The following is a 57,671-nucleotide window of genomic DNA, read 5'->3' as shown; positions in this document are numbered from 1 at the left end:
CGGGGGAGGCCCGGCGGACGAAGGCGCGGGGACCGGGGCCGGCGAGGGCGACGGATGAGTCGGCGGCGCGGCGGGGGGCGGCTCGTCGGGCGGCTCGGGGGGCCTGGTCGAGGTCAGCAGGTCCGTGAGGCGCTGGCTGAGGTGACTCGAGCCGGGGATCGGCGAGCCTCCGGCCTCCCCTTCGACCATGGCCGCGAGGTGGTCGCGCGATTCCAGCAGCGTGGTGATGATGTCGGAGTCGACGGCCAGGCTGCCGGTCCGGATGCGTTCGAGGACGGCCTCGATGCCGTGGGTGAACTCCGCGATCGCCCCCAGGCCGACCATCGCCGCGGCGCCCTTGACGCTGTGCGCGGCGCGGAAGGTCTTGTCGAGGTGCGCGCGGTCGCCCTGGCGGCGTTCCAGCTCCATCAGCCCTTCTTCGAGGCTGATCAGAAGCTCACGCGCCTCCTCGTAGAACATCTCGCGAAATCGATCGTCCGCACTTCCCAAGGCCGGATGACTTCCTGACTACGAAGGAGGACGGCGCGTCGACGCGGACCGCCCGGAACTCATGTCTTGCACCTCGATCGGGGGGGATCGATCAGGCCGTGGGCTTCTCGCCGGCGGCCCGCCATGTTCGCCCATCCCACCCGCTTTCCAACTTCGGTCCTATTGTATGCGCGCAACACGTGCGCCGCCTCCCGGATGTGGGGCCATTTCGATCCGGGAGGGGGGCCATCGCCTTGAACTTTACACGACGACGAGGCGGGGGGACTGGAGACGGCCGGGAAAGCCGCTCCGCCCAACCGGCCGACCCCGCGCAGGCGGCTACTCCGGAAGGACGCGGCGGACCCAACGTCGGAGATGCTCGCCGTCGACCGGCTTGACCAACCAGCCGGTGACCCCCTGTCGGCGCCGGGGGTCGAACTCGCCGGGCTGCTTGCTGGAGAGGACGAGGACGGGGAGGAACCGATGGGCGGGGAGTTCCCGCACGGCCGCGAGCAGCGCCAGGCCGTCGAGATTGGGCATCTCCAGGTCGGTCAGCAGCAGGTCGCAGGTCGAATCCTGAAGGTATTGGAGGGCGGCGTCGCCGTCGGCGACGGAGACGACCTTCAGGCCCATCCCGCCGAGCTGTTCGGCGACCCATCGACGGACCGATCCGCTATCGTCGGCATGGAGGACGGTCTTGGTCTTGGTCATGGTCTTGGCGCCGGCGTGCGACAGATCATGCGGATCATTCAGACGGGAGCGTCTGGCCGCGGGCGCGGGGAGCGTCTGGGGGGAGGCCCAGTTCATAATCGCCGCCTCCAGGCTGGTCCGCCCTGATCCTCGGCGGTGGCCGCCGGGGATCAGGACGCGACGTCGTCTTCGAGTCCCGCCGGCTGGAGGCTGCACGGCCTCCCGCCGGGGTCAGTCCTTTTGCGATGCCGATTCGAGCCAATCGGAGAGCCCCGCGCGCTCGGCCACCTCGACGCACGACCGGGGGATCTTGGCGAGGACCAGGCTGCGGCCGTCGGCCTTCGCCGTCTGGACGCACGAGATCAACAACTGGAGCCCCGCCAGGTCCCATTTCGTCGACTCGTCGAGTTCGACCTGGAGATCCACGCCCTCGGCCAGGGCCTCTCGGAACGCCTCGCGCAGGCCGGCGACCTCGTAGATCGTCACCGGGCCGTCGAGCGCCACCGTTTTCGGTCCGCCTGGGTTCACGACCAGATCGCGACCCTGACGGCCGCGCCCACGACTTCTTCTGAAATTATAAGATGATCCAGACCGCGCGTCGAGACGGTGGGCTCCGCACGATGCGCACGAATCACCGTTCTGGGTATTCTAGCACGTTTCCGGCGACGCGGTCCATCGGCCCGGCCAAGGGTGAGACGGCGCGGGCCCGCGTTTGCGGATCGACCTCACGTCCTCACTTTGGGGCGGGGTGCTGGATGACGATGATGTTGATGTCGTCGGCCGGTCGGCCGGGGGCGGTGTAGGCCTGGACGGCGTCGTCGACTTGGTCGATGATCTCGGTCGGGTCGCTGCCGTAGTGGCCCTGGAGCAGGGTCTTGAGCCGCTCCTCGCCGAAGATCACGTCGGACGGGTCCATGGCGTCGGGGAGGCCGTCGGTGTAGAGGATCAGGGTTTCGCCCGGCTCCAGGCGGTCGGCGCCGCCGGCGGTGCCGTCGACCATGCCGATGCCGAGCATCCCCGGATTCGATTCCAGCATGCGCGGACCGTTGGGGCCGATGACGATTCCCGACGGGTGGCCGACGCCGGCGTAGCGGATCAGCCCGGTCTCCTCGTCGGCGATCAGGTAGAAGCCGGTGCAGAAGTAGCCTTCGGGGAAATACTGCTCGCCCGAGACGTCCAGGCCGGCGAGCAGCTCGCCCGGCTCCAGCACGGCGATCGACAGCCCGGCCGCCAGGGTCTTGACCATGCCCGAGAGCATCGCCGCGTTGACCCCGTGGCCCGAGACGTCGGCGACGAGCACGCCCAGCCGGTTGTTATCCAGCCGGTAGAAATCGTAGACGTCGCCGCCGAGCTGGTTGGCCGGGGTGTAGCGCACGGCCACTTGCAGCACGCCCCGGGGCTTGGGGGGCCGGGGCATCATCGCGAACTGGACCTTGCGCGCCAGCTCCAGCTCGAAAGTCAGCTTCTTGTGCGCGCTTTCCAGCAGCCGGTTGCGATCGGCCAGCTCGGAGCGGAGGTCGGCGATCCGCAGGTGGGCGCGGATCCTCGCGAACATCTCCTGGATATCGTCCGGGCTCTTGGGCTTCTGGATGTAGTCGTCGGCCCCGGATTCCAGGCCGGCGATCTTGTTGTGGGTCTCGCCCAGGGTGGTGAGCATCAGGACCGGGATCGACCGGATGTCGACGTCGGCCTTGGCGGCCTTGCAGAAGCCGGGGCCGTCCAGCTCGGGCATCTCATAATCGGTGAGGATCAGGTCCGGTCGGGGATCCTCCTTGGCCTGGATCAGTCCCTCGGCCCCGTCGTTGGCCGTACGGACCTCAAAGCCCTCCTCCTTGAGCAGCGTGCCGAGCATGCGGCGCATCGTGGAACTGTCTTCAACCAGCAAAATCCGACGCGACGACATCAACGTTCTCTCCCCGGCCCGGCTCGCTCCCCGCACGTCGAATCCGTCGGCGCGGGGTGTCGGAAAACGGATCACCCATCCGCCTGCGACCGGACGAGTCGGGTCGAAGGCGGGAAGCCTCATGATAGGGGACCGGACGCGGCGATGGCTAGTCCAGCCCGAACCTCGTCCCTCAGGCCCCGGCCTTCGCGTAGGCCGCCGCCGGCCGCGCGGGGGGGAGGCAGCAGTCGACCGGGCAGACGTCGTGCGAGGGGCCGAACCGGCCGACCGCCCGCCGCTCCTCGGCCTCCGCATGCTGGAGCCGCTCGCAGATCAGCTCGCGAATCATGCGGACGAAGCCCCGGTGGGTCCCCACGGTCCGCGAACGCGCCAGGGTCAGGCCGATCCGCTCGCAAAGCAGCCGCGCCTCCTCGTCGAGGTCGTAGAGGACTTCCATGTGGTCGGAGAGGAAGCCGATCGGGTGGACGACGACCTCCTCCGCGCCGCCGTCGCGCAGGGCCTGGAGGTGTTCCAGGATGTCGGGCCCGAGCCAGGGGTCGCTGGGACGGCCGCTTCGGCTCTGGTAGACGAGCGACCAGCGATCGTCCTCGATCTTCAACTCCTCGGCGACCAGTCGGCAGGTCTCCTCGAGTTGTCGCACATAGGCGGACGACGCGGCCATCGACGTCGGGAGGCTGTGTGCGGTGAAGGCGATGGGGACCCGTCCCCTCGCCTCGGCGGGGAGGCCGGCGAGCGCCTCGCGGACCCGGTCCGCATTGGCGGCGATGAATTCGGGGTGGTTGTAGAAGACCCGCACCTTGTCGACCGTCGGGGCCGTCGGGCCGACCTCCTCACGGGCGCGGCCGATATCCTCACGATACTGTCGACAGCTCGAATAGGAGCTGTACGCCGCCAGGACGACCGCCAGGACCCGCTCCACGCCGGCCCCGGCCATCTCCCGCATCGTGTCCGCCAGCATCGGCGTCCAGTTGCGGTTGCCCCAGTAGATCGGGATCGTCACCCCATGCCGACGCATCTCGGGGCCGAGGTCGTCGATCAACGCTCGGGTCTGGGCGTTGATCGGGCTCACCCCGCCGAAGTGGTGGTAATGCTCGGCGACCTCCTCGAGCCGCTCCCGGGGGATGTTGCGGCCTCGGGTCACGTTCTCGAGGAAGGGCATGACGTCCTCGGGCTTCTCCGGGCCGCCGAAGCCGACGATCAGGATCGCGTCGTACTCGGGCGTCAGCCCGTTCCCCTCGGCGAGATTGCTTTCGGCCATGCTTGATGTACCACCAGGTGCAAGAAGGTCATGCGGATCGAAGCATCTTTAGCGGTCTTCGGCCGGAATCTCAAGGCCACTCATCGCGGCGGGCCGGACCAAGGGGCGACCTGCAACCGCGAAGGATCGCCCCCACGCAGGTCATAACGGAGGAATTGATCTTTGGGGACGCAACGATTCGAAAAGGGCGGACCGAATTCTGTCGGCGAAAGGAGATCGCCTGAATTATAGGTCGCCGTATGGCTCGGCAAGGTGAAGGAATGCTCAGGCCGCGCCGCCTCCACGCCGCGCGTCATTGCCGGGTTCGGGTCCGTCGAAGTATAAAAGCCGGTAGGTCTCGTCCCCTCGCGCCGGGAGAACGACATGGAGAACGCCGATCGACCGGATGAGGGAGACGGCGAACCGCCGCCCGACGCGCGCGACGAGTTCGGTTACACCCCGCTGATCACGGCGGCCTGCGCCGGTGATCGGGAGCGGGTCGAGTCGCTGCTGGCGCGCGGGGCCGACCCGAGCGCCCTGTCGGGGGACGGCTACTCCGCGCTGCTCTGGGCCGTCGAGTCCGAATCCCCCGTCGCGCCCGCTATCCTGGCGAAGCTGATCGCGGCGGGGGCCGATCTGCACGGCGTCGGCATGAACGGCTGGACGCCCTTGCACCTGGCGGCGGCTCGGGGGCTCGTCGACAAGGCCCGGATGCTCCTCGACGCCGGCGCGGAGGTCGACCGCCGCGCGACGATCGACGGCGAGGAGACCCCGTTGATGGAAGCGGCCCGCGCGGGCCGGCCCGAGACCGCCCGCCTCCTGCTCGAACGCGGCGCCGACGCCTCGCTCCGCGACGTCATGCTGAACCGCAACGCCCGCGAGATCGCCGAGGACGCCGGCCGAGGCTGCGACCCCGGCGTCTTCGAGATGCTCAAGCGGCAGCCGATCCAGCTCGATCCCGACGCGATCCTCGATCGCGCGGGCCTCGAGGGCGAGGCCCGAGAGTCGCTCAGGGCGAGGCTCGAAAGCTACGACGCGGCCGAGAGCTACCGCGAGAGCGCCGACCGCCTCGCCCGCGAAGGCCGCCACGCCGAGGTCGTCCGGCTCCTCGATGCGCACGCCGGGAACATCGGCCGGCTCCGACGTTGGGGCGACATCTTCCGCAGAATCTGGAAGGGCAAAATCCACCTCGACCAGTTCCATTTCCGCTGGCGGGGACGCTGAAGTCCTCGGAATCTTGACACACCATGCTCCCACGGATATAAGGATCCGACGTCCGGCCATCGCCGGTTGCTTGCACTCACCTCGCCTCCCCCGCGCGGGGAGCGAGGCCCCGTCGTCTTCCATCGGGACGCTCCATGAAGGTCAAGTTCGCCTGCCCGAACTGCGGCAAGCCTCACAGCGTCGATGGCTCGCTGGCCGGTAAGAAGGGGCGATGCCAGCAATGCGGGACGGTGATGCGAATCCCGGGAGCGCCCCGCGCCGTCGCCGCGTCGGGTTCGCCCGCCTCGCGACCGGCCCCCGTCGCCGACCCCGTCGACCCTTTCGGCTTCGACGACGAGCCGAGCCCCGCTGCGGCCGGTCCCCTCCCCCCTCGGGGCGGCCTTTCCGCCTCGACGGAGGACGAAGGGGGCGTCCTCCCCGGCAGGATCAAGACGAAGTCGGGCAAGTCGAAGTCGAAGCGGAAACGGGCGGGGGACGGGCCCTGGAACCTGCCCTTGCGGGGACTGGCGGTCAACCTGATCGTGCTCTCCCTGCTCGGCAGCTTCATTCGGACCGGCCTGGCGAGCGCGATGGGGGCGTCGTCTTTCGTCTCGACCATCACCTGGATCAACGTCGGGCTTGCGGTCCTGGCGATGGCGCTGACCGTGGCGTCGGTCGTCGGCGCCGCGATCAGCTTCTTCGGCGGGAACCGGCGAGCCTTCTCCGGCGAAAGCCTCGGGGGTCAGCTCGCGTGGGGCTGGGCGATCTTCCAGTCGGCGCTGGTGCTCGCCGCCTTCGGCGTCACGTACCAGTACGGCGGGGCTTTCGGCCTGGCGACGATGGGGAAAAGGCTCTCCACCACGCCTCGTGAGAACCTGGAGACCTACGATCGCCTGTTCGAATCGTCGATCGGCACGCTGGACGAGATGAGTCGGCTCATCATGACCGCGCCCGAGCCGGGGACGCCGGAATACGACGCCCACTTCCAGGCGTTCGTCGGGCTCATGGCCCAGGCCCAGAACAACGCCGCCCAGTACATCTCCACCCCCCTCCCCACTCGCGATCAGGCGGAATTCCTCCGAACGCGCTACCACCTCCCGCTGGTCCAGGCGCTTCGGAGCGCGGCCGATTCGATGCGGGTGATGGCGAACAAAATCGGCCCCCTCGCGACGACCCCCGAACAGCGGACTTCCGTCGACGCATCGCTGAAATGGGCGGACTCCACCAAAACGATGGTCGACACGCTCGACAAGTTCTTCGTGGGGGACGTGACGAAGTGGTATCTCTACGCGACGACGCCCAGGGCCGGCGAGGGGGCTGGAGCCGCACCGGTGCCGGGCCAACCCCCCGAGCACGTTCTTCGGCAGATCCGCGAGGCCGAGGAACGGAGCCGGGCCCCCATGAACGGCGGCCCCGGCGGTCCCTCCTTTGGGCCGGGTGGTCCTTCCTTCGAGCCTGGCGGACCCGGCGCCCCTCCGTTCGGACCGGGCGGTCCTCCGTTCGGACCGGGCGGTCCCGGCGGCCCGCCTTTCGGGCCGGGCTGACCCGGGTCCTGGGATTCAGGGTCGGCGATACGGCTCAGGGCTCGATCAGGAGGGTGAGTTCGCGGATTCGGATCCGACAGGGGCGGTTGTCGGGCTGGATTCGGATTCGGGCGACGGGCTCGTCGATCCAGACGGTCGTCGTCCGGTCCTCTCCGGTCGGGAGGAACCAGTCGCCGTACTGGGTCTCGGGGGCGTCGTACCGGCTGGAGGGACACCAGGCGAGGCGGAACCGGGCGGGTGCGCCGTCGTCGTTGCGATGGTCGTAGCGGATCCGCACCCCGGCGACGCGGACGGTCTCGGGGAGATCGAACCGGACCCAGGGGTCGGGGCCCTCGGCGATGAACTCGCCCGACTTCCACCTTCCCATGCGGACGTCGGACGGGCGCGGGTCGAGCGAGTCTTCGCGGAACGTCGGATCGGGCCGCAGGCGTCCGAATCGGCCCATCCTCGCTTCTCGAAGCATCTCCAGATAGTCGTGGAGCGTCTGCTGCGAGGGATGCAGGAACGGGACGTATCGGCGCACGAGCCGGAAGATCGGGACGCCCGCCTCGCGCTCGCGGGCGAACCTCGCGGCTTGCGTTCCGGCCGCGTGGCCGGCTTCGAGGGCGTCCCGCGTGTTGGGCCAGAGCAGCATGCAGGAGGCCGCGAACAGGGCCGTCGGCGCGATCGAGCGGAGCACCCGGCCTCCGTGGAAGGCGAAGGCCAGGTACGCGACGACCAACGTCGGGGCGGCGAGCGTGGCGTACCGAAGCTGCAACCCGGCCTCGACGCCCTCGCCGGATCGCCCCCAACCCGTCCCCAGGGCGAGCCCCCCGACCGACGCGAGCATCGCCAGCAAGCCCCCGATCCGCGGCCGTTTCTCCGGTCGCCGGAACCAGGCGACCAGCAACGTCGCCGCCGCCCCGATCGCGACGACGGCCGCGGCGACGCCCGAACAGGGCCAGAGGGCGACCCCCGCCGGCCCGAAGCCCGTCGCCAGGAACTGCAACGTCGACCGCCAGACCGCCCCGAGGCCGCCCGGCGGTGCGTGATGGCTGGGGGCCGCATAGCCGCGAAGATAGACGATCGCCAGGACCGCCGACGGTGCCGCGCACAGGGCGAGCCAGGCCCCGCGCCGGCGACTCCCCGGCCGCCCCGACCTCGCCTCGGCCCAGCCTGTCGCGACGAGCCACAGGATCGGCGCGGGGAGCAGCAGCAGCCCCCCCGCATTGCACAGCGGCATCAGGGCCAGGCACGCGCCGAAGGCCGCCGCACGGGGGAGGTCCGGCCGATCCGAGCGGGCCGCGACCAGACCCGTCGCCGCGCAGAAGAGGACGACCGGCAGGACGTAGGCGACCTGGATCGCCCAGAGCAGGTTGTGATGATGACCGAGATTCAGCAGCGCCAGCGGCAGGAAGGCGTCGGCGTACCTTCGACCTCGCGGGTCGCGGGCGACGGCGATCAAGAGGGCGGCGGCGCCCGCCGCGAGCAGCAGCACGATCAGCCCCATCACCGGCCGGGGGTCCGCCCCGTCGAGGCCGAACACGCCGAGCAGCACCAGCCGTGGCAACGGGATCCGATGCTCGCTGTGCTGCGACCAGAGCCAGCCGATGGTGATCGGCTCCTCCCCGCAGAGCTGCGGAACCACCGCGTAGTCGTCATAACGCGGGGCGTCCGCTCCGAACCGGCCGACATACCCGAGCGCGACCAGCAGCGAGACGACCCAGGTCGACCAGACGAAAACCGCCGCACCGACCTGGGAGGAGATGCGCGGCGGCGAAGGCCGTCGGGAGCTCGCTCCGGCCGTCGAGGACTTGCCATCAATCGTGGCGAGCGATCTCATGAAACCACTCGTGCTTCACATTCGGTCATCCAATAGATGACCATGTTACACGAGAGGCGGCCCCGACGCGCTGATCTTGCGTCCGCAAGGTTTCGAGGACGGATCGCGGCGTTTCGCAGGCCTCACCAGGCCCGGTCGAGCAGTTCCTCCAGCAACGGCTGGTTGCAGGGTCGGGGGCAGGAGGCGAGGGCCGGATCGAGCAGGGCGAGGCGGGCGTACTCGGGAATGCGGTCGTGGGCCGCGCCCTCGACGTCGCGGAGTCGGCGAGGAAGCGGCGCGTTGGCGCGGAGGAGTCCGACGAGCGTGATGAGGTGGCCGGGGCCGTCGCCGGCGCGGCCCAGGCCGAGGCGGGTGGCGAGTTCGGCCATCCGAGGCTCGACGGCCTCGCGGACGAACCGCAAAGCGTGGGGCAGGAGGATCGCCACGAGGGGGGCGTGTCGGCCCGGCGCGTCGATCTCGACGGCGAAGGCCAGGGCGTGCGCCACCCCCAGACCCTTGTGGGACGACGTCCCGCCCAGCAGCGAGCCGATCATCATGGCGGACCTCGCCTCCAGGTTGGAGCCGTCCTGCACCGCCGCCTCCAGGCCCCGGAAGATGTACCGCAGGCCCTCGACCGCCGCGGCGTCGCAGAGCGGCTGGAAGCTGGTCGCCAGATAGCTCTCCAGGCAATGCGCCAGCGCGTCCAGGCCGGTGGCGGCGGTGACGGCCGGCGGCGTGGTCAGCGTCAGGCCGGGGTCGCAGATCGCCAGCGAGGGGAATCGAGGGTCCGGCCCCGCTTCCCGCTTGCAGCCCGTCTCGGCCGATCGGATGCGGCAGGACGCGAGGACCTCGGCGCCCGATCCGGCCGTGGTGGGGACCGCCGCCAGAGGGGGCAGGCCCAGCCGCAGTCTCATCGCCTTGGCCGCCTCGATCGCGGCTCCGCCCCCCAGGCCCACCAGGCCGTCGCACTTCGACTCCCGGTAACGATCCGCGCCACGGTCGATCTCCTCGTCGATCGGGTCGGGCGAGAGATCCGCGAAGACGACGGACGCGCCGAGCGCGCCCGCGACCTGATCGACGACCCCGCCGACCACCCGCCCGGGCGAGGCGACGAGCAGGGGACGGGCGACCCCCAGGGACGAGAGCGCCGCCGGCAAATCGCGGACGGCGCCCACCCCGAAGTGGATCGGGATGGGGAAGTCGAACAGGGACGTTCCAGCCGGGATCGGAGAGCCCGAGCCGGAGGAGAGCATGGGGCCGATCACGGCAGGCCCCCCCCCGCCCGATCGCCCTCGCAGCGGTCGGCGTCAGTCGAGCGAATCAAGGAGCCCCTCCATCTCGGCCGCGGCGTGGTCGTCCCCCCGGGCGCGAGCCTTCGCCACCCCCGTCCGGAGGATCTGGGCGGCGGCCTCGAATTCCTCGGACTCGGCGTACGACTGCCCGAGCTGCTGGTACGCCGCCACCTCATCCTCGGGATGGTCGGCGATCAGGGCCTTCAGCCGATCGCGGCCCTCCTCCACGTCCCCGTCGCGCAGGCACTGCAGCGCCAGCCCATAACGCAGGAACGTATCCGAAGGGTCGTCGCGGAGGCTTTCCTCCAGCTTGAGGCGTCGTTGCGATTTCGCGGCCATTCATCCCGACTCCGGTGGTCGTCTTGATCCCTCATCTAGTTTTACTCTCTCGACGCTCTTTTCGTAGGGCCCTTTCTCCTTAATTGGCCGACCGCCTCCCTGGAGCGACCTCTCAGGACTTCAGCGGGGTGCGTTGGGGTGCAGGAAAACCGTGCAAACAGGCCGGCGACCCGAACGTTTGTGCCTGGCTTGCGGCCGAGAAGACAGGCAATTTAGACCTATTATATGGATACTTGCGGAACCCAGGGAAGCTAGGAGGTATCAGGGCGACTTAGCTCAAGCTGGTAAGCAGGGTAACCGATCCAAAAGCAGGTCGGAGGGACCCGGAGCGCGGCGGAATGGACGTCGCCGGAGCCGGGGGACACGGATGGAAGCCGACGATCCGGATCGGCCTACGCATTGGGGACGACATCGTGCCAAGACCCTGGAGTCGCCGTACAGAGGGGGAACGCCGTCCCAGTCCGCCGGGCCGATGGCTGGGCGTCGGGCTGGTCCTGGGCGTCTTGTCGATCGGGGCGCCGGTCGCGCCGGCGTGGGGCTCGGACCCGACGGCGGTGGGAGTGCGCCGGACGGCGGTGGTGGAGGCGGTGGGCAAGGCCCAGGCCTGCGTGGTGAACATCTCCAGCGAGAAGAAGGCGGCGTCGAGCAGTCGCTGGCCGTTCTCGCCCGAGGAGAATCAGCGCCCGCGAGTCAACGGCATGGGGAGCGGCGTCATCGTCGACGGCCGGGGCTACATCCTGACCAACCACCACGTCGTGGACCGGGTGCAGGGCGTGCAGGTCCAGTTGCTGGACGGGACGAGCTACCCCGCGCGGGTGCTCCACTTCGACCCGGTCATGGACCTGGCGTTGATCAAGGTGGAGCCGACCTCCCCCCTGCCGGCGATCAGGATCGGGACCTCGGCCGACCTGATGGTGGGCGAGCCCGTCATCACCATCGGCAACGCCTTCGGCTACGAGAACACGGTCTCCGTCGGCATCATCAGCGCCCTGCACCGGGACGTGACGCTCTCTGACGAGCAGGTCTACCGGAACCTGATCCAGACCGACGCGGCGATCAACCCGGGGAACTCGGGCGGGCCGCTGATCAACATTGAAGGGGAGCTGATCGGGATCAACGTGGCGGTGCGGGCCGGCGCCCAGGGGATCGGCTTCGCCCTGCCGATGGACGAGGTGAAGCGGGTCGCCGCCGAGATGCTCAGCACCCGCCGACTGGCCGCCACCTGGCACGGCGTGGTCGCGGCCGAGACGACGCAGGGCTCCCGACGGGTCCTGGTGGCGGCCGACGTCCAGCGCGGCAGCCCGGGCGAGGCCGCCGGCGTCCAGCCGGGCGACGAGCTGGTCCAGATCGGCTCGATGCCGGTCGCCAACGCCCTGGACGTGGAACGGGCGTTCCTCGACTCCCGGCCGGGGACGCCGACGACGGTCCTGGTCCGCCGCGACGGGGCCGAGACGACCCTCGCCGTCGACGTCCGACCGTTGGCCGAGGGGACGACCCTCGCCGCCTACGAGCCGACCGACCCAATCTGGGAGACGCTGGGCCTGAAGACCTCGCCGGCCTCCGGCCAGGACGTCTCCTCGGTCAACCCCAAGCTCCGGGGCGGCCTGTTCATCCAGGCCGTCTCGCCCGGCAGCCCCGCCGCCGCCGCCGCCCTCCAGCGCGGCGACATCCTGGTGGGGATGAACGTCGGCGACCGGAACTGGGAGACCATCCGGCCCGACAACATCATGTACGTCCTCCGCCAGCCCGAGGCCGTCCAGACCGACAGCGCCCTGCTCTACGTCATCCGCCGCAACGGACTCCAATCGCGCCGGATCAGCCTGGCCGACCCCCGCGTCAAGAACATCATCGCCCAGTAGTCCTGTGGCTCGAAAACCCCGTCCCCGGCCCCGCGCCTCCGTCCCCGACGCGAGGCCGGGGCCGTCGCGTTTCGAAAAGACGTCGTTCGTGCGTGAATCGTCGCCGCCGATGCAATAGTCGCACGCAGCCCTGCAATCGAAGGCGACCGAGGATCGACACCGAAGGCCGGGTCCGTTATGGTAGAAAACAGCCTGGAAACAGCCCTCCCGACCGGCGTCGGTCGAGCCCCGATTCCATCCCTCGGAAATTTCGGATGCAGGATCGCCACGACTTGGACGCCCCGGAGGAATCTCCGCATCCGGAGATCGATGCGCCCGGTCATGACGCGATCGTGACCTTCGCGGTCTTTTTCGAAGGGGGCCTCGCCCCGTTCTCGCTGCTCCTGGGCTGGTGGTTCGCCCACCCCCCCCTGCGCCACTTCGACTGGAACTTCCAGGCCGTGATGCTGGGCGCGGCGGCGGCGGCGGCCCCGGCGGCCTGCTTCCTGGCGATGCTTCGCTGGCCGATCGGCCCCCTGGTGCGGATCAAGCGATTCTGCGAAGACGAATTCGTCCCCCTCCTGGGGAACAGCTCCTGGGCCGACCTGGTCCTGATCGCCATCTCGGCCGGGGTCGGCGAGGAGATGCTCTTCCGGGGCGTCTTCCAGACCTCGATCGCCAGCGCCACGAACGAGACCTGGGGCGTGATCCTCTCCAGCCTGCTGTTCGGCGCCCTGCACCCGATCTCGATCCCCTACTCGATCGTCAGCTTCTCGATGGGAGTCTACCTGGCGCTGATCTTCCTCTCGACGGGCAACCTGCTGGCGGCGATCGTCTGCCACGGGGTGTACGACTTCGTCCTGATGGCCTACCTCCTGCGTCCCGGCGACCCGAATCGACCGATTCGAAACCCGATCGACGCGATCGACGCCGATCGGCATATCGACGAGCATGACGCCCCCTGATGCTTTCGTCGGCCTCGCCGAGTATTATGCTGGAGACGCCCGCCGCCCCCGACCGAGTCGCCTGGGGGGCCGGGCGCGATCGTCCGACAGCCGGAAAGGTCTGGACCCCATGAAGCACCCGGCCTTGAGAGCGACCGGCCCGCGGCGAGACCGCAGCGCGGGCGTCGCGCTGTTGCTGCTCCTGCCGCCGCTGCTGGCGGTCGGGACGGGCGAGGGGGGCCTGGCCGCGACCGTGGGCGACCCCGTCGCGCTCCGCTGGGGGCTGGAGCCCGGTCGCGTGCTCCACTACGTCATGGTCCAGGAGTCGTCCCACGTCTGGACGCCCGACGGCGGCCGGGCCGCTCGGGTCGAACGCCGCCAGCACGTCGATTTCCGCTGGATCGTCGACAAGGTCGACGGTTCCATCGCCGACATGACCCTGATCGTCGACCGGATCCGCATCAGGATCGGGGGCGAGGGCTCGCCGACGGAGTTCGAGTTCGACACCGCGTCCGACCCGGCTCGCAAGGAAGGGCCGTTCGCCGCACGTCTCGCCGCCCTCCTGCGCGGGCTTGTCGGCGCGAAGATCGACTTCCGCATGGACGCGCGCGGGGAGATCCTCGACGTCAAGATCCCCGAGCCGGCGCGCTCCCTGATCCACCAGGCCGGGCAGACCGCCGCCGCCGCCGCAATCTCCGAGGAAGGCGTCCGCAACCTGATCGTCCAGGCCCACCCGCTCCTCCCCGAAGGCCCGGTCGAGCCGGGGGCGACCTGGACCCGCCAGGCGACCGCGGCCATGCCGATGTTCGGCGCCCTGGTCCTCGACAAAACCTACACCTACCGCGGCCCCCAGGCCGATCGCCCCGCCCGGCACGAGGTCGTCGTCGACACCCGCATCACCCTCCGGCCGGCTCCCGAGGCCCCCATGGAGGCGAAGATCCTGAAGCAATCGGCCTCGGGCCGGTTCAGCTTCGACGCCGACCTCGGCGTCGTCGCCTCTTACCACCTGGAAGACGATCTGACCATGGCCTTCTCGGCCCAGGGTCAGCGGATCGAACAAGCCATCGCCAGCCGGATCGACGTGACGCTCGTCCCCCCGGCCGACGCTTCCCACCCACCTTCCTCACCTCGATGAGACGTGGATCGCCCGTCCCCGTCCCCCGCGCGTCGCGGGACGACGCGGGCCCGGCCCGCCCTCCGCTCCCTCCCCTTTTGGAGTTCCGACCCATGCCGCATCCGATCCCGGAAACCCCGACTCCCCGCCCTCGCCGCCTCGCCGTCGCCGCCCTTTCCCTCGCGCTGGCGGTCGGCCTGGGCGTCGGCGCGTCGGCCCGGGCCGACGCCCCCCTGCGCTGGAAGTTCCAGAAGGGCGAGACCATCCGCTACGCCCTGGTCCAGAAGACCGAGAGCAAGATGAAGGCCGGCGAGATCGAGCGCGGCTCCACCGTCCAGCAGACCAGCGACCTCCGCTGGATCGTCGACGAGGTCACGCCCGAAGGCGTCGCCACGATGACCCAGATCATCGACCGCGTCCGCGTGAAGCTGGAATCCGCCGGCCAGCCCCCCTTCGAGTTCGACTCCGAGGACAAGGACAAGCCCCAGGAAGGCCCCATCGCCGCCCAGATCGTCCCCATGTTCAAGGCCCTCGCCGGCTTCGAATGCTCGCTGACGATGGACCCCCGGGGCCGGATCGAATCCGTCAAGATCCCCCAGAAGACCCTCGACGCCCTCCGCGAAAGCCTCTCCGGGGCGATGGGCAACCTCTTCTCCGAAGAGTCGATGAAGAACATGATCACCCAGTCCGGGCTGATCCTCCCGGAAGCGGCCGTCGAGAAGGGCAAGGGCTGGACCGACGAGTCCACCCTCCCCGTCCAGCAGCTCGGCACGATCAAGACCGACAAGACCTACACCGTCGAGGGCCCGGCCGCCGAGGACCCGAGCAAGGTCGTCATCACCCTGGACGCCAAGATGACGGTCGACGCCGCCGACAATCCCCAGATCTCGTTCGAGATCAAGGAGCAGAAGAACGTCGGCCGCTTCCTGTTCGACGCCGAGAAGGGGCGGATCGCCAGCTCCCACGTCGAGGTCAAGATGGTCCAGCTCATCACCGCCGGGGCCAACAAGCTCGAGCAGACCATGAACAACACCATGGAGATGACCCTGAGCCCCGAGCCGGCCGCCAAGTGACCGCGAACGCGAACGCTCGGGCGGCTCCCGCCCGGCCCGGCCTGATCAGGCCAAACCGTGCTTCTTCAGCTTGCTGAAAAAGGTGCTCCGCGGCATGCCCAGGATGCGGGCGGCGACGCTCTTGTTGCCGTCCGCCTCCTCCAGCGCCTCGACCAGTCGCTGCCGCTCGAACGAGGCGAACTCGGCGCCCCACTCCTCGCCGTCCAGTAGCTCCGCACCCGTCGCCGCCGGCGGCGTCGCGACGGGACTGGCCCCACGCGGCGTCGACGCCCGGGGCGCGACGACCGCCGCGGCCGCCCTCGTCCGGTATCGGCGTCGGATCGGCTGGCGGACCTCCGGCGGCAAATCGTCCGCCGTCAAGGTCGGGCCGTCGGCCAGGACCACCGCCCGCTCGATCGTGTTCTCCAGCTCGCGGATGTTCCCCGGCCAGTCGTGCGCCATGAGCGCCTCGACCGCCTCGGGCTCGATGTACGTGAGCAACTTCCCCATCCTCGCCGCGTGGACGTCCAGGAAGTGCATCGCCAGCTCCAGCACGTCCTCGCGACGCTCCCGAAGCGCTGGGGTCGACAGGCAGATCACGTTCAGGCGGTAGTACAGGTCCTCCCGGAACCGACCGGACTGGATCAGGGCCTCCAGGTTCTGGTGCGTGGCCGCCACGACCCGCACGTCGACCTGGATCGACTGCGAGCTTCCCACCCGCTCGAACGACATCTCCTGGAGCACCCGCAGGAGCTTCGTCTGGACCTCCAGGTTGATGTCGCCGATCTCGTCCAGGAACAACGTCCCGCCGTCGGCCTGCTCGAACCGGCCGACGCGGTCGCGATCGGCACCCGTGAACGCCCCCTTCACATGGCCGAACAGTTCGCTCTCCAGCAGGTTCTGCGACAGGGCCGCGCAGTGCACCTTGACGAAGGGCCGCTGCGCGCGCGGGCTCGCCGCGTGGACGGCCGCCGCCAGAAGCTCCTTGCCCGTGCCGCTCTCGCCCCGGATCAGGACCGCCGACGTGCTGGCCGCCACCTTCCGCGCCATGTCCATCATCCGCCGCGCCGAGGGGCTCGAACCCTTGATCCGCTCGAACGCTTCCACGAGGCCCGAGGGCTCCTTCCGCCCCCCGGCGTCTGCCCCCGATCCCGGCGGCGCGACGCTCTCTCGCTCGGCGCGGTCGCGGAGTTGGTCCTGGAGGATCAGGATCCGCCGCTGCTGTTCGGAGATCTTCTCCACCTTGTCCCGCAGCTCATGGTTGAGCGTCTCCAGCGTCTCCTGGATGTCGGCCGAGTGCAGGGCCATCGCCGAGACCGAGCTGAGCGCCCCCAGGAACGCCATCTCCTCGTCCTCATACGGCATGCCGCTACGCTTCGGCCCCAGCACCAGCACACCGGCCAGTTCGCCGTCGCCGCCGACGCCGCACGCGGCCTCCCCCCCCAGCGCGATCATCGCGTCGGTCGCCGGGTCGAACGCCGCCGCCGAGCCCATCACGTGCGATTGCCGGATCGAAGACGCCTGGCGGAGCCGCGACACCAGTGGGTCGTCCGGCTCCAGCACCGCCTCGTCGGGAGCCGGCCCGTGGCTCGCGGCCAGCTCGAACCGCCCACTGGCGCCGTCGGCCAGATAAAGCGCCCCCCACTCCAGCCGCAGCACCTCGGCCGTCCCCTCCAGCAGTCGCTTGCCCAGCGTCTCGCGATCCACCAGGCTCCCCACCGCCAGCCGCATCTTCTGCATCGCCTGGTCGAATTTGTACTTCTCCCGGAAGAAGCGACGGTCGAGGATCCGCTGAAATCGCCCCCTCGCCACCTCCGAGATGAACAAGACCACGATCACCGAGACCGTCGCCACCACCGCCCCCCACGAGGGCCCCAACGCCGAAAGGCGGTCGCCGATCAGCTTGCCGCTCACCAGCAACAACAGCGAGTAGATCAGGCCCGCCGTCACGCTGAACGCGAAGTAGGCCACGCTCCGATTGACGATCTCCTCGACCTGCAACAACTTGTATCGCGTGATGCTGAACGCGTGGGCGATCGTGTAAAGGAGCGAGACCGTGAACATCGGCCACGCCGCACTGTCGCGGCCGAGGTTCGAGGGGTCGATCAGCGTCTGGATCATCAGGTAGCCGATCAGGACCGACGACGCGACGGTCGCCAGCAGGATCCACTTCACCTGATTGCGCTCGCCGCGATGTCGCGATCGGCGATAGCTGAAAACCAGGCAGAGGAAGCAGAGCCCGAAGAAGAAGACCGCCACCCAGACGTAGCTGAGCGCCAGCAGCCGGATCAGCTCCAGGGCCGTCGTACTCTGGGTCACGTCCCGCAGCCGAAGGAGCCGCGAGGCGTACATGCTCCCCCACAAGGCCCCTAAAAAAGCCCCGGGCACGCCGTACAGAACCCCGAGGACCCATCGGCGATGTAACAGCATCAGCGGATTCGGCCGTGGGAAGACCAGATAGAAGTGCAGGTTCACCGTCGGCACCAGGAGGGCGAACAGCACGAACGGGTAGATGAGCGCGGGCCTCCCCACGATCTCCGTCCAGTGATACCCCCCCATGAACGCCCCGACCGTCACGATGCAGAGCATGTAGAAAAGCCGCGCCGAATCGTCGTTCGGCCGCCGCCAGAAGACCCTCGCCCCCACCCCGAAGATCAGCATCTCCTGGATGAACCAGACCAGCGACCAGACCCACGAACGAGTCGGCGCGTACCGGACCTGGGCTTGCGCCTCGTGGATCCGTCCCGAGTCCGGATTCCTCCATCGCACCTCGACCGACTCGCCCACATGTCCGCTCAACTCGCGGATCGCCATGATGTAGGCGGAGTAGCCCCCCTGGGCCAGATGGACGTCCCCGATCGAGATCAGTTCATCCCCTCGCAACGGACGATCATCCTTCCCCGCCGCGTCGACCCACCGGAAACTCGGCGAGACGTTCTCCTCGATCTCCGTCCCGAACATGCAACGCACGCCGATGGTCCCCATCCAGGCCACCTGGCCGAGGACCATCGCCGAATACGCCAGCACCGCGATCGTACAGGCCATGTAGAACAGGCGCAGACCGACCCAGCGCTCGCCGAGCCACGAGGTCGCCGCACTGGCTCGCCCGTCGCGACGGCCCCCCCTCCCGGCCCTCGACGAGGCCCGCCTAACCAAGATGGGATCCAGTTCGGCATCGCTCGCCCCCCGGCGTCCCCCCGATCCAGGAGAAGCCTCAGCCCATCCAATCGCCACGACCCGCCCCTGCAAGAGCGACCCGCAAGCCTGACCATCGCCCCGCCAGTCTACCCTATTTCGGCGCTGGAACCCCAGGTTTTCGCTAACGAAGATCCGCGAGTTTTCGTCGTCGCCGAAATTTCGCCACCAACGACCCCTTTTTCGACAGCGCGAGCATCTCGTCTTTCCACGCGATCGAGCCCGACACTGAGACGACCAGAACCGCCGACTCAACCACCTCTCTGAGCTAAAATGAGACGACTGGGAAGACTAGCGAGCCTTGCCAACGCGATCCTCCATCCGACACGGCGATCAAAGCGCCGAAATCTCGACACTCGGCAGCCGAACTGTCGATATGACGAAATTTGGAACACCAAGAAAATCGACACGTTTCACCCTGGGCACGCGAAGTGCGATAGAGTCCTACCGAATTCGCGGCTCATGCGGCGGGCTGGAACACCAGGCTCGTCAGGTGGCGAGGAATTCCGACTGACACTTCAGCGATGATCCGGCAGCAACGGACGGGTCGTATCGACCCGAGGTGGGGCGAGGGGGACGGCATGCGGCTATCAACGAAATGGCGAGACTCCTGGTCGACGATCGTGCCCGAAGCGGGCTCGCGCCGCAGCCATCGCGTGACGGTCAATGGTGCGGACTTCGACGTCGTCCGGATGGGCTGGGGCGACCCGCTCGTAGTCGTGCCCGGGATGGCCGGCGGGTGGCGGTTGACCGCCCCCCTGCTCCGGAAGCTCGCGAAGCAGCATCAGGTCATTACGTATAGCCTTCGCGGCGACCTCACCCACGGTGCGGGCCCGCTGGGACATACGCGGACGCCCTATGTCGAGATCGGCCAGCACGCCGCCGACCTGGCCGCCCTGCTCGAGCATCTCGGGCTGGAGCGGCCTTCGGTCCTCGGCGTCTCGTTCGGCGGGGCCGTCGCCCTGGAACTGGCCGTCGAGCAGCCCCGACTGCTGGATTCGCTGATCGTCCAGGGGATCGAGTCGCGGTTCCACGCGACGGCGGCCTCGGCCATCGTCCGCCGCGTCCTGGAGCGGTATCCCCTGCTCCCCAACAGCCCGTTCCTCAACCAGTTCCTCAACCTGCTGTACGCCAAGAAGCCCGAGCCCGGCCCGCAGACCGATTTCGTGATCGAGCGGATCTGGGAGACCCCCCAGTCCGTCATGGCCCATCGCCTGGCGCAGCTCGAGCACTTCGACGTGACGGATCGCCTGTGGCGGATCGACGCGCCCACGCTGGTCCTCGCCGGCTCGAAGGACGCGATCATCCCGGTCTCGCGACAGAAGCGGCTGGCCCAGGACGTCTCAGGTGCCCGCTTCGAAGCCATCGAAGGTGCCGGCCATATCGGGTTCGTCACCCACGCCGACTCGATGGCCCGCCAGGTCCAGGCCCACTTCCAGCGCGTCAAGGCGTCCGTCTAATCGAGGCCGACCGCCTCGCGACGGGCCGGTCGGCCCGGCCCGTCGCTTAACCCGATCATCCTCAGGAAGTCTCCCCCTCGCCGGATTCGGCCCCGGCGGGGTGGGAGCTTCTTGCTTCTAGAGGGTCGGCGGCGGCGGCTTCCGCCTCATCCCCCTTCGGCTTCGAACCGCGCGTCTCGAGGATCGTCTGGATCCTGGCTCGGGTGCGCTGGCCCCGGCAGCGTCGCAGGTAGTCGTGGCCGTTGCGGCGGGTCTTGTCCGGCGTCCGGAAATCGCCGCCGTGCTCGGCCAGGACCTTCAAGACCTGCCACTCGGAGGCGCGGGCGGCCGTGGTGACCGGCGTGAACCCTTTCTCGTCGACGTGATTGACGTCGGCGCCCCGCTCCAGGAGTAGCTTGACGACCTCCAGATGCCCCTCCTTCGCGGCGACCTGGAGCGGCGTCATGTTGGACGGTCCGTCGGTGACGACGTCCACGGGCGCCCCCTCGTCCAGCATGCGCCGGACGCCCGCCTCATCCCCTTCGGCGGCGAGCTTGGTGAGGCCGCTGAACATCATCGATTCCCCTAGAAGTTGCGTCGGCCCGTCGCGGACGAGACGCCACGAACCCCGGCCGACCTCCCCATCCTACCCGATCCCGGCCTGCGCGACATCGCCCCTCCCAGAGACGTAAGCTCGACCGGCCCAGGTTCACTCGAGCGCAAACCGGCCTCATGATGAGGGTAGGAGCGGTGCGCCCCGCGCCTCCGTCCCCCGTTCCGACGGAGAGAATCGCGACATGGTCGAAACTCGCCGAACAAAGCCAATTCGGGAACCGGCTTTATGGATCGAAACCCCAGGCTAGCAGAGACTTGCGACAGATTGGCTCCGTTCGTCGGCGTCCCGATCGAAGCCAATCGCCAGGCATCGCATCCGAGGCCGAAAATGGCCGAACAAAGCCAATCTCGGAATCCGGGCAGAGATTGCAACTTATTTCAGAATTTCGAGATGCGGCGAATTGGGTTCATTCGCGGGGAGGCCGAACGAAGCCAATTTCCGCGACCCTCGATGCGCCGGCTTCTGTCAGGGTCGGATGGCGCGGTAGAAGCGTCCCATCGCCTGCACTTTGTCCCAGTCGGGGCCGATGCCCGACCAGTGGAAGACGGTCGCGCCGGTCGATGGGGGCCTCGTGCCGTGGTCCAGGATCGCGGCGACGTCTTCCGGACGGACGGTCTCGCCCCAGTCGGCGACCTGGACGATGGGCCAGATCTTGTGGCGTTCGCCGGGCTCGCCCCGGACGCCCAGGAACTCGCCGAGCCAGGCCGTCTGGCGCGAGATCCAGGCGGGGTCGTCGGCGTGGCCGAACCGGGCGTGGTAGGGCATGATGCTGAAGACGTCCAGGTAGGGAGCCTGGGCCTTGAGGTCGATCGCCAGCTTGTCGCGCAGGGCGCCGCCGCGTTCCTTGTCGGTCCAGGGGCAGTGGAATGTCCCCAGCAGGGCACTGGGCCGGACCTCGTCCACGATCGACCGGAACTCGCGGACCCAGTCGGTGAAGACGCCGCAGCGCCAGGCCACCCACTTCTCGCGGTCCTCTCCCAGCAGCCGGCGGGCGATCTCGGGCGTGGGCCGGTCGCCGATCGTCGCGCCGGCGTCGCGGGCGAAGGTCTCCAGGCACCGCTTGCAGAAGCAGGTGTCGGGCAGGTTGGGCTCGGCCTGCTCCCAGCTCGCGTGGGCGTGGTGGTAGTCGAGCCAGATCCCGTCGACCGGGGCCTCGGCGAGCGTCTTCCGGAAGGCGGCCATCCGCTCGCGACGGTATTCGGGATGGGTCGGGCAGACCCCCTGCCAGCCGTCGGGCGCGGGGGAGCGCAGGCCGTCCGGGCCGACGGGCGCGGCGTCGGGGTGGTCGGCCAGGTAGCCGGCGTGGTGCATGGTGTTGAACTCGGCGAAGACCCGGACGCCGGGGGCCTTCGCCTTCAGGTCGGCGACCACCCCTGCCGTCGCCCCTTCCGACCCGATCCAGACGGCGTTGATTCCGTAGTCGTCGAGCGTCTCGCCCCGCTCGAAAATCTGCGACGGGACGCCGCCGTAGACGCCCCGCACCACGACCCTGGGCCGGGGTTCCGCGGGGGGCTCGGCCTCCGCTCGGGGCTCCGCGACGGCCGCTCCGAAGCCGAACAGGCAGGCTCCGAGGAAAGTCGCGATCCGGGAATGCGTCCGATGGCTCGTCATGGCGTGGTCTCATCCGGCGGGCTTGAAAGCGGGACTCGGATCAACCGCCATCTTGCCCTCACGGGCCCGGCGGGGCAAGCTGCGAGGGCGTGCGGTCGATCGTCGCGGACGTGCAGGAGCCTGGAATCGATGTCGGATGCGCCCCCCTTGTACTCGGATCGCCTGGAGTCCGCCTCGCGGTTCGCGGCCGTCGCCCATCAGGGCCAGGTGAGGCGGTCGAGCGAGACGCCCTACTTCCAGCACGTCGCCGCGGTGGCCGGGATCCTGGAACGCGCCGGCTTCGCGGAAGACGTCGTGATCGCCGGGCTGCTCCACGACGTCGTCGAGGACACGCCGACGACCCTCGACGAGGTGTCGCGGTCGTTCGGCCCGGAGGTCGCCCGGCTCGTCGGCTTCTGTTCCGAGGTCAAGCTCGACGCGTCGGGCCGCAAACGTCCCTGGATCGACCGCAAGACCGACCACCTCGCCGCCCTGGCCGACGCCCCGGTCGAGGCCCGCGCCGTGATCCTGGCCGACAAGCTCCACAACCTGGCCGCCATCGCCCACGACCTCGCCCGGGGCGTCGACGTCTGGGCCGCCTTCCACGCCGACCGGGAGCAGGTCCTCTGGTATTACGAAGCCTCCCTCCGCGTCTGCGGCGAAGGCGATCCGCGGCTGGAGCGATTGGCCCTGGCCTGCCGGGCGGTCCTGGAAAGTCTGGATTGATTTTCGACGCCAACGGTTGATCCCGCCCCCCCTCGGGGATACAGTGATTGTGTCGATTCGGGCGACACGCGTCTGAACGGCACTCGGATCGCGCTACCGTGGCGTGACGGACTAGAGCCCGCACTCGCGATGAGGCTGGACTCACGCGGGCCCGGGGAGGCTAGAACGTAAAGGAGGTGATCGCGTGTGTAGTGACAACCAGGGGCGGCTCGCCTAACGGCAGCCGACGGGTTGCCCGTCGGGCAAGCCGCATATTCCGAACCTACCGAGGTTTGGTTCGATCGGGCTCGGGGATTCGCCCCGAGCCCGGTCGGATTCGCCTTTCTTGATCGATACGACAGCGACGATTGGGGTTCCCTCGCGTGGCTCACGGCTTGTTTGCGACCTATAACGGCTCCTATCAGGGCTGGTGGTTCTGGTTTACCAGGGTCACGTCAGGTCGCCGGGCAGTGTGCGGAGGTGTCGTTTAGAACCCCACCCCCATACAAAGTCAAAACCCAAAGGCCCCGGGACCTGGCATCAGGACCGGGGCCTTTTCGTTTTCCGCTTTGCCCATTCCGAGTTTCCCAGCAAGAGGGCGTCGGCGACGTCACCTCGACCTCCCGGCCGCGTGCGCCGGGGCAGGATCGGGCGGGCCCCGAGGCTCAACAATCAGAGGGAGGGCGTCAACCGTGATCGTGGTGATGAAGCCGGACGCGACCGGGACGCAGATCGAGACCATGGCGCAGCAGATTTCGTCGCTGGGGCTGACCCCGCAGGTCATCAAGGGAGAGCACCAATCGATCGTCGCCGCGCTCGGCCAGGAGCGGCCGGGGCTCGCCGAGGCGCTTGAGACCGGCGAGGGGGTCGAGAAGGTCCTGCCGATCATGGCCCCCTACAAGCGAGCCTCGTCCGAGATCAAGAAGGACCGGACGGTGGTCAAGGCCCTGGGCCTGGAGATCGGCGGAACGAAGATCGCGGCCATCGCCGGCCCCTGCTCCGTCGAGAGCGAGGAGCAGATCGTCGCCATCGCCCGCAAGCTCCGCGACCTGGGCGCGACGGGCCTCCGGGGGGGCGCGTTCAAGCCCCGGACGAGCCCCTACAGCTTCCAGGGCCACAAAGAGAAGGGTCTGCAAATGCTCGCCGCCGCGCGGGCGGAGAGCGGCCTGGCGATCGTCACCGAGGTCATGGCGCCCGAGCATGTGGCGATGGTCGCCGAGTACGCCGACGTCCTCCAGATCGGCGCCCGCAACATGCAGAACTACCAGCTCCTCCAGGCCGTGGGAGACTCCGGCAAGCCGACCCTGCTCAAGCGGGGCATGAGCGCGACCATCGAGGAATTCCTGCTGGCAGCCGAGTACATCCTCGATCGCGGCAACCCCAACGTCGTCCTCTGCGAGCGCGGGATCAGGACGTTCGAGGACCACACCCGATTCACCCTGCCGCTGGCTACCGTCGCCTACCTCAACGAGAAGTCCCACCTCCCCGTCGTCGTCGACCCGTCGCACGGCACCGGCAAGGCGAGCCTGGTCGCGTCGATGTCCAGGGCGTCCATCGCGGCGGGCGCCGACGGCCTCATCATCGAGGTGCACGAGGACCCCAAGCGGGCCGCCAGCGACGGCTCCCAGACCATCACCCCCGCGGCCTTCGGCCAGCTCATGGACCAGTGCCGACGCGTCGCCGAGGCCGTCGACCGGACCATGTGAGCCCACGCCCCATCCCCCGGCGGGAGAAAACCGTCGAAAGCCGGACCAGGGGGACGACCGCCGTCGCATCCCCGGTCCGGCGTGGGCCTCGAAGTCCGCAGCCCCCTCACGACGGTCTTCCCCCCTCGCGGGGAGGACGAGCATGAGCGCCGACGGAATTTGCAGGCCGATCGCTTGAAACTCCATCGGCCTTCGTGCTCGATCACGGTCTTCCCCCCTCGCGGGGGAAGGACGTGATGATCCCTATCGAAACCGGCCATCGGGACAGGCCGAGGGGCGGAGGATTGACTCCGTCACGCGGGCGTCGGGTATGCGAGGTTCGACCGCCACCACGCCCGGAACAGGACTGACGCCACGATCACTGCGGCCAATCCGCCGAACTGCAATCCCCAGATCGAGCCCCCGACCCAGGCGAAGCGGATCAGCGCGCCGGGCTCCTCGGGGGCGGCGCGGAAGGCCTCACGGTAGAACTCCGGGCTGAGCGTCGCGAGCCCCGTCGCCAGCAGCCCGCCGATCACCCAGCACGCCAACGCCGCCCCGCCGATCGCCAGCAGGTACTTCCCCGAGACCCGTAGCGGGCACCGCGCGTGGCTCACCATGCCGACCGTCGACGTGAAGATCATCGAGAGGCCGAGCCCGAACAGGAGCCCCTCGAAGATCCCCTGCGCGACGCTCGCCCGCGCCACGTCGAGCACCCGCTCCCAGTGCATGACGGCGCGAAAGTACTCGGGACTCACCCGGCCGTTGATCGCGTTCGTAAGGCCGCCGAGCGCGGCCCCCATCGCCACGCCCCAGGCCGCCAGCGCGATGATCGCGCCGGGGCGGCTCTCATCCAGCTCCCGAGATGCTCGGACCCTCGAATCGACGTTCATCACGGCGTCTCCAATTGACTCGCGCGGCCGCGACGGCTCGCACTCCCGTCCTCATCATGGCCGGACGGGTCTGGTCCGTGCCAGGGCGGCGCGGCAATCTCGCCGCACCCGTCACGGCTTGCCCTCGTTCGGCGGCGACGGGTCGCAAGCACGTTTCCAAACGGGTTCGAATCAACAAAACACGATCTCACGGACTTCGTTCGTGGGTTAGAATTCCCGGAGGGACTTCCGCGATCGCGCGTCGAAGTCGCCTCGCACGGTCGGCATCCCGATCACCCTCGATTCGACCCCGCGGGGCGCGGCCCGGCGGGCGTCGCGGCGCAGCGAGGATCAGGTCGCTCCAGCCCCAGCCCCCCACGAGAGGTCGACATGAGCCCGACGAAGAAGACGAAATCGAAGACGGTCGCGGAGAGCGTGAAGGAGACGGTCGTCGAGGCCGCCGTCGCCACGAAGAAGGCGGCCAAGAAGCTTCCGGGCCAGGTCGCCGCCGCGGCCAAGGCCGCCGGTGAATCGATCGCCTCGGGCGCCGAGGCCGTCCGCGACAAGGGGGCGGAGGTCGTCGAGGCCGTCGCGGCCTCGCTCCCCGGTACCGACGCGGTGCCCAAGAAAGCCAAGGCCAAGCCCAAGGCGAAGGCCGCCGCCCCCAAGGCCAAGACGCAGACCAAGGTCAAGACCACCGTCAAGGCGGACGCCCCCAAGGCCGAGGCCAAGACCAAGCCCGCGCCGAAGAAGGCCGCCGCCGCGAAATCGGCCGCCCCCGAAGCCAAGACCGCCTCCAAGGCGAAGGCCAAGCCCGCCGCCAAGGCGAAGCCCGCCGCCAAGGCCAGGTCGTCCGCCAAGAAGACGTCCCCCCCGGCGTGACGAGCCTCCCGGAATTCCCACGCAGGCGAGCGGGTCGACGCCCCGGCTCGCCTCTTTTATGCGCCGCGGCTCGGGCTCACTTCCCGAACATGCGATCGAGCCTCGCGGTGAGGGCGGACTTGCCGCGATGGCCCCGGCGAGTCTCGTCGATCCGGGTCCGGAACTCCGCCGTCCGGACCGATCGCGCGGCCAGGTCGCGACGGGCCAGGTCGTCCAGGCGTCGGTCCCGCTCCTCGGCCTCCCCTTGGTTCCGCCGTCCCGCCAGGACGGCGCGGGCGGCGTAAGCGTCCGGAGTCCTTCTCCCTGGGGTGTCTCTCGCCAGTCGTCCCGGCCGGCGACGGGGCCGTCGATCGCTCCCCTGTCGCTTCGGCCCTGAGCAGGGTAATCTGATCGAGACGGTTCGACGGGCCGGCGCGGGTCGCGGGGCTCGGCGGCAGACGCCTCGAACCCCCAGGCGGGACGTTCTCATGCTCGACGCCCTGGTCGTGTCTCCCCATCCCGACGACGCGGAACTCGGGGTCGGCGGGACGATCCTCCGACTCCGGAAGCAAGGCTGGAAGGTCGGCGTCCTCGACCTCACCAGCGGCGAGCCCACCCCGCTCGGCAGCCTGGAAATCCGGAAGGCCGAGACGGCCGCCGCGAACGCGAAGCTGGGAAACCCCTGGCGTGAGAACCTGGGCCTCCCGAACCGGAGCCTCCAGCCCGACCTGGCCAGCCGCCGGGCGCTCGCGGCGGTCTTCCGACGAGTCCGCCCCCGCCTGATCTTCGCCCCCTACTGGGAAGACGCCCACCCGGACCACACCGCGGCCACCAAGCTCGTCGAGGACGCCCGATTCTGGAGCAAGCTTTCCAAGTCCGACATCCCCGGAGAGCCGTTCCACCCCGCGCGCATCCTCTACTACTTCAGCGTCCACCTGCGAATCACCGAGCGGCCCAGCCTGGTGCTCGACATCTCCGAGGAACTCGACGCCAAGGTCGCCGCGCTGAACTGCTATCGCTCGCAGCTCGTCGACAACCAGCCGGCGGGGCGACCGGGCGTGATCGAATCGGTCTGCGACCGCACCCGATACTGGGGCCACATGGTCGGCGTCGGGCACGCCGAGCCGTTCGCCAGCCGCGAGCCCGTCGGCCTGGCGCGGCTCGACTCCCTGCTGCTCTGACCTCGCGACGCACCTCGACATCCAGGACCATCGCCATGAAGCGGACGACCCTGCTCCTCTCACTTTTGGTCGGGCTGACGGCCCCGTCGACGGCGTCGGCCGACCGGATCGAGCCCCTCGCCTACAAGACGCCCGACAGGCTGCCGGACGCGGCCCGCCTGCTCTCTCCGTCCCGCATCAAGCTGGGGGGCTGGCTGGGGAATCGGGTCGCGCTGAATGAGAAGGTCCGGCTCCTGAACGTGGACGTCGAGCCGCTGCTCGCGGGCTATCGGAAGCGGCCGGGGAGCCACCCCTGGATCGGCGAGCACGTCGGCAAGTGGCTGCACGCGGCGACCCTCGCCTGGGCGAACACCGGCGATCCCGCCCTCAAGGCGAAGCTCGACAAGGTCGTCGCCGATTTGGTCGCCTGCCAGGAGCCCGACGGCTATCTCGGCACCTACGTCCCGGAGAAGCGGTTCGGCCTCTTTCCCGGCGCCGACTGGGACGTCTGGTCGCACAAGTACAATTTGATCGGGCTGCTGACCTATCACCAGTACACCGGCGATCCCGCCGCGCTCGACGCCTGCCGGCGCATGGGCGACCTGCTGATCGCGACCTTCCCGGCGAAGCGGAGCATCCTGGAAGCCGGCACCCACGTCGGCATGGCGGCGACCAGCGTCCTGGAGCCGATCGTCCTGCTGTACCGCTCCACCGGCGACGCGCGATATCTGGACTTCGCCCGCTACCTCGTGAAGTCGTGGGACGAGGCCGGCGGGCCGGAGATCCTGTCGCGCCTCACGGCCGGCAAGGGGGTGGACGAGGTCGGCAACGGCAAGGCGTATGAGATGCTCTCGAACCTCGTCGGCCTCTGCGAGCTGGCCCGCGCGACGGGCGACCGGGCGTACCTCGACCCCGTGATCCACGCCTGGGACGACGTCGTCGCCAACCGGCTGTACGTCACCGGCTCGGCCAGCGCGGGAGAGCACTTCCACGAGGCCCACGTCCTGCCGAATTCGGTCGGCGCCCACATCGGCGAGGTCTGCGTGACGACCACCTGGATCCAGCTCTCGCTGCAACTGCTGCGGTTCACCGGCGAGCGGAAGTACGCCGAGGCGATCGAACTGGCCGCGTACAACCACCTGGCCGCGGCTCAGCATCCGGCGGGCGACGACTGGTGCTATTACACGGCCCTGGAAGGCCGGAAGCAGTACGACGCCCATATCACCTGCTGCCACTCCAGCGGGCCTCGCGGCATGGCCCTGGTCGTGCAGGCGGCCTACCTGACGACCGAGTGGGAGGGCCGCGACGCGGTGATCGTCGAGACGCGGGAGACCTCGGAGGCGACGTTCCCGGTCGCCGGCCGCGACGTCGTGATCGACCAGTCGAGCGAGTTCCCGCGATCGGGGACCTCGACGATGACGCTTCGCGCCTTCGGGCCGTTCGCCCTCTCGATCGTGATCCCGAAGCCGGCCTGGAGCCGCACGCTTCGGGTCTCGACGAAGGGCTCGTCCTCCGAGTTGAAGGTCCTGCCGGACGGCTCGATCGTGCTCTCGTCCAATGATTGGCGCGACGGCACGACGATCCAGGTCAACGTCGATTTGGAGCCGAGGGCGGTCCCCGGCGGCGTTTCCAACCCCGACTGCGCGGCGCTGACCTGGGGCCCGTTCGTCCTGGCGTACGACGAGGCCCGAAACCCCGGCGGCCCCCCCGCGAGGGCCGTCGGCCTGACGGCCTTCGAGAAGGTCGAGGCGGTCCCGGGCCAGGACCTGGCGTTCCGCCTGCCGGTCGTCGGCCGCGATCCCAACGCCGCCCCGTCCCCCGCCGTCCTCGTGCCGTTCGCCGACGCCGGCTCGACCGGCGGCGCGTATCGCGTCTGGCTCCGCGCGCCGGGCGTCCCGCTCGCCGTGCGCGACTCGATCCTCGCCTACGCCGAGGAGTCCCGCTCGCGCGAGGGGAACGTCGGCGGCTCGATCAACGACGGCGATCCGGAGACCTACGTCGTGACCTTCGACGCCCGCAAGCCGAAGGACGGCGAAGATTGGTACGCCGTCGCCCTCACCGAGCCGACCCCGGTCCGTCGCGTCGTCTTCCGGCACGGCCGAACCTTCCACGACGGCGGCTGGTTCGACGCGACGAAGGGGAAGCCGCGCGTGCAGATCCGACGCGACGCCGAGGGCCCCTGGGAGACCATCGGCGAGCTGGCCGACTACCCCGCCGCGACCGCGACCCAGGCCGCCGACCTCAAGCCCGGCCAGCCGTTCGAACTGAAGCTCAAGGAGCCCGTCGCCGCGCGAGGCGTTCGCGTCGTCGGCGTCCCCGCCTCGGGCGACGCCCCCGATCAGGCCTTCTCCTCCTGCGCGGAGCTGGAGGCGTTCTCGGAGTAAGCCCTTCGCCTTTTACGCTCGCAGGAGAGTCCGATGAACTCGCAAACGCCGGCCGCGTCCCAGGGCCCTTCGGCGAACGCGCCCCCCTTCACGGCGGAGTCGGCCGCTCGGAAAGTCCGGGCGGCCGAGGACGCCTGGAACTCGCGCGATCCCGACCGCGTGGCCCTCGCCTACACCGAGGACTCCGCGTGGCGCAACCGCTCGGAATTCCTCGTCGGTCGCGACGAGATCCGGGCCTTCCTCGCCCGCAAGTGGGCGAAGGAGCTTGACTACCGGCTGGTCAAGGCCTTGTGGGCCTTCACCGACGCCCACATCGCCGTCCGATTCCGCTACGAGTGGCGCGACGATTCGGGCCGCTGGTATCGCAGCTACGGCAACGAGCTGTGGGAGTTCGACGAGAAGGGCCTGATGCGCCGTCGCGAGGCCAGCATCAACGACGTCTCGATCCGCGAGGACGAGCGCACGTTCCACTGGCCCGCGCCCGGTCCCCGCCCGGCGGATCATCCCGGCATCCCGGACGTCCGGTGAGCCAAGAGGATCGGGGAGGGAGGAGACGAGATCAGACGTCCGGCTCGTCTCCCGGCGAGACGATCCGCACCCGACGGCCTTCGATGCGAAGGCGGCCGGAGGCATAGAGGGCGACGGCTTCGGGGAGGGCCTCGCGTTCGGCCTCGAAGACGCGGGCGGCCAGGGCGCGGGCGTCGTCGCCTTCCAGCACGGGGACGGTCTTCTGGAGGATGATCGGGCCTTCGTCGTACTCGTCGCTGGCGAAGTGGACGGTGCAGCCGCTGATCTTCACGCCGTAGTCGAGAGCGGCCTGGTGGACGCGATCGCCATAGTAGCCCTTGCCGCAGAACGACGGGATCAGGCCGGGGTGGATGTTGACGACCCTCCCCTTGAAGTCGTCGGGGATCTTGACCAGGGCGAGGAATCCGGCGAGCAGGACGAGGTCCGCCCCGCTCTCCCGGATCGGATCGAAGACCGACGCGCTGAAGGCTTCGAGGTCGGTCCGTTGCCTGGCCGAGTCGGCGACGGCGACGGGGAGCCCGACCTTCTCGGCCCTGGCGATCGCGGCGATCCCGCCGCGGCTGGCGACGACCTGGACGACCCGGGCGTCGAGCGTCCCGGCTTCGATCCGGTCGAGCAGGTTCTGGAGCGTGGTGCCGCCCCCGGAGACGCAGACCCCCAGCCGGATCGGCGAGATCGGCCGGCGCGGGGGGCCGCTCGGCGTCGAGGTCATCGGGCCGGGCCCTTCTCGGCCTGGGCCGTCACGACGCGGACGCAGCGCTCGCAGAGCGTCGGGTGTTCGGCGGCCCGGCCGACGCTCGGCCGGTAGTTCCAGCAACGCTCGCACTTGCCGTACGACGAGCGCGAGGCCGACACCGCGAACCGATCGGCGCCGGCCGCCGGGGCCCCTTCCGCCTCGCGGACCTCGACTTCCGAGACCAGGCAGATGGTCGCCAGCAGGTCGCGGTCGGCCTGGAGGAGCGGCAGGTCGGCCGTCGGGACCGTGATCACCACGGACGCCTCCTGGGCGCTGCCGATCGTCTTGTCCTTGCGAAGCCCTTCGAGCGCCCGGAGGATGGCGTCGCGGGCCTCGCTGAGGACGTCCCAGCGCGCGTCGCGCTCGTGGTCGTCCCAGCGGGGGTCGGGCTCGGGGAACGTCGCCAGGTGGACGCTCGCCGGGAAGCCCTGGCCGTGCGGCAGGTAGCCCCAGGATTCCTCGGCCGTGTGCGGGAGGATCGGCGCCAGCAGCCGGGTCAGGACGTCGTGCAGCTTGGACAGGACGAACTGCGCGGCGCGGCGGTCGGGGCCCAGGGGCTCCTCGGCGTAGAGCCGGTCCTTCAGCACGTCGAGGTAGAAGCTCGACAGCTCCACCGAGAAGAACTGGTAGATCCGCGAATAGACCCGGTAGAACTCGAACCGCTCATAGGCGGCGAGGGCGTCGCGGATCACCTGGTTGAGCTGGCCGAGGGCCCAGTGGTCGATCTCGTGGAGGGTCGCCAGGTCGACGGTCGTCGGGTCGAACCCGGCGTAGTCCTCCAGGTTCCCCAGGAGGTAGCGGAACGTGTTGCGGATCTTGCGATACGCCTCGGACGCTTCCTTGATCGAGCGTTCGCTGATCCGGATGTCGTCGGCGTAGTCCATGCTGGAGACCATGAGCCGGAGGACGTCGGCGCCGTGCTGCTCGGTCGCCTTGACGGCGGGGATGGCGTTGCCCTCGGACTTGGCCATCTTCCGGCCCTTGTCGTCGACGACGAACCCGTGGGTCAGGATGCTCTCGAACGGGGCCTTCCCCGTGGTCCCGACCGCCGTCAGGATCGACGACTGGAACCAGCCGCGATGCTGGTCGGAGCCCTCCAGGTACATGTGCGCGGGGAAGCCCAGTTCGAAGCCCCCGCCCCCGGCCAGCACGGCCCGGTGGCTGGATCCGGATTCGAACCAGACGTCCAGGATGTCCCCTTCCTTGCGGAAGCTGGTCCCGCCGCATTGGGGGCACTTCGCGCCGGGGGGGAGGATCTCCTCGACGGGCTTGCCGAACCAGGCGTCGGCCCCTTCCTTGCGGAAGAGGTCGCGGAAATGGCGGGCGGTCTCGGCGGTGAGGAGCTGGGCGTTGCAGGCGGTGCAGCCCAGGGCCGGGATCGGCACGCCCCACGACCGCTGGCGGCTGATGCACCAGTCCGGCCGGAGCGACACCATCGCCTCGATCCGCGACTGGCCCCACTCGGGATACCACTTGACGTTCTTGATCTCCTCCAACGTCCGCCCGCGAAGGTCGTTGCGGTCCACGCCGACGAACCACTGCTCGGTCGCCCGGAAGATGACCGGCTTCTTGCAGCGCCAGCAATGGGGGTAGCTGTGCGTCAGCGGCGTCTCGACGTAGAGGTCGCCCGACTCCTTGAGATGAGCGACGACCTTGGGATTGCCCGCCAGGACGTGGAGGCCGACGAGCCATTCGGGGGCCTCGTCGGTGAACTTGCCCGCCGGGTCGACCGGGCTCAGGACCGGGAGTTGATAGGCGCGCCCGGTCAGGTAGTCCTCGCCGCCGTGGCCGGGGGCGGTGTGGACCAGCCCGGTGCCGTCGTCGACGCTGACGTAGGTCGCCAGCACGATCGGCGAGACCCGCTGCACGAACGGGTGGCGGTACTCCGCGTGCTCCAGCTCGCGACCCTTGCAGCGGCCGACCTCGACGAAGTCGGCGACCCTCTTCAGCTCCATGACCCTGGCGACGAGGTCCGCCCCCAGGATCGTGCGGACGGTCCGGCCGGACTCGGGGTCGGTGTAGCGGACGCCGGCGTAGGTCAGGTCGGGGTGGACGGCGATGGCGACGTTGGCCGGGAGGGTCCAGGGGGTCGTCGTCCAGATCATCGCCCGCCAGTCCTCGGCCTTCGAGCCGTCGGCCTGGAGCCAGGCGTCGGGGACGCCGGCGACCATCGGGAAGTTGACGTAGATGCTGGGCGAGGTCGAGTCGCGGTACTCCAGCTCGGCCTCGGCCAGCGCGGTCTGGTCGGAGGTGCACCAGTGGATCGGCTTGAGCTGGCGGAAGACGTAGCCGCCGTCGAGGAGGTCGGCCAGGACGTCGACGATCCCGGCCTCGTAGCGGTGGTCGAGGGTCAGGTAGGGATCGTCCCAGTCGCCGAGCACTCCCAGGCGGCGGAACTGCGCGCGCTGGACGTCGACCCACTTCATGGCCTCGACGCGGCAGAGCTCGCGGATCTCGGCGCGGCTGAGGGACGCGGCCTTCGAGCCCAGGTCCTTCATGACCTTGTGCTCGATCGGCAGGCCGTGGGTGTCCCAGCCGGGGACGTAAGGGCTGTCGAAGCCGCGCATCGAGAGCGAGCGGACGACGAAGTCCTTGAGCATCTTGTTGAGGGCCGTCCCCATGTGGATGTCGCCGTTGGCGTACGGCGGGCCGTCGTGGAGCACGCGGCGGGGGGCCTCCTTGCGGGCGCGGCGGAGCTGGCCGTAGAGGTCCTGCTCGCGCCAGCTCTCCTGCATCTTCGGCTCGCGGGCGGGCAGGTTGGCCTTCATCTCGAACCCGGTGGCGGGCAGGTTCAAGGTCTCTTTATACGGCTTGGCGTTCGTGGACATGACGCTTCGGGATCCCTGGATCGGTGCGAGGGGGCTCGACTCTTGGCCTCGTTCCGGCTCAGCCCGGCCAGCGTTCGAGGACGCCCCGGACGATGGTGCGGAGCTTGGCTTCGGCCTGGTTGGCGACGGCGATGATGTCCTCGATCCGCGCCGGCTCCAGCGCGTCGGGCAGGCACATGTCGGTGACGATCGAGAAGCCCAGGACCTTGATCCCGGCGTGGACGGCGACCAGGACCTCGGGGATCGTGGACATGCCGACGACGTCGGCCCCGATGGCGCGGAGGAATCGGTACTCGGCCCGGGTCTCCAGGTTCGGGCCCGTCACCGCCACGTAGACGCCCCGATGGGCGACGACGTTCGCTTCAAGGGCCACGCGGAGGGCCAGATCCTGCAGCCCCTCGTCGTAGGGCCCGCTCATATCCGGGAAGCGGGGGCCGAGGCGGTCGTCGTTGGGGCCGATGAGTGGGTTGAGGCCCAGCAGGTTGATGTGGTCTTCGATGACCATGAGGTCCCCCTTGCGGAACTGGGGGTTCAGGCCGCCGCAGGCGTTGGAGACCACGAGCAACTCGCAGCCCATCTCCTTCATCACGCGGATCGGGAACGTCACCTGGGCGGCGGAGTAGCCCTCGTACAGGTGGAACCGCCCTTCCATCGCCATCACGGGATGGCCGGCGAGGGTCCCGCAGACGAGCTGGCCGGCGTGGCCCTCGACCGTGGAGCGCGGGAAGTGGGGGATCTTGGGGTATGGGATCGCGACCGGCGACTCGATCTCGCGGGCCAGGGCTCCCAGGCCGGTGCCCAGCACCAGGCCGATTCGCGGGCTTCCTTGCCAGGACGCCCGGACGGCCTTCGCGGCCTCCTGGACGTGCTCCCAATCGTGATGGGTCATCGAACTTCCCGTGGCTCGTGTCGAGGGACGAGGGCAAAAAAAAAAGGCGGGCGCCGCTCACCGTCCGGGGATCGGTGGGCGGCGCCCGCCCTCTTCAGCGGGTTTGGGCCGGCGCGGCCGGGGCGTTCCGGAACGAATCGGCGGCGGGGCCGATCAGAGGATGAACTCGAAGCGGCGGATCAACCGCTGGAAGCGAGGATCGCGGCGGAGCGTCTTCAGGTCGGGGTCGTGCCGCAGCCGCTCCTGGCACTGGTAGCCCAGCTCCAGGGACCGTTGCAGGCCAGCGAAGGCGGGATCGATCATGCCCATCATCGCGTAGCTGCACGCCAGGTTGTACCAGGCGATTGCATCTTCGGGGAGGAGCCGGACGAGCCTGCGGTCGAGCTGCAACGCGCGAGTGTACAACCCCTTGGCCGCGAGGTTGTTGGCGTGCACGCGGAGGACTTCGACGAGGTACGGGTCGCGTTCCAGGATGCCGCCGAGGAACTCGATTTCAAAATCGCGCTGGGATTGCTCGCGCACCCTTCGCGTCGAGGTCTCAGGAGTCGGCCGATCTCCGGTGGAATCCCCCATCCAGTCGTTCGATCCACCCATCGCTTCGTCTCCCTTCGTACCTGCCACCGACATCGTCCCATCGCCCGGCGAAGCGCCGAGGGAGGGTGGCCGATACGGCGATCTCTCTTAGAATATCCCGAAGTCATGACGTGCGGCAAGGTGCATTCTCGCTTCTCCTCCCGGAAATCCCCCGCGCACGCCCGCGTAAACGGAGAAGAGGCAGGCCGTGGGGCCTGCCTCTTCCGGGATTGCTCGTCGGGTCCCCGGCGGGGTCCGTCGGGGCTCAGTCGATGTCTTCTTCGTCTTCCTCGTCGATGTCGTCGAACTCGTCGTCGTCATCGTCGTCGAAGTCGTCTTCATCCTCGTCGACGTCGATGTCCTCGATCTCGTCGTCGAGCTCTTCGTCGATGTCTTCCTCGTCGTCGTCGAAGTCCTCGTCGATGTCTTCCTCATCGTCGAGTTCGTCGAACTCCTCCTCGTCGTCTTCCTCGTCGTCGAAGGTTTCGTCGAACTCCTCCTCCTCGCCGGGGTGGCGGGCGTCCAGGAAGGAGGTTCGGGCGTTCCAGCCTTCCCGGATATCGTCCGGGGAGGCGAGAGGCTCCAGAATCAGGGACGTCGTCGCAAGGTCGAGCATGGATCCGGTCCTCGGGCCAGGGGATGCCAGGAAGGGTTGCGTCTGCGAGACGCGAAGTCTCGGGGCGTCATCCCGTTCCGCAGTTCGATTAGGGGATGAAATTCGGGGTCGAGTCTTCACGCTGGTCATCGGGTCGTCATGGGGCTTTGGCTTGGCTGAACGGCTGGGCGGCCGACCGTTCGCGGCTCCCGGGCGGTCCTCGCCCGGGGATCGGCCGAGTGGCCGAGGCCGCCGCACCGGAGCGTTCTCTCCGATTGTTCGGCAGGACCTCGTGGACGCCTTGAAGGGAGTCGTCCGAGGAAACGGCGGCGACTTCGAATTGTTTCGCCGAGAACCGCCGCGTCCCTCCCCGGCCGAGGGGGACGGCGACGTTCGGGGGATCGCCGAGGGGGCTCGGCTCAGACCAGCTGGACCACCTGGCCGGTCGCCGCCGAGCGGGCGACGGCCTCGCTCAACCGGACCGTCTCCAGCGCGTCCTCGGCCGAGCAGCAGAGCGGCCCCAGCCCGCGGAGGGCGGCGAGAAAGTTGGCGTCGATCGACTCGGAGGGCTCCGGCAGCTCGACGCGGCGGGCGGGCGAGCCGTCCCCCTGGTCGATCTCCAGGAGGGAGTCGGTCGCGTGGATCCGGCCCCGCTCGCCGAAGAAGTTGAGCTCGAAGAGGCTGCCTCGCGAGACCCCCGAGAGGGCCACGGTGGCCGGCACGTCGTCTTGCAGACGGATCGTCGCGGCGGTCACGACGTCGAGGCCCGAGGGGAGCCGGCTCTGCACGGCGAAAACCTCCAGAGGGGTCCTTCCGGTGGTCCAGAGCAAGGCGTCGATCAGGTGGTCGCCGGCGTCGGCGAGCAGTCCGCCGCCGGCCAGCTTGGGGTCGAACCGCCAGGAGCTCTCGCCCCCGCGCTCCTGCTGGCGGGCCAGCCAGGGCTCGGCCAGGGCCGCCGTGACCAGTCGGAGCGGGCCCACGGCGTCGGCCGCCAGCCGCTTGCGGGCCTCGACCAGGCTCGGCCGCAGCCGGTACTGATGCCCGACGCCGACCTTGAGCTTCCGCCCCCGCGCCAGGTTCACGACGTCGGCGGCCTCTTGCGTGTTGGTGGAGAGCGGCTTCTCGATGAAGACGTGGATGTCGGCCTGGAGGGCGTCCATCGCCTGCCGGTAGTGGCCGAGGTGCGGCGTGAAGATCGCCACCGCGTCGGGACGCAGGTCCAACAAGCTCCGAAAATCGTCGAACACCGCGGGCCTGGCCCCCCCCTTGCCGGCGATCGTGCCGGCGAGGGCGTCCGCCGACTCGCGAAGGGCGTCCACGCAGCCGACGATCTGCACGTCGGCCGCCTTCAGCAGTCGTTCCACATGGATCCGCGCGGCCTGACCGCACCCGGCGATCCCGATCCGCAGCAAGGAATCTGCCATGTCTCTCGTCGCCCCGAAACGCCCCAGGAGGAAGACTCTCGGCCGTCGACCGCCCGGGCGAAAACTCCGCCTCGAACGCCGTCATTCCGATCGGCCAGCGTCATGAGTTTATCGGTGTGAGTCAAGCTCTTGTAGCGATTTTCTCGTCGCCCGCCCCGACCGTTGCGCAAACCACTTCTCAATCCCCCGTCCCGACGGTTTTTGCTCCGGCCCGGCTTGACGCGAACCCACGGCCCAGATTATGGTGTCTCTATCGTCATCGATGGTGGCTGTGGCCTAGCGGTTAAGGCACCAGATTGTGGATCTGGAAATCGCGGGTTCGAATCCCGTCAGCCACCCTTTGAAAATTGCTCCCGCCCGACGCCCCCACCCCGCGGCGTCCCCTCCTTCGGTCGCGGCTCCCCGCCGCGCCTGGATCGTCCCTGCCATCTGATGGCGGTGCCTCTCGCCACGATCACCGTTCGCCGTGAACTGCCATTCCGGCGGTCTCCTTCCGTCATGACAGGCGGGAGCGGACGCAGGCGGCGGCGATTGATTCCTAAAGTCGTTCCAGCGGCATGACTTGCACGCGGTCGTGCGGAGCGGCGCGCCGATTGCGTCACGCAGAATCCGAATATTGATACGTCGGGCCGACGGGTAGGGCCCCGCGGCCACGTCCGATCACGCCCAGAGGTCATCGCCGACATGACAGCCGGAAACGCCCACGAGCGGCAGGAATTCACGTTCCAGGCGGAGATCAAGCAGCTCCTCCACCTGCTCTCGCATTCGCTCTACCAGAGCCGGGACATCGCCCTCCGGGAACTGATCTCGAACGCCTCCGACGCGCTCGACAAGATGCGCTTCGTCTCGCTCACCGACGACGCCCAGCGCGAGTGCGGGCCCCTGGAGATCAGGATCGAACCCGACGAGGAAGGCCGCCGGCTGGTCATCCGCGACACGGGCGTCGGGATGACCCGCGACGAACTGGTGACGAACCTGGGGACGATCGCCCACAGCGGCTCGGGCGAGTTCCTCAAGAACCTGTCCAGCGAGGCGAAGTCCAAGGCCGACCTCTCGCTGATCGGCCAGTTCGGCGTCGGCTTCTACTCGGCCTTCATGGTCGCCGACCAGGTCCGCGTCCGCACGCGAAGCTACCACGAGGAGCAAGGCTGGGAGTGGGAGTCGGACGGCACCGGCCGGTTCTCCATCGAGACCGTCGACGACCCCCTGCCCCGCGGCACCGAGATCATCCTCCACCTGAAGGAAGACGCCAAGGATTTCGCCTCGCCGTACCATATCAAGGACGTGGTCCGGCGCTATTCGACCTTCGTCCCCCACCCGATCAGGCTCGGCCCCGACGGCGAGGTGATCAACGACCAGAAGCCCATCTGGGTCGAGCCCAAGCGGCAGGTCGCCGAGGAGCAGTACGATCGCTTCTATCAGCACCTGAGCCATCACACCGACGAGAAGCCGCTCTGGCACCTCCACGTCTCGGTCGACTCGCCGATCCAGTTCCACGCCATCCTGTACTGCCCCCCCTCGAACCTGGAGCGCTTCGGGTTCCCCCGGCTGGAGCACGGCGTCAGCCTCTGCGCCAAGCGGGTGCTGGTCCAGTCCGACTGCCGCGAACTGCTGCCGGATTACCTGCGGTTCCTGTTCGGGCTGGTCGACTCCGAAGACCTCCCGCTGAACGTCTCGCGCGAGACGCTCCAGGACAACTCGGTGATCCGACGCATCCGGGGATCGCTGTTGAAGGCGGTGTTCGATCGGCTTGAGCAGCTCGCCAAGGACCAGCCCGAGGCCTTCCAGACCTTCACCGAGCAGTTCGGCATCCTGCTCAAGGAAGGCGCCATCGTCGACATCCCCCAGCGCGAACGGCTCTCCAGGCTGCTCCGCTTCGCCTCGTCCCATCAGGCCGACGGCAAGCTCTCCGTCTCGTTCGACGAGTACCTCGCCCGCGCGCCCGAAAACCAGAAGCGGATCTACTTCCTCGGCGGTCCCGACCTCGCCGCGATCGAGAAGAATCCGAACCTGGAAATCTTCCGCAGGCGCAAGGTCGAGGTGCTCTACCTCACCGAGCCGATCGACGAGTTCGTGATGAACGCCCTCGGCTCTTACGACGGCAAGCTCCTGACCTCGATCGACACGGACGATCTGGACCTCCCCGAAGGCCCCGAAGACGCCGAGTCCAAGGTCGAGACCCCCGACGAGTCCCAGGCGGAACCTGGCTTCGCCCGCGTCCTGGAGCTGTTCCGAGAGGCCGTCGGCGACCGGGTCCGCGAGGTCCGCGAATCCAAGCGACTGACCGACAGCCCCTGCTGCCTCGTCAACGCCGACGGCAGCCTCTCCACGCAGATGCAGCGCATCCTCAAGATGGCCAACAAGGACGTCCCGGAGATGTCGCGGATCCTGGAGATCAACCCGAAGTCCCCCCTGATCCGGCGTCTCGGCCGCCTGGGCGCCAACGCCGAGCACGACGCCTTCATCAAGCAATGCGGCCTCCAGCTCTGGTCCAACGCCCTGATCCTCGAAGGCGTCACCCCCGACGCCCGGGAGCTGGTCTCGCGGATCCAGACGTTCATGGACGAGGCCGCCGAGAAGCGCTCGCCCTTGATCGTCCCGTAACGGCCGACGGCCCCTTTTCAGCGACGGGAAAATCATGGCCTTCGCGAAATCCCGCTGAAGCCGTATGATCCGGGCGACCGATTTCCTGAAAAGGACTGTCGACGTCGCCCGGCGTCGCAAGGGTTTGGAACATTCGGCGAGGCGTTAATGGGTGAGACTCGGCCAGCCGGGGTTCCGTATGCGCGTCGACGCTTCCTGTTCGGCGCGGCGATGGCGATGTCGGCGCCGAGCCTCCTCAGGGCGGGCGCCGTCGATCCCGATCACGCCTTGCATCGGGCGGCCTCGGCCTGGCGACGGGCGGTCCTCGCCCGCAAGGCCCGCGCGCCGGAATGCGTCGATCTCTACTACGAGAGCGCCGTGTTCGCGTTCGCCGCGATGGCGGCGTGCCCCGATCCTTCCAGCCGAGACGCGGCGAAGGCGCAAAGCCTCTACAACGACAGCCTTGGCGACTGCCTGCGCGCGGCGATGCGGCATGGGGCGATCGACCCCCGCTCGCGGCTGATCGTCCAGACGCCCAGCGGGGCGCGGCACGTCCCGATCGTCCACCACGGATTCGTCTGGTCGCCCGAGGATTTCCAACGGCTGGTCGACCCGGACGACGCGCCCCGGAACCCATCCAACTCCCGCGACCACACGCGGGCGGGCGTGGGGGCGACCCAGGTCGTGGAGCGGAAGAATCCGCACGCGAGGATCGACGACGCCTTCCTCCCGGACGTGTCCTACTTCCCGGCGACGGCCGTGCTGCGGCCCGACCTCGACGCCTGGCTCGGCGGGGTCGACGGGGGGCCGGGAGACGTGCTGGAGTTCCACGATCCGCTCCGGGTCCGGTCCGTCCCGCTGGCCGGCGTGCGTCGGAGGTTGGCCGGCGACATCGATTCGCCGATCTCCTTCCTGGAAGAGTCCACCGGCGGTCGCGAATCGGGATGGGCCGGTCTGGTGAACCCCAGCCAGGAGATCCACCGGGCCTTCCTCGGGATGCTCGAGCCGTTTCAGCCGGGCAAGATCCCGATCGTCTTCGTCCACGGCCTGTACGACACCCCGTACACCTTCACCGACCTCATGAACGGCCTGCGGGCGAAGCCGGGGTTCCTGGACCGCTATCAGATCCTGGGATTCCGATATCCCACCGGGATCACCTTCCTCCACTCGGCGGCCCTCTTCCGGGGCGCGCTCCATCGTTTCGAGGCGACGCTCGACCCGTCGCAATCCGATCCGGGGGTGCAGAACACGGTCCTGATCGGCCACAGCATGGGGGGGCTGCTCTCCAAATTCCAGGTCGTCTCCAGCGGCGAAGCCTTCTACGATCTGGCCCTGTCGCGGCCGTTGGCCTCCCTGGTCACCAGCGAGGCCTCGCGCGCGTTCCTGGCGAACCTGTTCTACTTCGACCCCGTGCCGTTCGTCCGTCGGGCGATCTTCGTCGCCACCCCCCACGACGGCTCCGCGCTGGTGACGCAGCCGGTCGGTCGGATCGGCGACAGCCTGATCCAGCAACCCGAAGACCTGCGGCCGCTCATCGCGCAGCTCGAACGCGACAACCCGGGAGCGGTGCGGCGTTACATGCACGACCTGCCCAGCAGCATCGCGATGCTCAGGCGCCGCGACCCGACCCTTCGGACGCTTCGAAGCCGCGCGACGAGTCCCGACCTGACGATCCACACCCTCGCCGGCACCGCGGGCCTCCCCCTGGTGATCGCCCGCGGCGACGGCGTCGTGCCGATCCCGAGCGCCCTCCACGGCGGCGCCGAGAGTCAGACCCTCGTCCCCGAGATCCACACGACCATCAACTCCAGCGAGTACACCCTGGTCGAGGTCGACCGCATCCTCCGCCGCCACGCCGCGACGACCGAGACGGCCGCTCGCTGACCGCCTCGACCGCTCCGGTCAGCCCTCCAACCGCCCGGTGCGCATCAGGTTCTCGATGAGCCAGCTCGGGAGGCGCGCGTCGGTCCCCGCCCCCGCCTCGCGGTCGAAGCCGTGTTCCTCGGCCCCGACGCGGCCCGCCTCCGATCGGGCTGCGTTCGCCAGTTTCAGGAACTCGTTGAAGTGCATCCGGCTTTGATAGGGCCGACGAATGTACGTGATCACCACGCCGTCCCCATCATCCATCAGCCATCGGAGCCGTACGGAGAACCAGAGGTCGGTCTTGCCCCGCTCCTCAAGGATCCGGCGCAGGGCTTCCCAGTTCGGCGGCTCCGGCGCCGCGGCCGCAACCTCGGCGATCTCCCAGAAGCCGTCCGCGAACTGCGCCTCCAGCAACTCCGCCCCGACGGTCATCCGGCTCGGAGCCGGCGGTTCCAGGAAGAGATCCCCGCCCATCCCGGATCGCCATTGCCCGACGTAGGTCGGCCCCAGGAACAGGGAAACCGTCAGGCAGCCGAACCCCAGCGTCCCCAGCCCCAGGCCCAGCCGGGCCGCGCCGGATTTGAAGCGATCCATTCCACGCCGATCCATAGCTCCCCCTCTCGCAAAAGCCTTGCGAATCAGGTCAGACGATGGGATCGAGTCGACACCCGCGGTGAAGCGGCCCAGAATTGAGAAGGCCGATCTCCCCGCACGCTCCCCTCGTTCGTCGTATCGAGGGAACCCTTAAATCCATAGGTCAAGATGTCGACTTACGACTTGGCGGCTGGATTCTACACGCGCGGCGCGGGCATGGGGAGTGTTTCGTGAAATTTCATCAGATCGCCCCCCAGGGATGGGTGGCCGGAGTGTCAAAGCTCGTGAAACTAGGCCTTCGGCCCGACCGAAAAGGCTATTGCTCGCTGGACGCCCCGACCGATCAGTTGCTCGGGCGCCCCGGCGCCGAGAGGGGATCGAGGGGGAAAGCCGGGGCGGGATCCTGATTTCTCCGTGCTAAATCTCGGAGGTCGCCGGGCTCTTCGACCCAGCCAGACACGGACTCCAGTCGACCGGTATTCGCGATTCTCAAGAACTCGTGGTAATGCGCCGGATTGTGATAGGGCCGACGGACGTAGGTGATCTCCACATCGTCGCCCGTGCTCCTGATCAGGCGGAGCCGCAGGGAGTACCAGAGGTCGGTCTTCCCCCGCTCCTCCAGGATCCGGCGCAGGGCTTCCCAGCTCGGCGGCTCCGGCAACCCGGCCACGATGTCCACGACCTCCCGGAAGCTGTCCGAGAACCGCGCCTCGGCGATCCTCTCCCCGATGATCGCCGAGTGCACGGCCGACGAGTCCGAGAACATCTCGTCTACGGCCGATCGATACCGCCGGGAAACATACGTCGGCACCATGAACAGCGACGCCGTCAGGCAGCCGAACCCGAGCGTCCCCAGGCCCAGGCGGCCTGCGATGGAAGCGATGCGATGCGCTCCGTGTCGAGCCATGGTTCCCCCTCTCGCGGATCCCCACGAATCAGGACGACCGATATCCTGAAGATCTGATTAGGTTTTCACGTGCTAATTCTCATGTTCGAATGGCGCCCGTTGCGCGCACGCCCCCCCGACCTCGTCTCGGGACGAGGATTGGGAGCCGATCGGGATCGAGAAGTGATGGGGCGTTGAACAACGCCGCAGTCACCGCCTCCTTCGGATCGACGGCGTGAGGGAGGCCCGAGTGATCGGGCCCCCCCCCGCGTCGTCAGGGGGCGGCGGGTTCGGGCGGCTTCACGCCGTCCTTGAGCGGGAAGATGATGTCGCCTTGTCCGCTGTAGTCGAGGTTTCGCATGGCCCGGTCGTCGATGGCATCCGGGCCGACGCTGTAGAGCAGCCAGCAATCGGCCGTCGAGCGGAGTCTCTCAAAGCTCACGCGATCGGGGCCGATCGGTTCGTAGGACCCGAGCGGCAGCAGGTGCTGCCCCTGCGACGGGATGTAGCCGAAGGGCTTCGAGGTGTAGAGGTCCAGCTCGGCGACGCCGTCCCCGCGGAAGGGCTCGCCGTCGAGGTCGGGCCGGGAGCTTCTCAATTCCAGGAGCGACTGGGGCAACTTCCCTTCGTGCCGGGCCTGCCAGATCCGAAGGAGGAAGATCTGGTTCAGGGCTCGTCGCGCCGTCTCGTCCCGATCGAACGACGAGAGGCCCTGCCAGAGTCTGGAGTAACGGGCGAGGCTCGTGGTCTGGGAGAGGAACTCGAGCTCGTCGGCAGAGATCGACCGGACCCGGCCGGCTCCTTCGTCCCAGTTGAACGCGAGGCGTGGAGTCCAGGGTTGGGGGGACGTCGCCAGCTCGCTCGGCCTGGTCTCGATCTCCTGGATCCGGGCCGCCGCCAGGAGGGCGAACACCTTGCGGGCGCGTTCAATCTCCCAGGGAGTCGTCTGGAGGTCGTACCTCAACCGCTCGAGCGGTTGGACCTTCTTGCGGCCTCCGGCGGCCCACCCGAAGAAGAGGCCGTCGACCAGATCGGCCCGGGGCGTCGCCAGCGTGTTGCGGAAGACCACGGCGTCGATCCGGACCCGATCGGCCTTCTTCGCGGCGGGGGGGAGGTCCCGCCACGCCCGGAGTCCCCTTTCAAGGGAGTCGGCCGTCTGGCGAGGGTCGCCCGCCCATCGCATCGCAAGCCCGAGCCCCGCCGGCTCGAACAAGGAGTACGACCATGACGGGGTGAACGAGAATTGTCGAGCCATGCGAAGCAGCGTCTCGACCTCGGTCCAGGCGCCCTCCAGGTCGCCCCGGGCCTGGCGGACGCGCGCCGAAACGACCACGGGCGTCATCAGCGAGTACGGCGCCGGTTCGGGAGACGGTCGGAACTCCGTCGCCTTGCTCAACTCGCCGAACCGGCAGGACGGCATTCGCGACGCCTTCCGCAACGTCGCCAGCGCCGGCTCGATCCGGCCCAGCCAGGCGGCCAGGGCCGGGTCATGCGCGTCCAAATCCCCCGACACGAACGACCAGGACCCGCTCCACCATTCCGGAGCCTTCCCGTCTTCGAGAATGGGTTGCGAATCCCCACCGAGCTGGAGTTGGGCCTCGTGATACAGCGGGGCCGCGTTCTGGTCGTCGGGGACCGGCGCGGCGATCCTGGAAGTCTGGAACAGGGACTCCGCGGTACCCGACGGGAGCGTCGGCACGGTCCACGTCCGACTCGCGATGTAGAACGGGATCAGCACGGCGGGGACGGCGATCGAATAGAGTGCGAGCCGAACCCACCGGCCCACGCCCGGCCGATCGAGCAGCCAGTCTCCGCTCCAGGCCCAGCTCACGGCCAGCAGCGCCGCCGCGAGGTACGGGAGATGCCAGGGAAAGAAGACCTGAGCGGCGAAGAGAGCGCCGAGGGGGATATAGATCAGGAGGCAGACGACCAGCGCGATCATCCCCGCCATGATCCCGCGACGGAAGACCATCCCGCAGAGGACCGCCGCCGCGAACCCGATCGTCAAGCCGCTCGTCGCCCAGGACATCACCGCGGGGACCCCGGCGTTGAACGCGATGGGCTGGGCCCGGATCGACAGCCAGATGGGGAGGCTGCCGGCCATCCAGAGCCCGACCGCGACTCCCCACCAGATCAGCACCTTGACTCCCCACACGACGCCGGGCCTCGCCCCGTGCTGGAGCAGGAACCGATGCGTGCATCCCCGATTCTCACCGTTGAAAACGGCCACGCCGGTCAGGATCGCCACCACGCCCAGGCAGATGCCCACGATCAAGTTCAGATCGGACTGGGTCGTGTTCATGGCGAGCAGCATGGGGCCGACCACGCCGAGCACGAAGAGCGTCCAGAGTTCCGCCCGCACCCCGCCCAGCGTCTGCCAGGCGAGCCTCGGCGCGACGCTTCGCCAGATTCGAGGCGGCCGAGGCTCTCTGGCGACGACCGCCGTCGCCGTCGCCGCGACCGTCGCGAGCCTCGACGGCCTGGCGCGGGACGACGCGCGCCGGGGCGGCCCGCCCCGCTGGAAGATCACCGCCGAGGCCGCCGTGGCGAGCCCCGCCACGATCAGGAGCGATGGCGCGGATTCCAAGTTGGCCGGCCCCGGGTTCAGGTCCACGAGCGAAAGCAGGCTGATGCTCAGGAAGGCCATCGCCAGGATCGCGGCGACCAGGGCGTTGCCCAGGATCGAGGACCAGAAGAGCCCCCACCCCAGGCCGTTCAGCCCCCAGACGACCGTCACGGCCCCCCCTTTCGACCACTCCGACGACCACCCCCCGAAGACACGCGCCCCGAGCCAGAGCACCAGCCCCAGCGCGGCCGTCGTGGCGAGCGCGAACGTCGATTTGGCGGCCCAGACCCGCCAACGCTCGATCGGGATCGCGTCAAGCATCGACAGCGTCCCGTTCTCACGCTCGCCGGCGAAGATCGCCGCGGCGATCAGGAACAGGTACATCAGCGTGACCACGAGGGCGATGGCGACGTATCCGCCCGGCCCGGCCTCGTCGCCCCAGTACCAACCGACCGACGCTTGCAACGCCAGCCCTCCCGCGGTCAGGAACGCCCAGATCGGCCAGGCCTGCCGCGTCTCCTTCCACCACAATCGCGCGATCATGCGATCCTCCTTTCGGATCGAAGGACGAAGAGACGAGTCAAGCGACGTGGATCGCATCGGAGGTCGACGTCTGCGTCGGGCTGGGACGCCGGCCTCGCATGTAACCGATGTAGACGTCTTCCAGCGACGGAGTTTCGATCTTGAGCGACTCCACGCCCGGCAGGTTGCGGACCGCCTCGCACGCCGCGCGGTCGCGGGCGCGGACGAGCCAGTGGGCCTGCCGGGGAGCGTCGGCCGCGTCGATCAGCTCGATCGGCAGCGACGCCGGCGGGGCCTCGTCGTGGTCGCGGCTCTGGAAGTTCACGGCGAGCAGGAACGTCCTCGCCCGAAGCTCGTCGAGCGGCTCGGCCAGGATCAGCTTCCCCTGGTGCAGCAGCGCGACGTGGCTCGCCACCCGCTCCACCTCGCCGAGTTGATGGCTCGACAGGAAGACCGTCCGGCCGTTCGCCGCCAGGTCCACCATGCTCTCCAGGAACTCGCGACGGACCATCGCGTCCAGGCCCGAGGTCGGCTCGTCGAGGATCAGGAGCGCAGGGTCCGAGGCCATCGCCAGCGCCAGCGACACCTTGGCCCGCATCCCCTTGGAGAGCGCCTTGATCTTGCGATCGGGAGGGAGGCCGAAGCCCCTGGTCGATTCGCCGTAGCGGGCGAGATACCCGGCGGCCCCGATGACCGGCTCGGGATGGAAGCCGGCGGCGAACCAGCCGATCTCGGCGACGGTCATCCAGTCGTAGAGCGCCGGGACCTCCGGGACGTACCCCACGCGACGGCGCACCTCCAGGCCGTCTCGCACCGGGTCGAGCCCGAGCACCCGCGCCCGGCCGACGTCGGGCTGGATCATCCCGAGGAGGATCTGGATCGTCGTCGTCTTCCCCGCCCCGTTCTCGCCGAGCAGGCCGAAGACCGAGCCCTCGGGGACCCGCAGGTCGAGCCCGTCGAGCGCGACCTGATCGCGATAGAACTTGCTCACGCCCTCGGTCGCAATCGCGACGTTCGCTACATCGGCCATGGCTCAAGCCCCCTTCCCGTTCGCGTGATCCCCTGTCCCCTGGCCCCGCTCCCACTCCTCGCGGAGGATCGCCTCGATCTCCCCCGCCGCCAGCCCCGTCTCACGGGCCTCCTCGATCGCCGCGCGGAGCCTCCCGCGAACGTGCTCCACCCTCGCCAGGCGACAGCGGTCGGTGGCCCCCAGGGCGACCTGCAAACCCGTCCCCCGCACCGACTCCAGCAAACCTTCCGCCTGAAGGTCTCGATACGCCCGCGCGACCGTGTTCGGATTCACCACCAACTGCTTCGACAGCTCGCGCACCGACGGAGCCAGCTCCCCCGGCCGCAAGACCTCCCCCGCGATCGCGAACTTGATCCCGTCGGCGATCCGCCCATAGATCGGCCGGCCGTCCGACTCGCTCAGATCGATCAGCATAGTCCGGGCCTCCCCTGTGTAGTAGCTAACTAGTACAGTGTTGGCCTGGTTCAGACAGATGTCAATGAGCGAGCGCCGAAATCCCGATTCCGCCGGTCGGCGGTTCAGCGTTGGTGGCCGTCGACGGATTCGACACCGTCGGATTCAGTGTCGACGAGCCTCTTACAACTGTCAATGGCGCGGACTGGAATTTTCGCCGCGGTCGACGGTTCAGAGTTGGTGGACGTCGACGACCTCGCGGAGGAGGCTCATTGCGCGGGCGACGGCCTGGACGTTCGCGGGCTCGTTGAGCCATCGGCTGACGCCGGAGGGGTGGGGGAGCGGGATGTAGAGCACCCCGTCGCGGAGAGTGGACGTGCCGACGACGGCGGACAGGGACTTGACGGGACCGAGGAACGTCCGCACGGCGAGCAGGCCGACGAGCAGGACGACGCGGGGTCGGACGGCTTCGACGACGCCGTCGAGCCAGGGCCGACAGAGCACCTGCTCCGGCGGGGATGGGACGCGGTCACCCTTCGCGCCCGGGAGGCGGCCGGGGTAGCAACGCGTGACGGCCGAGAAGTGGATCTTCCGCCAGAAGTCCTCGCGAGGGATGCCCCCTTGCTCGAACCAGTCACGGAGCTTGTTCCCCGCGACGCCGGCGAACGGCCGGTCGGTGATCGTCGCCCGAAGTCCCGGCGCCTGCCCGACCAGCAGGATTTGCGGCGGCGGGGCGTCGGCCTCGGGGTCTCGCGCGATCGGTACGGATTCGGCCTCGTCCAGGAACCCGGCCGCATGGCAGCGCCGGCAGTCGCGGATCTCGGCGTTGAGCGTCACGAGTCGACGTCGGGATCTTTCCGACGCCCGGACGGCGGCGTCCGTCTTCATGCCGACGCCCCCCTCAGCCGCTCGACGAACGCGGCGTGCTCCGGCGAGGCGACGCCCTGATTGAGCACGGCCAGCACGCGGGGCATGTCGGCTGCCAGGAGGGCCGTCGGGTCGAGCCAGAGGCCGGGGAAGACCAGGCTCTTCAAGATCCCCTCGGAATCCGGCGAGAGCGGCTCGAAGCGCTCTTCTCGGAGCACGAACCAGTCGAACGCGCCATCGAGGACGCGCCAGACGAGATACTCGCGGACGCCGTTGCGCCGGTAGGCGTCCAGCTTGGGGCCGAGGTCGATGCTGACGCTGCTGGAGGCGACCTCGGCGACCAGTTCCGGGGCACCTTCGATGTAGCCGTCCTCGGAGATCCCGGCCTGGCCGCCGCGCTCCGGATCGAGGAACAGGCAGATGTCGGGCTGGGGCTCGTTGTCCAGGTCGAGCCGCACACTGGCGTTGTCGCCGATCCTCAAGCCGGGCGTGGCCACCTTGTAGTTCCCCAGCCAGATGATGAACTCGGCGTGAGGCTCACCGTGCTGGGCGAAGCGTACGGGCGATGCCATGTACACGATTCCTTCGATCAGCTCGGCCCTGGCGGCCGGCATGGCGGCGTAGCGGCGCTCGAACTCGGCGCGGGAGAGGCGGTCACCGTTCTCCAGTATGGGGATCGCGGGCGCGGCGATCGGTTTCGTCGAGGTCGACATGACGGCCCTCCTCGGGACGGAACGGGATCGTCTCCAGGATATTGTATCGCGGGATCGGAGGTTCCGGGAATGCGAACGGCCCGCCCCGAATTGGATCGGGGCGGGCCGTCGGGGGTGTCGAAGTTCCGGTCGAGGCCGGAGTTACTCCTTGCCGGCGACGGCCGGGGCCTCGTCGCGGTAGCGGGAGTAGGGCGAGCCCTTCTCGGCGAGGGCCTCGAGGGCGTCGGGGTGGATGCGGACCTCGGCCTCGAGATGGGACTTGAAGCCCGTTCCGGCCGGGACGAGGTGGCCGAGGATGACGTTCTCCTTGAGGCCGACGAGATAGTCGCTCTTACCGGCCAGGGCGGCCTCGGTGAGGACCTTCGTGGTCTCCTGGAAGCTCGCGGCCGAGATGAAGCTCTCGGACTGCACGGCCGCCTTGGTGATGCCCAGGAGCTGGGTGCTCGCGGCGGCGGGCTTGGTGCGGGTCCACTCGGCCTTCTTGCCGCCGCCGGACTCGACGCGCAAGTTTTCCTGCTCGAAGTGGTCGCGGGGGACGATGTCGCCGATGCGGTAGTCGGTGTCGCCGGGGTCCTTGACCTTCACGCAGCCGACCAGTTCGTTGTTGACGCGGCGGAACTCGAACTTGTCGATGACCGAGCCGGGGAGCAGGCCGGTGTCGCCGAGACTGTCGACCCGTACCTTGCGGAGCATCTGGGCGATGATGATCTCCAGGTGCTTGTCGTCGATCTCGACGCGCTGGGACCGATAGACGTTCTGGATCTCGCGGAGGAGGTAGCGCTGGACGACTTCCTCGCCGGAGATCCGGAGGATGTCGTGCGGGACCAGCGGCCCTTCGACCAGCGGATCGCCGGCGCGGACGCGGTCCGAGCCGTGGACGCGGAGGTACTTGCCGTGGGGCACCTGGTGCTCGCGCTCGATGCCGCTCTCGTTGCGGACGACGATCGTGCGCTTGCCGCGCCGCTTCTCTTCCAGGAGCTCGACGCGGCCGTCGATCTCGGCGATGACCGCCGGCTCCTTGGGTCGCCGGGCCTCGAACAGCTCGGTGACGCGGGGGAGGCCGCCGGTGATGTCCTGGGTGCCGCCGACCTCGCGAGGGGTCTTGGCGAGCAGGGTGCCGGCCGTGATCATCTGGCCGTTCTCGACCTCGATCGTGGCCCGCTCGGGGATGTACTTGTAGTCGAGCGTCTTGCCTTCGGCGTCCTCGATGACGATCTGCGGGTGGAGGTCGCCCTTGTGCTCGATGATCGTACGGCGGATGTGGCCCGAGGGGTCGGCCTCGACCTTCATCGTCTCGTTCTCGACGATGTCGTCGAAGCGGATCCGGCCGCCGACCTCGGCGAGGATCGGGATGTTGTGGGGGTCCCACTCGCAGAGCATCTGGCCGCGGTTGATCTGCTGGCCGTCCTCGACGAGCATCACGGCGCCGTCGGGGATGTCGAGCTTCTCGAGCTCACGCCCCTTGGAGTCGAGGATCTGGAGTTCGCCGTTGCGGGAGAGGGCGATCGCCTTCCCTTCGTCGTTGATGACGATGCTCAGGCCGACGAACTTGACCTTGCCCTCCCGCTTCGCCTTGACGTCCTTCTCCTCGACGGCGCGGGTGGCCACGCCGCCGATGTGGAACGTCCGCATCGTAAGCTGGGTGCCCGGCTCGCCGATCGACTGGGCGGCGATGATGCCGACGGCCATGCCCCCCTCGACGAGCTGGCCGGTCGCCAGGTCCATGCCGTAGCACCGGCGGCAGACGCCCAGCGACGCCTCGCAGGTCATCGGGCTGCGGACCTGGATCTTCTCGATCTGCATCTCTTCAAGCTTGCGAGCCGCCGAGAGCGTGATCATCTCGTTCTCGCGGACGATCACGTCGTCGGTGATCGGGTCGACGATGTTCACCCGGCTGACCCGCCCGCGGATCGATTGGGCCAGGCTGACCTCGACCTTCTCGCCCTTGTAGATGACGCCCTTGGTGATCCCCTGCGAGGTGCCGCAGTCCTCGGTGGTGATGACCACGTTCTGGGCCACGTCGGCCAGCTTGCGGGTGAGGTAGCCCGAGTCGGCCGTCTTGAGGGCCGTGTCGGCGAGGCCCTTCCGGGCGCCGTGGGTGGAGGAGAAGTACTCCAGCACCGACAGCCCTTCGCGGAAGTTGGCCTTGATCGGCGTCTCGATGATCTGACCCGACGGCTTGGCCATCAGGCCGCGCATGCCGGCCAGCTGGCGGATCTGTTCCACGCCGCCGCGGGCGCCCGATTCGGCCATGAGGAAGATCGGGTTGTGGTAGTTCTCCATCTCGCCTTCGCGAAGGTCGTTCCGCAAGGCTTCCATCATCTCCGACGTGATCCGCTCGCGAGCGTGGGTCCAGGCGTCGAGGACCTTGTTGTACCGCTCCTGGTCGGTGATGATGCCGCGGTGGTACAGCTTGTTGTTGCGCTGCACCTCCTTCTCGGCGTCGGCGATGATCGTGTCCTTGGTGCTCGGCGTCCGCAGGTCGTCGGTGCCGAACGAGAGGCCGGACCGGGTCGATTCGCGGAAGCCCAGGTCCTTCATCCGGTCCAGCAGCGCGATCGTCTCGCGGCGGCCGAGGATCTGGTAGCAGTCGGCGATGATCGACTGGAGCTGCTTCTGACCCAGGGTGAGGTTGTAGTACGGCATCCTCGGGTGCAGGATGTCGTTGAACACCACGCGGCCGACGGTCGTGGTCACGACCATGCCGGGGGTGAACTCCTTCTCGCCCTCTCCCTTGAGCTTGCGGTTGGCCGGCAGCCGCAGCTTGATCAGCGAATGGACCGCCGTCTTGCCCTGGCTGTGCGCCAGGAAGACCTCGTTCGGCGACGAGAAGAGCATCCCCTCGCCCTTCGAGCCCGCCCGCGACGCCGTGAGGTAGTAGGACCCCATGACGATGTCCTGGGTCGGGCTGATGATCGGGCTGCCGTTGGCCGGGCTGAAGATGTTGTTGGTCGCCATCATCAGCGTCATGGCCTCGACCTGCGCCTCGATCGAGAGCGGCAGGTGGACGGCCATCTGGTCGCCGTCGAAGTCGGCGTTGAAGCCGCGGCAGACCAGCGGGTGGATCCGGATCGCGTTACCCTCGACCAGCACCGGCTCGAACGCCTGGATGCCGATGCGGTGGAGCGTCGGGGCCCGGTTGAGCAGCACCGGGTGGTTGCGGATCACCTCTTCGAGGATGTCCCACACCTCGTCGGTCCGTCGCTCCAGCATCTTCTTGGCCGACTTGATCGTGTCGGCGTGGCCCAGTTCCTTGAGCCGGCGGATGATGAACGGCTGGAACAGCTCCAGCGCGATCTTCTTGGGGAGGCCGCACTGGTGCAGCTTGAGATCGGGGCCGACCACGATGACCGAGCGGGCGGAGTAGTCCACGCGCTTGCCGAGGAGGTTCTCGCGGAACCGCCCCTGCTTGCCCTTGATCATGTCGGTGAGCGACTTCAGCGGGCGGTTCGAGCTCCCCAGGACCGGCCGCTTGCAGCGGTTGTTGTCGAAGAGCGCGTCGACGGCCTGCTGGAGCATCCGCTTCTCATTGCGGATGATGACCTCGGGCGCGTTGAGGTCGACCAGCTTCTTGAGCCGGTTGTTCCGGTTGATGATCCGGCGATACAGGTCGTTCAGGTCGCTGGTGGCGAAATTGCCCGAGTCCAGGAGCACCAGCGGACGCAGGTCCGGCGGGATGACCGGGATGCACTCCAGCACCATCCACTCGGGGCGATTGTCGCTGTCGCGCAGGGCCTCGACGACCTTCAGCCGCTTGGTGAGGTCCTTGATCTTCTGCTTGCTGGTGGTCTCGACGAGGCTCTCGCGGAGCTGCTTGGAGAGACTGACCAGGTCGAGCCGCATGAGCAGCTTGCGGACGGCCTCGGCGCCCATGTCGGCCTGGAAGGTCTCGCCGTAGGTCTCGCGGCCCTTGCGGAACTCCTCCTCGGTGAGGAGCTGGCCTTCCTTGAGCGGCGTGTCGCCGGCCTCGACGACCACGTAGTCCTGGAAGTAGATGATCCGCTCCAGGCTGGACGTCTTCATGTCCAGGAGCGTGCCCAGGCGGCTGGGCATGGCCTTGAAGAACCAGATGTGGACGACCGGCGCGGCCAGCTCGATGTGGCCCATGCGCTTGCGGCGGACCCGCGAGTGGGTCACCTTGACGCCGCAACGGTCGCAGATCATCCCCTTGTACTTCATGCCGCGGTACTTGCCGCAGGCGCACTCCCAGTCCTTCTCGGGGCCGAAGATCCGCTCGCAGAACAGGCCGTCCTTCTCGGGACGATAGGTCCGGTAGTTGATCGTCTCGGGCTTCTTGACCTCGCCGAACGACCAGCTCCGGATGTCGTACGGGCTCGCCAAGCCGACCTTGACGGCCCCGTAGTCGTTAATACGATCGTAGGCACTTTCGCCCATGCTCACGAGACACTCTCCTCCGCGGTTCCGGCGAGTCCGGGGCGGGGTGGCCGAGGGGAGGGAGCGACGGTCGCCTTCGTCGTCTCCTCACCGGGACGGCCTCCCGGACGAGTTCAATCCAAGCCCATGTTCACGTCAGGGAGTGCGATCGGGACGGGGGCGTGGCGCTTCGACCCGTCTCTCATCGCTCCTCACCAAAAAAAACCCGCGGACGCACCCCCCCGATGGCGTCGGGGCGGCCCCGCGGTTCTTCTTATTGTGGTCGTCCTGGGACCCGGATCGCCAAGTTCGGCTCCTCCCTGACCGGGACCCGCCGAGTGCCGGCGGTTCCGCGATGCTTCCGCCCGCCCTCGCTGCCCACGCGCGACGGCGTTCGCAAGGCGTGGAAGATCGTTTCGCGACAATGTCGCATCCTCTGATCCTAAGCAATCCCAGGGCCAATTCCAAGCGGAATCTCGAAAAAAGACTGAAGCCGCCAACCGGACTCGGGTTGGAGTTCGTCGCCGCCCCTCCTCCGAGAGCCCGCAGGGGACTCGGAGGAGGGGCGATCGTCGGGGGTGACGAACGCGGACGCCGCGTCAGACTCGCTTTTTCTCGAGCTGCATGTTGAGCCCGAGGCCGCGGATCTCGTTCGTGAGCACGTCGAAGCTCGCGGGAGTGCCGGCCTCGAGGGTGTTCTCCCCCTTGACCATGCTCTCGTAGATCTTCGTACGGCCCTCGACGTCGTCCGACTTGACGGTGAGGAGTTCCTGGAGGATGTAGGCCGCGCCGTAGGCCTCCAGCGCCCACACTTCCATCTCTCCGAAGCGCTGGCCGCCGAACCGGGCCTTGCCGCCCAGGGGCTGCTGGGTGATCAAGGAGTACGGGCCGGTGGCGCGGGCGTGGATCTTGTCATCGACCAGGTGGTGGAGCTTCAGCATGTAGATGTAGCCCACCGTCACCCGCTGGTCGAACTTCTGCCCGGTCCGACCGTCGTAGAGGACGGCCTTGCCGTTCTCGGGGAGGCCGGCGTCCTTGAGGCACTGGCGGATCGTCGCCTCGCTGGCGCCGTCGAAGACCGGGCAGACGGCCTGGAAACCGAGCTTGGCCGCGGCCCAGCCCAGGTGGGTCTCCAGAATCTGGCCGACGTTCATACGGCTGGGCACGCCCAGCGGGTTGAGCAGGATCTCGACCGACGTTCCGTCTTCCAGGAACGGCATATCCTCTTCGGGGAGGATCTTCGAGATGACGCCCTTGTTGCCGTGGCGGCCGGCCATCTTGTCGCCGACCGAGATCACCCGCTTGGTCGCGATGTAGATCTTGACCATCTGAAGGACGCCCGACGGCAGCTCGTCGCCCCGCTTCAGGCTGTTGAGCCGACGCTCCTTCTCGTCCTTCAGGGCCTCGATCCTCGGCGTGTACTCGCGAACCACCTCGCGGGCCCTGGCCGTGGTCTCGGGGCTCCGGAGGTCGAGAGCCTCCAGCTTGAAGCGATCGCTCTCGTCGACGAGGTCCTTCGCGTCTTTCGAGCGTCCCAGCGCCTTGCCGGTCGAGGGGTCGGCGACCGGTCCGCCGACCGCCGTCTCCAGCGACTTGACCATCTGCCGGTACTCGTCGGCGATCCGGACGTTCTCGCCCGCCTCGGTGTCCTTCAGCTCCTTCTCGAAAGCCTTCCGCTCGTCCTCGCTGAGGCTCATCCGGCGGCTGAACCGCTGGGTGTTGATCACGATCCCCTCGACGCCGGAAGGGACCTCCAGCGAGTCGTTCTTCACGTCCTCGCCGGCCCGGCCGAAGATCGCGTGCAGCAGCTTCTCTTCCGGCGTCAGCTCGCTCTTGCTCTTGGGCGCCACCTTGCCGACCAGGATGTCTCCCGGCTTGACGTAGGTGCCGATCCGCACGACGCCGCTGTCGTCCAGGTTCCGAAGGGCCTTCTCCGAGACGTTCGGGATGTCCCGCGTGAACTCCTCGCGGCCGAGCTTCGTCTCGCGGATCTCGATCTCGAACTCCTCGATGTGGATCGAGGTGTAGACGTCCTCACGCACCAGCTTCTCGCTGATGATGATCGCGTCCTCGAAGTTGTAGCCGTCCCAGGCCTGGAAGCCGACCAGGACGTTCCGGCCCAGGGCCAGCTCGCCCTTGAACGTGGCGGCGCCGTCCGCCAGGATCGCCCCCTGCTCGACCTGCTGCCCGACCTTCACGATCGGCTTCTGGTTCAGGCAGGTCCGCTCGTTCAGGCCGACGTACTTCCGAAGCTTGTAGATATGATTGTGGTCGATGATCACCCGGGTCGCGTCGACGTAGGTGATGGTGCCGTCTTGCTGCGCCTTGACGACCATGCCGGAGTTGGTCGCCACCGACGTTTCCAGGCCGGTCGCCACGATCGGCGGTTCCGCGACGAGGAGCGGCACGGCCTGCCGCTGCATGTTGGAACCCATGAGCGCGCGGTTCGCGTCGTCATGCTCCAGGAACGGGATCAGGCCCGCGGAGACGCCGACCATCTGCTTGGGCGAGATGTCCTGGTACTGGATGCTCTCCACCGGCACCGACACGAAGTCGGTCTGGTAGCGGGCGATCGTCGCCGGGCCCTTCAGCTTGCCGGCGTCGTCGACCGGTGCGTCGGCGGGCGCGAGGTAATTCTCGCTCTCCTCGTCGGCACGCATCCAGACGACCTGATCGGTCGAACGGCCCTGCTTGATCTCGCGATAGGGGGTGATCAGGAAGCCGTACTCATCGACGCCGCCGTAGATGCCCAGCGAGCTGATGAGGCCGATGTTGGTGCCTTCAGGCGTCTCGATCGGACAGATGCGGCCGTAGTGCGAGATGTGGACGTCGCGGACCTCGAAGCCGGCCCGCTTCCGGTTCAAACCGCCGGGGCCCAGCGCCGAAAGTCGACGCTCGTGAGTCAACTGCGCCAACGGGTTCGTCTGGTCGACGACCTGAGACAGCTCGCCGCGACCGAAGAAATATTCGATCGCCGCACTGATGCTCTTGGGGTTGATCAGCGAGCGCGGGGTCATGTCCTCCGCGTCCTTGAGGCTCATCCGCTCCTGAACGGTGCGACGGAGCTTGAGGAAGCCCTTGCGGAGCTCGTCGGCGGCCAGCTCGTCGATCGTCCGGAGCCGGCGGTTGCCCAGGTGGTCGATGTCGTCGATGTGGACCCGGGCGTCCGTCCCCTTGCGGAGTTGAAGGATGTACCGGATCGCATTCACGTAGTCGAGCGGATCCAGGGTCATCTGGTCATCCGGGATCGACTGATTGAACTTGCGATTGATCCGGAACCGGCCGACCTTCCCCAGGCGGTAACGGTTCGTGTCGAAGAATTTCTCGTGGAACAGCTCGCGGGCCTTCTCCAGCTGGGGAGGGTTGCCCGGACGCAGACGCTGGTAGATCCGAAGCAGCGCGCTCTCGTGGTCCGTGGTGGGGTCGTCCTGAAGCGACTGCAGGATCAGCGGATCGCGCGCCTCCTTGAGGACGCGGATCGGACCCACGCCGCCGGCGTCGGAAAGCACCTGAGCGAGCGCCTTGGAGATCGTCGCCCCGCTGTCGACGAGGACCTCGCCCGTGCTGGGGTCGACGACGTCGCCGCAGGCGACCTTGTTCTCCAGCAGGGTCACGGCCTTGGAATCCGAGGAGTCGATCTCCTCCGAGTCGTAGAACGCTTCGAGCATGGCCTCGTCCGACGAGAACGCCGGACTCATGGCGCGCAGGAGCGTCATCGACGAGAACTTGCCCGACTGGTCGATCCGGACGCCGAGGGTGTCCTTCTTGGTGACCT

At 68.5% G+C, this 57,671-nt stretch carries 42 protein-coding genes and 1 tRNA gene (2 of these 43 cut by a window edge); 16 read left to right on the top strand and 27 right to left on the bottom strand.

Translation table 11 applies throughout. From position 1 onward, the window contains the following. The 5 genes from VT85_RS29735 to VT85_RS03360 form a co-directional block, all read right to left on the bottom strand. Positions 1 to 459, bottom strand: the beginning of a protein-coding gene (locus VT85_RS29735) for a chemotaxis protein CheA (RefSeq protein WP_082858320.1). The gene continues 1,974 nt to the left of window position 1, outside the view; 459 of the gene's 2,433 nt are visible here — the first part of the coding sequence; it begins with the start codon at positions 457 to 459; its stop codon lies beyond the left edge, outside the window. Between the two features lie 348 nt (positions 460 to 807). Continuing rightward, entirely contained in the window at positions 808 to 1,275 is a 468-nt protein-coding gene (locus VT85_RS03375; protein WP_197491067.1) for a response regulator, read from the bottom strand. Between the two features lie 114 nt (positions 1,276 to 1,389). Beyond that, positions 1,390 to 1,686 (bottom strand): lipid asymmetry maintenance protein MlaB, encoded by a 297-nt coding sequence (locus VT85_RS03370; RefSeq protein WP_255376976.1) that lies wholly within the window; start codon positions 1,684 to 1,686, stop codon positions 1,390 to 1,392. Between the two features lie 205 nt (positions 1,687 to 1,891). Next, positions 1,892 to 3,061, bottom strand: coding sequence for a response regulator (locus tag VT85_RS03365; protein ID WP_197491065.1), 1,170 nt, complete (start codon positions 3,059 to 3,061; stop codon positions 1,892 to 1,894). Positions 3,062 to 3,233: 172 nt separating this feature from the next. Further along, positions 3,234 to 4,319 (bottom strand): ferrochelatase, encoded by a 1,086-nt coding sequence (locus VT85_RS03360; RefSeq protein WP_068410507.1) that lies wholly within the window; start codon positions 4,317 to 4,319, stop codon positions 3,234 to 3,236. Between the two features lie 363 nt (positions 4,320 to 4,682). Here VT85_RS03360 and VT85_RS03355 point away from each other — a divergent pair, with 363 nt between their 5' ends. After that, on the top strand, positions 4,683 to 5,522 hold the full coding sequence (locus VT85_RS03355) for an ankyrin repeat domain-containing protein (protein WP_068410504.1): 840 nt from the start codon (positions 4,683 to 4,685) through the stop codon (positions 5,520 to 5,522). Positions 5,523 to 5,656: 134 nt separating this feature from the next. Then, on the top strand, positions 5,657 to 7,045 hold the full coding sequence (locus VT85_RS27340; protein ID WP_068410501.1) for a hypothetical protein: 1,389 nt from the start codon (positions 5,657 to 5,659) through the stop codon (positions 7,043 to 7,045). Between the two features lie 34 nt (positions 7,046 to 7,079). On the opposite strand, the gene VT85_RS03345 is transcribed toward VT85_RS27340, so the two are convergent. From VT85_RS03345 to VT85_RS03335, 3 genes are all read right to left on the bottom strand, one after another. Continuing rightward, positions 7,080 to 8,867 carry a hypothetical protein gene (locus VT85_RS03345; protein WP_068410498.1) on the bottom strand — a complete coding sequence of 596 codons (1,788 nt, stop codon included), beginning with the start codon at positions 8,865 to 8,867 and terminating at the stop codon, positions 7,080 to 7,082. Between the two features lie 122 nt (positions 8,868 to 8,989). Further along, positions 8,990 to 10,111, bottom strand: a complete 1,122-nt coding sequence (locus VT85_RS03340) for an iron-containing alcohol dehydrogenase (protein ID WP_197491064.1) — start codon at positions 10,109 to 10,111, stop codon at positions 8,990 to 8,992. Positions 10,112 to 10,153: 42 nt separating this feature from the next. Then, complete coding sequence (locus VT85_RS03335; RefSeq protein WP_068410495.1) at positions 10,154 to 10,477, bottom strand: hypothetical protein; 324 nt, start codon at positions 10,475 to 10,477, stop codon at positions 10,154 to 10,156. 554 nt (positions 10,478 to 11,031) lie between these two features. Between VT85_RS03335 and VT85_RS03330 the strand changes: the two genes are divergently transcribed. The 4 genes from VT85_RS03330 to VT85_RS03315 all read left to right on the top strand — a co-directional run bounded on the left by VT85_RS03330 (position 11,032) and on the right by VT85_RS03315 (position 15,446). Then, positions 11,032 to 12,336, top strand: a complete 1,305-nt coding sequence (locus tag VT85_RS03330) for a S1C family serine protease (protein ID WP_068421312.1) — start codon at positions 11,032 to 11,034, stop codon at positions 12,334 to 12,336. Positions 12,337 to 12,608: 272 nt separating this feature from the next. Then, complete coding sequence (locus tag VT85_RS03325; RefSeq protein WP_197491063.1) at positions 12,609 to 13,280, top strand: CPBP family intramembrane glutamic endopeptidase; 672 nt, start codon at positions 12,609 to 12,611, stop codon at positions 13,278 to 13,280. 109 nt (positions 13,281 to 13,389) lie between these two features. Continuing rightward, on the top strand, positions 13,390 to 14,394 hold the full coding sequence (locus VT85_RS03320; RefSeq protein WP_068410488.1) for a hypothetical protein: 1,005 nt from the start codon (positions 13,390 to 13,392) through the stop codon (positions 14,392 to 14,394). A 92-nt stretch (positions 14,395 to 14,486) separates the two neighbouring features. Then, positions 14,487 to 15,446 (top strand): DUF6263 family protein, encoded by a 960-nt coding sequence (locus VT85_RS03315; RefSeq protein WP_068410485.1) that lies wholly within the window; start codon positions 14,487 to 14,489, stop codon positions 15,444 to 15,446. Positions 15,447 to 15,491: 45 nt separating this feature from the next. Here VT85_RS03315 and VT85_RS03310 read toward each other — a convergent pair whose 3' ends face one another. Further along, positions 15,492 to 18,581, bottom strand: coding sequence for a sigma 54-interacting transcriptional regulator (locus tag VT85_RS03310; RefSeq protein ID WP_197491062.1), 3,090 nt, complete (start codon positions 18,579 to 18,581; stop codon positions 15,492 to 15,494). A 620-nt stretch (positions 18,582 to 19,201) separates the two neighbouring features. Here VT85_RS03310 and VT85_RS03305 point away from each other — a divergent pair. Next, the gene (locus VT85_RS03305) at positions 19,202 to 20,080 is read left to right on the top strand and encodes an alpha/beta fold hydrolase (protein ID WP_068421309.1); all 879 of its coding nucleotides are present in this window, start codon (positions 19,202 to 19,204) and stop codon (positions 20,078 to 20,080) included. 61 nt (positions 20,081 to 20,141) lie between these two features. Here the strand turns inward: VT85_RS03305 and VT85_RS03300 are convergent, their stop codons facing one another. Together VT85_RS03300 and VT85_RS03295 are read right to left on the bottom strand one after the other, a co-directional pair. Then, positions 20,142 to 20,636 carry an ankyrin repeat domain-containing protein gene (locus tag VT85_RS03300; protein ID WP_082858317.1) on the bottom strand — a complete coding sequence of 165 codons (495 nt, stop codon included), beginning with the start codon at positions 20,634 to 20,636 and terminating at the stop codon, positions 20,142 to 20,144. Between the two features lie 504 nt (positions 20,637 to 21,140). Further along, the gene (locus VT85_RS03295) at positions 21,141 to 22,286 is read right to left on the bottom strand and encodes a hypothetical protein (RefSeq protein ID WP_231871450.1); all 1,146 of its coding nucleotides are present in this window, start codon (positions 22,284 to 22,286) and stop codon (positions 21,141 to 21,143) included. A gap of 129 nt (positions 22,287 to 22,415) precedes the next feature. On the opposite strand from VT85_RS03295, the gene VT85_RS03290 reads away from it, so the two are divergent. Continuing rightward, entirely contained in the window at positions 22,416 to 22,991 is a 576-nt protein-coding gene (locus VT85_RS03290; RefSeq protein WP_082858316.1) for an HD domain-containing protein, read from the top strand. A 671-nt stretch (positions 22,992 to 23,662) separates the two neighbouring features. Beyond that, positions 23,663 to 24,676 (top strand): 3-deoxy-7-phosphoheptulonate synthase, encoded by a 1,014-nt coding sequence (aroF, locus tag VT85_RS03285; RefSeq protein ID WP_068410471.1) that lies wholly within the window; start codon positions 23,663 to 23,665, stop codon positions 24,674 to 24,676. A 293-nt stretch (positions 24,677 to 24,969) separates the two neighbouring features. On the opposite strand, the gene VT85_RS03280 is transcribed toward aroF, so the two are convergent. Then, complete coding sequence (locus VT85_RS03280; protein ID WP_068410467.1) at positions 24,970 to 25,548, bottom strand: hypothetical protein; 579 nt, start codon at positions 25,546 to 25,548, stop codon at positions 24,970 to 24,972. Positions 25,549 to 25,917: 369 nt separating this feature from the next. Here VT85_RS03280 and VT85_RS27335 point away from each other — a divergent pair, with 369 nt between their 5' ends. From VT85_RS27335 to VT85_RS03255, 4 genes are all read left to right on the top strand, one after another. Then, on the top strand, positions 25,918 to 26,409 hold the full coding sequence (locus VT85_RS27335; protein ID WP_068410464.1) for a hypothetical protein: 492 nt from the start codon (positions 25,918 to 25,920) through the stop codon (positions 26,407 to 26,409). A gap of 467 nt (positions 26,410 to 26,876) precedes the next feature. Continuing rightward, positions 26,877 to 27,569, top strand: coding sequence for a bacillithiol biosynthesis deacetylase BshB1 (gene bshB1, locus VT85_RS03265; RefSeq protein ID WP_068410458.1), 693 nt, complete (start codon positions 26,877 to 26,879; stop codon positions 27,567 to 27,569). Between the two features lie 35 nt (positions 27,570 to 27,604). After that, positions 27,605 to 29,932, top strand: coding sequence for a beta-L-arabinofuranosidase domain-containing protein (locus tag VT85_RS03260; protein ID WP_068410455.1), 2,328 nt, complete (start codon positions 27,605 to 27,607; stop codon positions 29,930 to 29,932). A 33-nt stretch (positions 29,933 to 29,965) separates the two neighbouring features. Continuing rightward, positions 29,966 to 30,460, top strand: coding sequence for a DUF1348 family protein (locus tag VT85_RS03255; protein WP_068410452.1), 495 nt, complete (start codon positions 29,966 to 29,968; stop codon positions 30,458 to 30,460). 31 nt (positions 30,461 to 30,491) lie between these two features. On the opposite strand, the gene purN is transcribed toward VT85_RS03255, so the two are convergent. The 6 genes from purN to VT85_RS03225 all read right to left on the bottom strand — a co-directional run bounded on the left by purN (position 30,492) and on the right by VT85_RS03225 (position 37,505). Next, positions 30,492 to 31,172 carry a phosphoribosylglycinamide formyltransferase gene (purN, locus tag VT85_RS03250; protein WP_068410449.1) on the bottom strand — a complete coding sequence of 227 codons (681 nt, stop codon included), beginning with the start codon at positions 31,170 to 31,172 and terminating at the stop codon, positions 30,492 to 30,494. After that, on the bottom strand, positions 31,169 to 34,024 hold the full coding sequence (gene ileS / locus VT85_RS03245) for an isoleucine--tRNA ligase (RefSeq protein ID WP_068410446.1): 2,856 nt from the start codon (positions 34,022 to 34,024) through the stop codon (positions 31,169 to 31,171). Before ileS ends, purN begins: the two co-directional genes overlap by 4 nt. A gap of 58 nt (positions 34,025 to 34,082) precedes the next feature. Further along, positions 34,083 to 34,913, bottom strand: a complete 831-nt coding sequence (locus tag VT85_RS03240; RefSeq protein WP_068410443.1) for a purine-nucleoside phosphorylase — start codon at positions 34,911 to 34,913, stop codon at positions 34,083 to 34,085. Between the two features lie 153 nt (positions 34,914 to 35,066). Next, positions 35,067 to 35,507: a TPR end-of-group domain-containing protein gene (locus tag VT85_RS03235; RefSeq protein WP_068410439.1), complete on the bottom strand. Its 441-nt coding sequence runs from the start codon at positions 35,505 to 35,507 to the stop codon at positions 35,067 to 35,069. 244 nt (positions 35,508 to 35,751) lie between these two features. Beyond that, complete coding sequence (locus VT85_RS27330) at positions 35,752 to 36,102, bottom strand: hypothetical protein (RefSeq protein ID WP_068410435.1); 351 nt, start codon at positions 36,100 to 36,102, stop codon at positions 35,752 to 35,754. 398 nt (positions 36,103 to 36,500) lie between these two features. Then, positions 36,501 to 37,505: a Gfo/Idh/MocA family protein gene (locus VT85_RS03225; protein WP_068410431.1), complete on the bottom strand. Its 1,005-nt coding sequence runs from the start codon at positions 37,503 to 37,505 to the stop codon at positions 36,501 to 36,503. A gap of 265 nt (positions 37,506 to 37,770) precedes the next feature. On the opposite strand from VT85_RS03225, the gene VT85_RS03220 reads away from it, so the two are divergent. The 3 genes from VT85_RS03220 to VT85_RS03210 all read left to right on the top strand — a co-directional run bounded on the left by VT85_RS03220 (position 37,771) and on the right by VT85_RS03210 (position 41,972). Beyond that, positions 37,771 to 37,843 (top strand) — tRNA-His (locus VT85_RS03220). A 346-nt stretch (positions 37,844 to 38,189) separates the two neighbouring features. Beyond that, positions 38,190 to 40,109 carry a molecular chaperone HtpG gene (gene htpG, locus VT85_RS03215; RefSeq protein ID WP_068410428.1) on the top strand — a complete coding sequence of 640 codons (1,920 nt, stop codon included), beginning with the start codon at positions 38,190 to 38,192 and terminating at the stop codon, positions 40,107 to 40,109. Between the two features lie 147 nt (positions 40,110 to 40,256). Beyond that, entirely contained in the window at positions 40,257 to 41,972 is a 1,716-nt protein-coding gene (locus VT85_RS03210; protein WP_156512651.1) for an esterase/lipase family protein, read from the top strand. Between the two features lie 18 nt (positions 41,973 to 41,990). Here the strand turns inward: VT85_RS03210 and VT85_RS03205 are convergent, their stop codons facing one another. From VT85_RS03205 to rpoB, 9 genes are all read right to left on the bottom strand, one after another. Next, entirely contained in the window at positions 41,991 to 42,545 is a 555-nt protein-coding gene (locus VT85_RS03205) for a hypothetical protein (RefSeq protein ID WP_068410422.1), read from the bottom strand. Between the two features lie 343 nt (positions 42,546 to 42,888). Then, the gene (locus tag VT85_RS03200) at positions 42,889 to 43,452 is read right to left on the bottom strand and encodes a hypothetical protein (protein ID WP_068410420.1); all 564 of its coding nucleotides are present in this window, start codon (positions 43,450 to 43,452) and stop codon (positions 42,889 to 42,891) included. 253 nt (positions 43,453 to 43,705) lie between these two features. Beyond that, positions 43,706 to 46,540 (bottom strand): ABC transporter permease, encoded by a 2,835-nt coding sequence (locus VT85_RS03195; protein WP_068410417.1) that lies wholly within the window; start codon positions 46,538 to 46,540, stop codon positions 43,706 to 43,708. A 37-nt stretch (positions 46,541 to 46,577) separates the two neighbouring features. Then, on the bottom strand, positions 46,578 to 47,549 hold the full coding sequence (locus tag VT85_RS03190; protein ID WP_068410414.1) for an ABC transporter ATP-binding protein: 972 nt from the start codon (positions 47,547 to 47,549) through the stop codon (positions 46,578 to 46,580). Between the two features lie 3 nt (positions 47,550 to 47,552). Beyond that, positions 47,553 to 47,963, bottom strand: a complete 411-nt coding sequence (locus tag VT85_RS03185) for a GntR family transcriptional regulator (RefSeq protein ID WP_068410411.1) — start codon at positions 47,961 to 47,963, stop codon at positions 47,553 to 47,555. A 210-nt stretch (positions 47,964 to 48,173) separates the two neighbouring features. Next, positions 48,174 to 48,830, bottom strand: coding sequence for a uracil-DNA glycosylase family protein (locus VT85_RS03180; protein WP_068410408.1), 657 nt, complete (start codon positions 48,828 to 48,830; stop codon positions 48,174 to 48,176). Beyond that, a complete protein-coding gene (locus tag VT85_RS03175; RefSeq protein WP_068410405.1) occupies positions 48,827 to 49,522 on the bottom strand; it encodes a Uma2 family endonuclease in 696 nt (231 codons plus the stop codon). The genes VT85_RS03180 and VT85_RS03175 overlap by 4 nt, the downstream gene beginning before the upstream one ends. Before the next feature lie 141 nt (positions 49,523 to 49,663). Next, the gene (gene rpoC, locus VT85_RS03170) at positions 49,664 to 53,923 is read right to left on the bottom strand and encodes a DNA-directed RNA polymerase subunit beta' (RefSeq protein ID WP_068410402.1); all 4,260 of its coding nucleotides are present in this window, start codon (positions 53,921 to 53,923) and stop codon (positions 49,664 to 49,666) included. A gap of 572 nt (positions 53,924 to 54,495) precedes the next feature. After that, a protein-coding gene (rpoB, locus tag VT85_RS03165) for a DNA-directed RNA polymerase subunit beta (protein ID WP_068410399.1) crosses the window boundary here: on the bottom strand, positions 54,496 to 57,671 show its 3' portion. Its footprint extends 544 nt past the window's final position; 3,176 of the gene's 3,720 nt are visible here — the last part of the coding sequence; the start codon falls outside the window, past its right edge; it ends in the stop codon at positions 54,496 to 54,498.

Source organism: Planctomyces sp. SH-PL62, assembly GCF_001610895.1.
In the GTDB taxonomy this organism is placed as follows: domain Bacteria; phylum Planctomycetota; class Planctomycetia; order Isosphaerales; family Isosphaeraceae; genus Paludisphaera.
This window is presented reverse-complemented; position numbering and strand designations above follow the sequence as displayed.

What these genes read in the sequence shown, in the direction of transcription:
- VT85_RS03190 (WP_068410414.1), bottom strand. Translation starts at nt 47,549, where the DNA reads ATGGCCGATGTAGCGAACGTCGCGATTGCGACCGAGGGCGTGAGCAAG.
- ileS (WP_068410446.1), bottom strand. Translation starts at nt 34,024, where the DNA reads ATGTCCACGAACGCCAAGCCGTATAAAGAGACCTTGAACCTGCCCGCC.
- VT85_RS03175 (WP_068410405.1), bottom strand. Translation starts at nt 49,522, where the DNA reads ATGTCGACCTCGACGAAACCGATCGCCGCGCCCGCGATCCCCATACTG.
- bshB1 (WP_068410458.1), top strand. Translation starts at nt 26,877, where the DNA reads ATGCTCGACGCCCTGGTCGTGTCTCCCCATCCCGACGACGCGGAACTC.
- VT85_RS27340 (WP_068410501.1), top strand. Translation starts at nt 5,657, where the DNA reads ATGAAGGTCAAGTTCGCCTGCCCGAACTGCGGCAAGCCTCACAGCGTC.
- VT85_RS03205 (WP_068410422.1), bottom strand. Translation starts at nt 42,545, where the DNA reads ATGGATCGCTTCAAATCCGGCGCGGCCCGGCTGGGCCTGGGGCTGGGG.
- VT85_RS03320 (WP_068410488.1), top strand. Translation starts at nt 13,390, where the DNA reads ATGAAGCACCCGGCCTTGAGAGCGACCGGCCCGCGGCGAGACCGCAGC.
- VT85_RS03375 (WP_197491067.1), bottom strand. Translation starts at nt 1,275, where the DNA reads ATGAACTGGGCCTCCCCCCAGACGCTCCCCGCGCCCGCGGCCAGACGC.
- VT85_RS03300 (WP_082858317.1), bottom strand. Translation starts at nt 20,636, where the DNA reads ATGATGTTCAGCGGCCTCACCAAGCTCGCCGCCGAAGGGGATGAGGCG.
- VT85_RS03260 (WP_068410455.1), top strand. Translation starts at nt 27,605, where the DNA reads ATGAAGCGGACGACCCTGCTCCTCTCACTTTTGGTCGGGCTGACGGCC.
- VT85_RS03365 (WP_197491065.1), bottom strand. Translation starts at nt 3,061, where the DNA reads ATGTCGTCGCGTCGGATTTTGCTGGTTGAAGACAGTTCCACGATGCGC.
- VT85_RS03335 (WP_068410495.1), bottom strand. Translation starts at nt 10,477, where the DNA reads ATGGCCGCGAAATCGCAACGACGCCTCAAGCTGGAGGAAAGCCTCCGC.
- VT85_RS03235 (WP_068410439.1), bottom strand. Translation starts at nt 35,507, where the DNA reads ATGGGTGGATCGAACGACTGGATGGGGGATTCCACCGGAGATCGGCCG.
- VT85_RS03185 (WP_068410411.1), bottom strand. Translation starts at nt 47,963, where the DNA reads ATGCTGATCGATCTGAGCGAGTCGGACGGCCGGCCGATCTATGGGCGG.
- VT85_RS27335 (WP_068410464.1), top strand. Translation starts at nt 25,918, where the DNA reads ATGAGCCCGACGAAGAAGACGAAATCGAAGACGGTCGCGGAGAGCGTG.
- VT85_RS27330 (WP_068410435.1), bottom strand. Translation starts at nt 36,102, where the DNA reads ATGCTCGACCTTGCGACGACGTCCCTGATTCTGGAGCCTCTCGCCTCC.
- htpG (WP_068410428.1), top strand. Translation starts at nt 38,190, where the DNA reads ATGACAGCCGGAAACGCCCACGAGCGGCAGGAATTCACGTTCCAGGCG.
- VT85_RS03305 (WP_068421309.1), top strand. Translation starts at nt 19,202, where the DNA reads ATGCGGCTATCAACGAAATGGCGAGACTCCTGGTCGACGATCGTGCCC.
- VT85_RS03240 (WP_068410443.1), bottom strand. Translation starts at nt 34,913, where the DNA reads ATGACCCATCACGATTGGGAGCACGTCCAGGAGGCCGCGAAGGCCGTC.
- purN (WP_068410449.1), bottom strand. Translation starts at nt 31,172, where the DNA reads ATGACCTCGACGCCGAGCGGCCCCCCGCGCCGGCCGATCTCGCCGATC.
- VT85_RS03280 (WP_068410467.1), bottom strand. Translation starts at nt 25,548, where the DNA reads ATGAACGTCGATTCGAGGGTCCGAGCATCTCGGGAGCTGGATGAGAGC.
- VT85_RS03360 (WP_068410507.1), bottom strand. Translation starts at nt 4,319, where the DNA reads ATGGCCGAAAGCAATCTCGCCGAGGGGAACGGGCTGACGCCCGAGTAC.
- VT85_RS03225 (WP_068410431.1), bottom strand. Translation starts at nt 37,505, where the DNA reads ATGGCAGATTCCTTGCTGCGGATCGGGATCGCCGGGTGCGGTCAGGCC.
- VT85_RS03315 (WP_068410485.1), top strand. Translation starts at nt 14,487, where the DNA reads ATGCCGCATCCGATCCCGGAAACCCCGACTCCCCGCCCTCGCCGCCTC.
- VT85_RS03195 (WP_068410417.1), bottom strand. Translation starts at nt 46,540, where the DNA reads ATGATCGCGCGATTGTGGTGGAAGGAGACGCGGCAGGCCTGGCCGATC.
- VT85_RS03290 (WP_082858316.1), top strand. Translation starts at nt 22,416, where the DNA reads ATGTCGGATGCGCCCCCCTTGTACTCGGATCGCCTGGAGTCCGCCTCG.
- VT85_RS03210 (WP_156512651.1), top strand. Translation starts at nt 40,257, where the DNA reads ATGGGTGAGACTCGGCCAGCCGGGGTTCCGTATGCGCGTCGACGCTTC.
- VT85_RS03180 (WP_068410408.1), bottom strand. Translation starts at nt 48,830, where the DNA reads ATGAAGACGGACGCCGCCGTCCGGGCGTCGGAAAGATCCCGACGTCGA.
- VT85_RS03295 (WP_231871450.1), bottom strand. Translation starts at nt 22,286, where the DNA reads ATGACGAGCCATCGGACGCATTCCCGGATCGCGACTTTCCTCGGAGCC.
- VT85_RS03255 (WP_068410452.1), top strand. Translation starts at nt 29,966, where the DNA reads ATGAACTCGCAAACGCCGGCCGCGTCCCAGGGCCCTTCGGCGAACGCG.
- VT85_RS03345 (WP_068410498.1), bottom strand. Translation starts at nt 8,867, where the DNA reads ATGAGATCGCTCGCCACGATTGATGGCAAGTCCTCGACGGCCGGAGCG.
- VT85_RS03355 (WP_068410504.1), top strand. Translation starts at nt 4,683, where the DNA reads ATGGAGAACGCCGATCGACCGGATGAGGGAGACGGCGAACCGCCGCCC.
- VT85_RS03200 (WP_068410420.1), bottom strand. Translation starts at nt 43,452, where the DNA reads ATGGCTCGACACGGAGCGCATCGCATCGCTTCCATCGCAGGCCGCCTG.